At 59.9% G+C, this 56157-nt stretch carries 54 protein-coding genes and 1 tRNA gene (2 of these 55 running past the window's edge); 22 read left to right on the top strand and 33 right to left on the bottom strand.

Going from position 1 to position 56157, the window contains the following annotated elements:
• The 3 genes from V7660_RS10255 to V7660_RS10245 all read right to left on the bottom strand — a co-directional run.
• On the bottom strand, window positions 1–1712 hold the 5' portion of the coding sequence (locus V7660_RS10255) for a glycoside hydrolase family 9 protein (protein WP_335602946.1). 124 nt of this gene lie to the left of the window's left edge; 1712 of the gene's 1836 nt are visible here — the first part of the coding sequence; it begins with the start codon at window positions 1710–1712; its stop codon lies beyond the left edge, outside the window.
• 188 nt (window positions 1713–1900) lie between these two features.
• Complete coding sequence (locus tag V7660_RS10250) at window positions 1901–2677, bottom strand: hypothetical protein (protein WP_335602945.1); 777 nt, start codon at window positions 2675–2677, stop codon at window positions 1901–1903.
• A 15-nt stretch (window positions 2678–2692) separates the two neighbouring features.
• On the bottom strand, window positions 2693–4279 hold the full coding sequence (locus V7660_RS10245) for a hypothetical protein (RefSeq protein ID WP_335602944.1): 1587 nt from the start codon (window positions 4277–4279) through the stop codon (window positions 2693–2695).
• A gap of 160 nt (window positions 4280–4439) precedes the next feature.
• On the opposite strand from V7660_RS10245, the gene V7660_RS10240 reads away from it, so the two are divergent.
• Window positions 4440–4742 (top strand): hypothetical protein, encoded by a 303-nt coding sequence (locus V7660_RS10240; protein ID WP_335602943.1) that lies wholly within the window; start codon window positions 4440–4442, stop codon window positions 4740–4742.
• 57 nt (window positions 4743–4799) lie between these two features.
• Window positions 4800–6923 (top strand): TonB-dependent receptor, encoded by a 2124-nt coding sequence (locus tag V7660_RS10235; RefSeq protein WP_335602942.1) that lies wholly within the window; start codon window positions 4800–4802, stop codon window positions 6921–6923.
• A gap of 43 nt (window positions 6924–6966) precedes the next feature.
• Here the strand turns inward: V7660_RS10235 and V7660_RS10230 are convergent, their stop codons facing one another.
• From V7660_RS10230 to V7660_RS10220, 3 genes are all read right to left on the bottom strand, one after another.
• Complete coding sequence (locus V7660_RS10230; protein WP_335602941.1) at window positions 6967–7743, bottom strand: PhyR family response regulator anti-anti-sigma factor; 777 nt, start codon at window positions 7741–7743, stop codon at window positions 6967–6969.
• Window positions 7744–8123: 380 nt separating this feature from the next.
• Window positions 8124–9248, bottom strand: a complete 1125-nt coding sequence (locus tag V7660_RS10225) for a histidine kinase dimerization/phosphoacceptor domain -containing protein (RefSeq protein ID WP_335602940.1) — start codon at window positions 9246–9248, stop codon at window positions 8124–8126.
• Between the two features lie 156 nt (window positions 9249–9404).
• On the bottom strand, window positions 9405–9803 hold the full coding sequence (locus V7660_RS10220; protein ID WP_335602939.1) for a hypothetical protein: 399 nt from the start codon (window positions 9801–9803) through the stop codon (window positions 9405–9407).
• Window positions 9804–10362: 559 nt separating this feature from the next.
• On the opposite strand from V7660_RS10220, the gene V7660_RS10215 reads away from it, so the two are divergent.
• The gene (locus V7660_RS10215) at window positions 10363–10491 is read left to right on the top strand and encodes a hypothetical protein (RefSeq protein ID WP_335602938.1); all 129 of its coding nucleotides are present in this window, start codon (window positions 10363–10365) and stop codon (window positions 10489–10491) included.
• Window positions 10492–10563: 72 nt separating this feature from the next.
• On the opposite strand, the gene V7660_RS10210 is transcribed toward V7660_RS10215, so the two are convergent.
• From V7660_RS10210 to V7660_RS10200, 3 genes are all read right to left on the bottom strand, one after another.
• The gene (locus V7660_RS10210; RefSeq protein ID WP_335602937.1) at window positions 10564–10962 is read right to left on the bottom strand and encodes a VOC family protein; all 399 of its coding nucleotides are present in this window, start codon (window positions 10960–10962) and stop codon (window positions 10564–10566) included.
• A 127-nt stretch (window positions 10963–11089) separates the two neighbouring features.
• Window positions 11090–11911, bottom strand: coding sequence for a hypothetical protein (locus V7660_RS10205; RefSeq protein WP_335602936.1), 822 nt, complete (start codon window positions 11909–11911; stop codon window positions 11090–11092).
• Between the two features lie 92 nt (window positions 11912–12003).
• Window positions 12004–13536, bottom strand: a complete 1533-nt coding sequence (locus V7660_RS10200; protein WP_335602935.1) for an acyl-CoA carboxylase subunit beta — start codon at window positions 13534–13536, stop codon at window positions 12004–12006.
• A gap of 202 nt (window positions 13537–13738) precedes the next feature.
• Between V7660_RS10200 and V7660_RS10195 the strand changes: the two genes are divergently transcribed.
• Window positions 13739–14488: a polysaccharide deacetylase family protein gene (locus V7660_RS10195; RefSeq protein WP_335602934.1), complete on the top strand. Its 750-nt coding sequence runs from the start codon at window positions 13739–13741 to the stop codon at window positions 14486–14488.
• Window positions 14489–14519: 31 nt separating this feature from the next.
• Here the strand turns inward: V7660_RS10195 and V7660_RS10190 are convergent, their stop codons facing one another.
• The 4 genes from V7660_RS10190 to crcB are packed head-to-tail and all read right to left on the bottom strand — an operon-like array spanning window position 14520 to window position 17395.
• A complete protein-coding gene (locus tag V7660_RS10190; protein ID WP_335602933.1) occupies window positions 14520–15248 on the bottom strand; it encodes an ATP12 family chaperone protein in 729 nt (242 codons plus the stop codon).
• A 46-nt stretch (window positions 15249–15294) separates the two neighbouring features.
• Window positions 15295–15969 (bottom strand): HAD-IA family hydrolase, encoded by a 675-nt coding sequence (locus V7660_RS10185; protein ID WP_335602932.1) that lies wholly within the window; start codon window positions 15967–15969, stop codon window positions 15295–15297.
• Complete coding sequence (locus tag V7660_RS10180) at window positions 15969–17015, bottom strand: RluA family pseudouridine synthase (RefSeq protein ID WP_335602931.1); 1047 nt, start codon at window positions 17013–17015, stop codon at window positions 15969–15971. Before V7660_RS10180 ends, V7660_RS10185 begins: the two co-directional genes overlap by 1 nt.
• On the bottom strand, window positions 17012–17395 hold the full coding sequence (gene crcB, locus V7660_RS10175) for a fluoride efflux transporter CrcB (RefSeq protein ID WP_335602930.1): 384 nt from the start codon (window positions 17393–17395) through the stop codon (window positions 17012–17014). The genes V7660_RS10180 and crcB overlap by 4 nt, the downstream gene beginning before the upstream one ends.
• Window positions 17396–17531: 136 nt before the next feature.
• Between crcB and V7660_RS10170 the strand changes: the two genes are divergently transcribed.
• Together V7660_RS10170 and V7660_RS10165 are read left to right on the top strand one after the other, a co-directional pair.
• Window positions 17532–19067, top strand: coding sequence for an alpha-N-arabinofuranosidase (locus V7660_RS10170; protein WP_335602929.1), 1536 nt, complete (start codon window positions 17532–17534; stop codon window positions 19065–19067).
• Window positions 19068–19136: 69 nt separating this feature from the next.
• Window positions 19137–19210 (top strand) — tRNA-Gly (locus tag V7660_RS10165).
• Between the two features lie 59 nt (window positions 19211–19269).
• Here the strand turns inward: V7660_RS10165 and V7660_RS10160 are convergent.
• The 18 genes from V7660_RS10160 to V7660_RS10075 form a co-directional block, all read right to left on the bottom strand.
• Window positions 19270–20064 (bottom strand): CAP domain-containing protein, encoded by a 795-nt coding sequence (locus V7660_RS10160; protein ID WP_335602928.1) that lies wholly within the window; start codon window positions 20062–20064, stop codon window positions 19270–19272.
• A gap of 127 nt (window positions 20065–20191) precedes the next feature.
• Window positions 20192–20662, bottom strand: a complete 471-nt coding sequence (locus V7660_RS10155) for a hypothetical protein (protein WP_335602927.1) — start codon at window positions 20660–20662, stop codon at window positions 20192–20194.
• The gene (gene gspN, locus V7660_RS10150; RefSeq protein WP_335602926.1) at window positions 20659–21405 is read right to left on the bottom strand and encodes a type II secretion system protein N; all 747 of its coding nucleotides are present in this window, start codon (window positions 21403–21405) and stop codon (window positions 20659–20661) included. The genes V7660_RS10155 and gspN overlap by 4 nt, the downstream gene beginning before the upstream one ends.
• Window positions 21402–21878 carry a type II secretion system protein GspM gene (gene gspM, locus V7660_RS10145; RefSeq protein ID WP_335602925.1) on the bottom strand — a complete coding sequence of 159 codons (477 nt, stop codon included), beginning with the start codon at window positions 21876–21878 and terminating at the stop codon, window positions 21402–21404. The genes gspN and gspM overlap by 4 nt, the downstream gene beginning before the upstream one ends.
• Window positions 21875–22981, bottom strand: coding sequence for a type II secretion system protein GspL (gspL, locus tag V7660_RS10140; RefSeq protein WP_335602924.1), 1107 nt, complete (start codon window positions 22979–22981; stop codon window positions 21875–21877). The genes gspM and gspL overlap by 4 nt, the downstream gene beginning before the upstream one ends.
• A complete protein-coding gene (gspK, locus tag V7660_RS10135; RefSeq protein ID WP_335602923.1) occupies window positions 22981–23967 on the bottom strand; it encodes a type II secretion system minor pseudopilin GspK in 987 nt (328 codons plus the stop codon). Before gspK ends, gspL begins: the two co-directional genes overlap by 1 nt.
• On the bottom strand, window positions 23964–24560 hold the full coding sequence (gene gspJ / locus V7660_RS10130; RefSeq protein WP_335602922.1) for a type II secretion system minor pseudopilin GspJ: 597 nt from the start codon (window positions 24558–24560) through the stop codon (window positions 23964–23966). The genes gspK and gspJ overlap by 4 nt, the downstream gene beginning before the upstream one ends.
• Window positions 24557–24934 carry a type II secretion system minor pseudopilin GspI gene (gene gspI / locus V7660_RS10125; RefSeq protein ID WP_206990823.1) on the bottom strand — a complete coding sequence of 126 codons (378 nt, stop codon included), beginning with the start codon at window positions 24932–24934 and terminating at the stop codon, window positions 24557–24559. Before gspI ends, gspJ begins: the two co-directional genes overlap by 4 nt.
• Window position 24935: 1 nt before the next feature.
• Entirely contained in the window at window positions 24936–25409 is a 474-nt protein-coding gene (locus V7660_RS10120) for a PulJ/GspJ family protein (RefSeq protein ID WP_335602921.1), read from the bottom strand.
• Window positions 25409–25867, bottom strand: coding sequence for a type II secretion system major pseudopilin GspG (gene gspG / locus V7660_RS10115; protein ID WP_335602920.1), 459 nt, complete (start codon window positions 25865–25867; stop codon window positions 25409–25411). The genes V7660_RS10120 and gspG overlap by 1 nt, the downstream gene beginning before the upstream one ends.
• Window positions 25868–25876: 9 nt before the next feature.
• The gene (gene gspF / locus V7660_RS10110) at window positions 25877–27085 is read right to left on the bottom strand and encodes a type II secretion system inner membrane protein GspF (protein WP_335602919.1); all 1209 of its coding nucleotides are present in this window, start codon (window positions 27083–27085) and stop codon (window positions 25877–25879) included.
• Complete coding sequence (locus tag V7660_RS10105; RefSeq protein ID WP_335602918.1) at window positions 27085–28575, bottom strand: GspE/PulE family protein; 1491 nt, start codon at window positions 28573–28575, stop codon at window positions 27085–27087. Before V7660_RS10105 ends, gspF begins: the two co-directional genes overlap by 1 nt.
• Window positions 28572–30524 carry a type II secretion system secretin GspD gene (gspD, locus tag V7660_RS10100; protein ID WP_335602917.1) on the bottom strand — a complete coding sequence of 651 codons (1953 nt, stop codon included), beginning with the start codon at window positions 30522–30524 and terminating at the stop codon, window positions 28572–28574. The genes V7660_RS10105 and gspD overlap by 4 nt, the downstream gene beginning before the upstream one ends.
• Before the next feature lie 2 nt (window positions 30525–30526).
• Window positions 30527–31396: a type II secretion system protein N gene (locus V7660_RS10095; RefSeq protein ID WP_335602916.1), complete on the bottom strand. Its 870-nt coding sequence runs from the start codon at window positions 31394–31396 to the stop codon at window positions 30527–30529.
• 93 nt (window positions 31397–31489) lie between these two features.
• Window positions 31490–34096, bottom strand: a complete 2607-nt coding sequence (locus tag V7660_RS10090) for a TonB-dependent receptor domain-containing protein (protein WP_335602915.1) — start codon at window positions 34094–34096, stop codon at window positions 31490–31492.
• Between the two features lie 113 nt (window positions 34097–34209).
• On the bottom strand, window positions 34210–37089 hold the full coding sequence (locus V7660_RS10085) for a hypothetical protein (protein ID WP_335602914.1): 2880 nt from the start codon (window positions 37087–37089) through the stop codon (window positions 34210–34212).
• Between the two features lie 316 nt (window positions 37090–37405).
• The gene (locus tag V7660_RS10080) at window positions 37406–38266 is read right to left on the bottom strand and encodes a hypothetical protein (protein WP_335602913.1); all 861 of its coding nucleotides are present in this window, start codon (window positions 38264–38266) and stop codon (window positions 37406–37408) included.
• Between the two features lie 6 nt (window positions 38267–38272).
• On the bottom strand, window positions 38273–38623 hold the full coding sequence (locus tag V7660_RS10075; RefSeq protein WP_335602912.1) for a helix-turn-helix transcriptional regulator: 351 nt from the start codon (window positions 38621–38623) through the stop codon (window positions 38273–38275).
• A gap of 164 nt (window positions 38624–38787) precedes the next feature.
• Here V7660_RS10075 and V7660_RS10070 point away from each other — a divergent pair, with 164 nt between their 5' ends.
• The 3 genes from V7660_RS10070 to V7660_RS10060 all read left to right on the top strand — a co-directional run bounded on the left by V7660_RS10070 (window position 38788) and on the right by V7660_RS10060 (window position 42161).
• Window positions 38788–39087, top strand: coding sequence for a hypothetical protein (locus V7660_RS10070; protein ID WP_335602911.1), 300 nt, complete (start codon window positions 38788–38790; stop codon window positions 39085–39087).
• Between the two features lie 161 nt (window positions 39088–39248).
• The gene (locus tag V7660_RS10065) at window positions 39249–41636 is read left to right on the top strand and encodes a transketolase (protein ID WP_335602910.1); all 2388 of its coding nucleotides are present in this window, start codon (window positions 39249–39251) and stop codon (window positions 41634–41636) included.
• 90 nt (window positions 41637–41726) lie between these two features.
• Window positions 41727–42161, top strand: coding sequence for a hotdog fold thioesterase (locus V7660_RS10060; RefSeq protein ID WP_335602909.1), 435 nt, complete (start codon window positions 41727–41729; stop codon window positions 42159–42161).
• A gap of 184 nt (window positions 42162–42345) precedes the next feature.
• Here V7660_RS10060 and V7660_RS10055 read toward each other — a convergent pair whose 3' ends face one another.
• Together V7660_RS10055 and V7660_RS10050 are read right to left on the bottom strand one after the other, a co-directional pair.
• On the bottom strand, window positions 42346–43287 hold the full coding sequence (locus tag V7660_RS10055) for a nucleotidyl transferase AbiEii/AbiGii toxin family protein (RefSeq protein ID WP_290478749.1): 942 nt from the start codon (window positions 43285–43287) through the stop codon (window positions 42346–42348).
• Complete coding sequence (locus V7660_RS10050) at window positions 43284–43877, bottom strand: hypothetical protein (RefSeq protein ID WP_084394437.1); 594 nt, start codon at window positions 43875–43877, stop codon at window positions 43284–43286. Before V7660_RS10050 ends, V7660_RS10055 begins: the two co-directional genes overlap by 4 nt.
• 617 nt (window positions 43878–44494) lie before the next feature.
• On the opposite strand from V7660_RS10050, the gene V7660_RS10045 reads away from it, so the two are divergent.
• From V7660_RS10045 to V7660_RS09985, 13 genes are all read left to right on the top strand, one after another.
• On the top strand, window positions 44495–44881 hold the full coding sequence (locus V7660_RS10045; RefSeq protein ID WP_034813575.1) for a hypothetical protein: 387 nt from the start codon (window positions 44495–44497) through the stop codon (window positions 44879–44881).
• A gap of 58 nt (window positions 44882–44939) precedes the next feature.
• Complete coding sequence (locus tag V7660_RS10040; RefSeq protein WP_034827486.1) at window positions 44940–46781, top strand: copper resistance system multicopper oxidase; 1842 nt, start codon at window positions 44940–44942, stop codon at window positions 46779–46781.
• Complete coding sequence (locus V7660_RS10035; protein WP_034813580.1) at window positions 46778–47581, top strand: copper resistance protein B; 804 nt, start codon at window positions 46778–46780, stop codon at window positions 47579–47581. Before V7660_RS10040 ends, V7660_RS10035 begins: the two co-directional genes overlap by 4 nt.
• Before the next feature lie 9 nt (window positions 47582–47590).
• Complete coding sequence (locus tag V7660_RS10030) at window positions 47591–48685, top strand: DUF2231 domain-containing protein (protein WP_084391413.1); 1095 nt, start codon at window positions 47591–47593, stop codon at window positions 48683–48685.
• A gap of 135 nt (window positions 48686–48820) precedes the next feature.
• Window positions 48821–49075, top strand: a complete 255-nt coding sequence (locus V7660_RS10025) for a hypothetical protein (protein WP_034798659.1) — start codon at window positions 48821–48823, stop codon at window positions 49073–49075.
• 53 nt (window positions 49076–49128) lie between these two features.
• Window positions 49129–51354, top strand: coding sequence for a copper-transporting P-type ATPase (locus V7660_RS10020; protein ID WP_084419937.1), 2226 nt, complete (start codon window positions 49129–49131; stop codon window positions 51352–51354).
• Between the two features lie 17 nt (window positions 51355–51371).
• The gene (locus V7660_RS10015) at window positions 51372–51872 is read left to right on the top strand and encodes a DUF411 domain-containing protein (RefSeq protein ID WP_034827461.1); all 501 of its coding nucleotides are present in this window, start codon (window positions 51372–51374) and stop codon (window positions 51870–51872) included.
• Entirely contained in the window at window positions 51869–53212 is a 1344-nt protein-coding gene (locus V7660_RS10010; RefSeq protein WP_084419938.1) for an APC family permease, read from the top strand. The genes V7660_RS10015 and V7660_RS10010 overlap by 4 nt, the downstream gene beginning before the upstream one ends.
• Complete coding sequence (locus tag V7660_RS10005) at window positions 53209–53658, top strand: ion channel (protein ID WP_084419939.1); 450 nt, start codon at window positions 53209–53211, stop codon at window positions 53656–53658. Before V7660_RS10010 ends, V7660_RS10005 begins: the two co-directional genes overlap by 4 nt.
• Before the next feature lie 78 nt (window positions 53659–53736).
• A complete protein-coding gene (locus V7660_RS10000; protein ID WP_034827488.1) occupies window positions 53737–54291 on the top strand; it encodes a DUF305 domain-containing protein in 555 nt (184 codons plus the stop codon).
• A gap of 54 nt (window positions 54292–54345) precedes the next feature.
• Window positions 54346–55701 (top strand): MBL fold metallo-hydrolase, encoded by a 1356-nt coding sequence (locus V7660_RS09995; RefSeq protein ID WP_084419940.1) that lies wholly within the window; start codon window positions 54346–54348, stop codon window positions 55699–55701.
• Window positions 55702–55807: 106 nt separating this feature from the next.
• A complete protein-coding gene (locus tag V7660_RS09990) occupies window positions 55808–56083 on the top strand; it encodes a metal-sensitive transcriptional regulator (RefSeq protein WP_034798806.1) in 276 nt (91 codons plus the stop codon).
• 53 nt (window positions 56084–56136) lie between these two features.
• Window positions 56137–56157: the 5' end (the start) of a hypothetical protein gene (locus tag V7660_RS09985; protein ID WP_034827468.1), read on the top strand. It continues 399 nt past the right edge of the window; the window shows 21 of its 420 coding nt (coding positions 1–21); the start codon lies at window positions 56137–56139; its stop codon lies beyond the right edge, outside the window.

Genomic DNA, 56157 nt, shown 5'->3' with positions numbered 1-56157 from the left:
CCATCGCACAGATCGATGATGGCTCTTGAGGCCGGACCGGCCGGATCGGTGTTGTTCGGCCCGCCCGCCACGGCGCCCGGAGGCGGCAGAGGGAAGCCCCTGTACTGGGCGCCAGCCCAGTGACGGTGGTGCGGCGCCTTGAAGGCATTCTCGCCATGGCCGGAAACATAGGAGATGTCCCGCGGATTGCGGCCCAGAATGTAGTCGAGCAGATCCAGCGCACCATCGCGATATTTCACATCGCCGGACATGTCATACGCTGTGCCGAGGATCAGACCGCGATTGGCCAGTGTACCGATGGACCCCCAGGGCCAGACGCCGCGATTGATCGGGATCTGGTAGCCTTCGAACCGGGTCTGGGCGAGATAGGCGTCCGCTGTCTGCTGCACGCCTGCGGCGGCTTCCTGCCTCAGGGTCTCATCCGGTGCGAACCGGGCGAGCGTCAGGATTCCGAGGCCCTTCGTGGCGCCCCAATTTGGTTCCTTGAGCCCGTTGACCGGCCATTGATCCAGCTGGTCCTGATAGGTCTGCAGATCTTCGGCATAGGCCGCCTCGCCGGTGGATACGTACATTTCAGCGGCCGCCCAGTAGAACTCGTCGCGAATGTCTGTCGATCCGTAAGGCCCAGTGCCGGGGAAATTATTGTAGGCATAAGCGTCAGGTACGCGCTGGGCCGCCGCATACGCCCGCTTTGCCGCAGTCAGGCACTTGTCTGCATACGCATCATCCACCCCACGGAACACGCGAGCACACTGGGCGCCAACAGCCGCAACATGCAAGGTCGCCGCTGTGGACGGCGCGAACAGCGCACGCGGTCCGGTATTGTTGTGAGGCATGATCGGCATGGCAGGCCATTCAATGTTGCCGGATTTGTGATGAACCATGCCGGAGACATCTGCCATCTTCGGCGAGTCCGGTTGCCACTGGCCATCCATGTTGCCGCGGACAATCGCGGCCTGCGCGCCCTCTGGCGCCTGCATGCTCAGCATATAGTCGAGATTGTAGCGAGCCTCATCCAGGAGATCGTTCAGACCGTTGCCGGATTCCGGAATATTCGCTGCGCCGTCGTCAAATCCCGATGTGCCGCGCTCATAGGCGTTGAGCAGCGTCCAGACGCTGATGCCGCTGTTGACGACATATTTGCTCTGGTCGCCGGCATCATACCAGCCACCGCTAACATCCAGCTTGTAGTCACAGCGCGGCCACTCGGCCTTGTAGAGATCCTTGCCTTGGAAGCAGGTCAGCATTTCATTTTCGTGTGCCGCCGGACGAGCCCATTGTTCACCACCGGCATATTCAGCCTCGATCGGGACGCCCGCGCGGTTGTGATAGAAATAGTTCAGCGTGTCGTATTTCAGGTCCCGGAAGACGTCTTCTGCCACATTGAATGGGTGGCTCTTGCCGACCCCTTCGACCTCCAGAATCAAATTCGTGGCGGGCGTCTTCAGGGCGTCCGTCACCACGAGGTGGAGATTTGCGCCGGAGCCTTCATCAAAGCCATAGGGAATGGTCCGGCCCTGCACGACCACGACCCCGTTGGGGGCGGTGATTTGCCATTGCAGGGACTCCGTCAGGTCGCTTTCCGCGACACCGATGAAATTGTAGCCCGGCCGGATACCCGTCTGCGTTGCCCGGACCGGGCCTCGCGGTGCATTGAAGGCGTTCAGGTATTCCTGCTGCTTAGGTGTGACAACATGGGCCCCGTTAGCCATTCCATCATCTCCGGGAGTGGTCACCGAAGAACACCCGGACAACAAGACAGACGATACAATCGCTGCCAGACCTGTTTTGCGAAGCGTGAGCATGGATTTTTCCCCATATTGCGCTGTCTGTGCGGCAGCAACTTGCAATATTAGGGCCAAATCCATTCGGCCGCGAGGCCTGCTCCGGTGCCGGCAGACTAGTTGACGGACCCGTAGTCCGCACCGGCCTCGCTGAAATAGGCACGCCAGAATGCCTTCACATCGGCCATCGGCAGATCATAAATCTGCCGGGGCACGATACGCGCAACAACGTCGACCTCCTCCAGGCTCGGGCGCATGTCGGCCAGATCGGACTCCAGATACGCGTCATAATCGGCACCGAGGCGGTAGAAACTGAACCCGTCAGAATGCTGCATCAGGTCCGACACCAGCACGATCCGGCGATTGGATTCTCCCGGCTGGAAATCGGCGCGGTCTGCGATCGAATAGACCGCCTCTACCAGAGGCGAGCTTGGCTGGCGCGTGTCCGTCAAGGCGGCCTCGACGTTTTCCAGCAAGGGCGCATAGAATTGGGTCTGCCAGGTCTGTTCGATCATTTTCGGGTTCTGGAAGATCGGATTTGCCTCCGCGGCGCTTCCCGAAGAACAGGCATAGTAAACAAGCTTCGGGTCATAAGGGCTTGCCGCATTCGGCGTCATGACGGTCAGCCGGCCGTATTTCGGCAAGGCGCGGGCTTCGGCATCCACGAATTCATAGACCCAGTCGAGATCGTTCGGATTGAACGGATCCGACTGGTCGATCAGGATGATCGTGTGGGCCGGATCCTTGCGGTCTGTACGGCAGCTGGTGTCAGCCATCAGGCTGGGCGGCTGGTTGAACGCCACGACGGCGAACAAGGCAAAAACTACCCCCAGCATCAGCGCGATCATTCCGCGCCAGAACCATGGGCCTCGGTCACTTCTGCGACGTGGCATCCCTTATGTCTCCTTCTAGGCCCGCCGAGCCTGGTCCACGGGAACGTGGGTAGCGCCCTTGGCATCGCGGACTTTGCCAATTTCGTCGGCAACTTTCTTCTCGATCGAGGACAGGCCTTTCTGGACCTGCTGGATGTGCTGTTCCAGCCATTCACGGGTCTGGTTCAGAGCCTTGATGTTGTTGTCGATTGTGGCAATTGCCTTGTTCGCCTGATCCCGTTCCTTGGAATAGTCGAATGGCGGCAATTGTGGTGTGATGATTTCGCTGAAGTATTCAGGGCATGGCGCCTGATCGCCGAGGCGGTCACGATTGGCATTGCGCGCCCGGCGGTGGGCCTGGCGGTAAGCCACTTTCAGGCTGCGCTCCTGATCCGCTGCGCGGGCCGCGATGGCAGAGGCATAATCCCGGCGCGTCTCGAGCAGGTTCATCGCCTTTTCGATCTCCCGCTTGGCCGTGACATGGCGCGATTGCTGGGTCTCGAACCAGAGGCGGCAGCTGGAGAAATACTCTGACAGGTCATCGCGCACGCCGTTGCGGACTTCCTGCCGGCGCTCATAGGCCTTGCGCTCCTTCCGCCAGACGCGGCCATAGCCGGGATAGCGGTCGGAAATACGGTCATAACCCTCATAGATGGCAAGGCCAAAGACCGCGAGTCCCATGAAGAGCAGGCCCAGGGCGAGAAAGCTTTCCAAGCCGAAAATGTTCGGGAACATCGACAGGATGACGTCGCCGGGCGCAATCGAGAACATGGAGAATGTTCCGAGCGTGCCGGCGGCCGTGGCGGCTTGCAGGCCCGTCTCAACGGCGTCCCGGAAGTGCGCGACGAAGAAATTCAGGAAGATGCCGGCAAGGACAAAGACCATCGCGACCGCGCCGCCCATGATCTTGGCTGGCAGGGCGGGATGGTTCAGGTAGCGCAGGCCAAAGAAGCCCGCGATCACGCCGAACACGACATTTACCGACGACACGCCAAAGGCGATCATCAGGCCACCCATCAGGCCATTGGCCTGTGCATCCTTGAACAGGAGCGCGTTAAAGCCCCCTTCGAGGATCATGATGAAGATCAGGATGGCGACGGCCTGTTCGACATTCTTCTTGATGTCAGGGGTGCGGTCGCCGATCCTGTCGCCGTGACGCAGCTTGAACTGCTGAAGCTCGATGATCGCCGCGGAATGGGTTTCCTTGGCATCATGCACATCGTCCAGCTCGTAGTGCCGGTATTCGTTCTCTTCGGACTTGATCGCTTCGCGCAGCTGGTCCGGATAGATGTCGATTGGCGTGTAGTCGCTGATATAGTTGCGGACCGTTGCCGCCGTCGTGGTCAGCCAGGTGCCGAGACCGCGGCGCACGTCTTCTGCGCGTTCCGCGATCTGCTGCTCGCATTCGCTCCACTGGTCAGGGGTGGCCGCATCAGAGGCCGGCAGGCCGTCACGGCCATCCTTCTTTGCGGTGACCTTGGTGAACTGGCGGTTCAGCCCCAGATACCCTTGGGCGCGCTTGCCTTTCAGCCCGTGATCGGAAAGATCGTTGCGGATCTCCAGCGGCTTGATTTTGCTCTGGCATCCAACATCCGCGCCCCAGCGCACAGCATTCTTCGACATGCTACATCCTCTTAACAGCTCAAGGCTTTTCATTAACTTTCGCGAGGATGCGGTGGCTTGGTTACTGAAGCGTGAAAGCTGAAGCAGGAAGTGTGGATCGTAATGTTTTTACATGCGTTGGTGCTTGCCGCTCGGCTCACGAAAATGTAACAGAATAACTATGAGCGCCCGGCATCATCGCACGTACCGACTGGCCTTCCTCGCAGCCCTGTTCGTTTTCGTTCAGGCGCTGGCGCTGGGCCATGCCGCAGCGCATGCCGATCAGCCACATGACCATTACGGTGTCACCTGTGATCTGACGGCTGTGGCGCATGTGCAAATCGTGCTGCCGGATGTTGTGGCCAGCCCGTTTGTGTTTCCGGTTGAGACTGCGGTCACCGAACCGTACTTCTCGCAACCCCTCTGGATTCGTCCGCCCGGCCGCGCGCCGCCGCCGCGAAGTCCGCCCTCCCCTCAGCAATAGCGACTGATCCTGCCGTCTGCGGGCGGCGTTCCCTATTGTCTGAAGGACTCCCAGAACATGAAATCCCATATCTCTCGCCGCGCTGTCGCGGCCTCGCTCCTGCTGGGCGCAAGTCCGCTTGCCCTCGCCCAGGAAGCCCCTGCCACCCTTGAAACCGTTATCGTCACCGGCGTTGGTCCCCAGCGTGAAACCGATGAAATGATCGGCAACGCTTCCGCCATCAATCGTGATGAACTGGTGCAGAAACTCTCTGGAACGCTCGGCGATACGCTTGCCGGTGAACCGGGCGTCTCGACCACATTCTTTGGACAAGGCGCGAGCCGGCCGGTCCTGCGCGGGCTTGGCGCCGAACGCGTGCTGGTGCTGACCAATGGCATCGGCGCGATCGATGCCTCCGCCGCCTCGCCCGACCATCAGGTTGCCACCGACGGAATCGATGCGGAAAAGATCGAAATCCTGAGAGGCCCGGCCGCGCTGGCTTATGGCGGACAAGCCATTGGCGGCGTCGTGAATGTGATCGACGGCCTGATCGTGGAAGACCTGCCCGACCGCGCCATCTCGTTCGACGGCCTCGCCGCCAGCAATAGTGTGAATGAAGGCACCGAAGCGGCCGGCAAGGCGCGCGTTTCGACCGGCCCCTTCGTCCTGACCCTGTCAGCTTCGACGCGCGACTTTGACGATTACGACATTCCGGGCTTTGCCGAATCCTCTGCTGCACGCGCGGCTGAAAAGGCCGAACATGAAGGGGAAAGTGAAGAGGAACACGAAGCGCACGAAGAACATGAAGAAGTTCGCGACACGATGGAGAACTCCTTCCTTCAGACCGATACGTATGCGGCGGGCCTGTCCTGGGTCGGTGAGCATGGCTTCTTCGGCATTGGCATTCGGCAGCAGAATTCCAGCTATGGCCTTCCCGGCCACGAGCATCATGAGGAAGAGGAAGGAACAGGGGCCGAAGAAGAAGCCCATGAAGAGGAATTCCCGTTCATCGATCTGGAACAAACCCGCTATGATATTCGCGGCGGGATGAATTTGGATACCGGCCCCTTCACGAAGATCGCCGGGAATCTGTCGGTGGCTGATTATGAGCACACCGAATTCGAAGCGCCTGGCGAGCCGGGGACGATCTATTCGACCGAAGGCACCGAGGGCCGCTTCGAACTCGGCCATGCGTTCGGGAATTTCGCGGGCGCGACCGGCTTCCAATTCCTCGACAAGGACCTTGGCTCGGAAGGCGAGGAATCCTTCCTGACGCCGACTTCCACGAAAAATGTTGGCGTTTTCCACTACGAAACGCTGGAGCTGGAAGACGAGTCCGGTCTTGAAGGCGGCCTCCGGTTTGATCGAACGGAGCTGGACAATGCGTTTCAGGGCGAGCAAAGCTTTGACCTCTTCAGCGCATCGCTCGGGGCGCACAAGCATTGGAGTTCCGGCTGGTTCGCAGGCCTGCAACTGGGATATACCGAACGCGCGCCGAACGAGAGCGAACTGTTCGCCAACGGAGCGCACCTTGCCACGAGCCAGTACGAGGTCGGCAATATCGGGCTCGACAAGGAGAGCGGCGCCAATCTCGAAGCGACCCTGCGCTGGGAGAATGACCGGTTCAGCCTGGGCGGCAATGTCTACTACACGGACTTTGACGGCTTCATCTATCTAACGCCCGGCACTGCGCCCGATGGTGGCACGCCGGTGGAGGAGCTGGACGGCTTCCCGGTCTATCTGTTCCTGCAACAGGGCGCCCAGTTCACCGGCGCGGAAATCCAGGGGGAGGCCCGTTTCCCGGAAGGCCTGATGGGCGCAGACTGGACCACGACGGCCAGTCTCGATTTCGTGGACGGGGAATTGGAGGATGGCAGCAATGTGCCTTACCTGCCGCCCATGACCCTCCACGCCTCGCTGGATGCCGATTGGGGCCTCTGGTCGGCCGGGTGGACGCTGACCGCCGCAGCAGACCAGGACGACCCTGGCGCCGGTAATCTGCCGACGGATGGCTATGTCACCACAGGACTTCGCGCCGCCATTGACCTCGCCGAGGCTGGCTATGGCCAGGACGGCACGCAGCTCTTCGTGGAAGGACGCAATCTGACCGATGAGGAAGTGCGCTATGCCACGTCTGTCCTGAAGGATGCGGTGCCGGCGCCCGGCCGGAACATCCGCGTGGGGATCAGGGTGGCGTTCTAGTCAGGCCAGCTCCAACAGGCGGCCTGGTTTGCGGATCCGCAGATCAGGCCGCTTCCTGCCCCAAAAAGGCCGACAGGATGGCTTGGTCGACAACCGTGCGCACATGCAGCGGCTCGAAGGGTTTGGGGATCAAATAGGAGGGCTCGTCATCCTGACCCTGGAGCAGCATTTCCGGATAGGCGGTGATGTAAATGACCGGCACTTCCCGGCTCATCTTGCTGAAGATTTCCTTCACCGCATCAATTCCGACCGACCCGTCCGCCAGACGCAAATCTGAGAGGATCAGGCCGAATTCGCTTTCTGCAGCCAACTGGACCGCTTCGGTCTGGGTTGTCGCGACGCCGACCACCTTGTGTCCGGCTTCCGTCACGATCTGGGAGAGCTGGTAGGAAATCATCGATTCATCCTCGATGATCAGGACCGACGTGCTGACCTCATTGGCGATGGCTGATTCCGCGGTGCGCAGCATTTCTTCAACGTCCGGGACGCCCACCGACAATATCCGGGCAGACTCCTGAACAGAGAAGCCTTCGACGACCGTCAATAACAGCGACCGTCGCTGGAGTGTGGTCATGGCATTCAGGATTTTTGCGATCCCGGTCTCGTCCGTCAGCGTCGACACGCGCTTGCGGATCGATTTGTCGAGTTCGGCAAACAAATCCGCTTTCTGGAATTTCAGGTCCGGGGCAACAGAAATTCTGAAGATGAGCGACTCGATCATGTCTTCCACGGCTTCATCGCCGTTTTGCTGCTCACCCATCAATCCCCGCGCATAGCGACGCAGATAAGGTAGCTCAGAAGATATCAAGTCCGAGAGCATTTCGCTCTTGCCCCCTTATAAAAATTCATTTGTTTCGGCCACGCGATGGCCAACTCACCGGCCCCTTCGTGTTCGGCACAAATGCATAACCAAACCTTAAGGACAATATCCGGCAGCCACGCGAAAAACTTCCCCCCTCAGGGGAATTATCCGCAGTTTTTCTCCGCTTGTGTAGTAATCACAGCAGAATACAGGGCCGTACAATCGTCTGCATTGGTGCATGACATTTCCATGATAATCGCGTGTTGGTGCGCAAATGGCGCCACTATTTCCGCGCCAACCTGCTGCAGATACAACAGAAAGCGCCTCCTGATATCCGGCCCGGACTGCCGCTGGGGCAGGTTTTTGCAGCTGGAACTGCTATTCCTGCGCCCATCGGCTCAGGCCGGCCGGATCAATTCCATCCGGTAGCCATTCGGGCCGGGCCCATTTTCCAGGGTCGCCCCGATCTGGCTGGCTGACGCCTTCATGATGCGCTTGCCCAGACCGGCCACGGAGGTCTCGTCAGGGACGGACTGGACAGGCGCGCCGCCATTATCCTCGCAGACGACTTTCAGGGCGCCGTCTTCCTGCACGGCGCCGGTAATCAGGACCTGTCCGGCCTCACCATCTACAAAGGCGTGCTTGATCGAATTGGCCGCAAACTCGCTCACGATCACCGCAAGGGAGCTGGCGACCAGGGTCGAAATGGCCACCGGGACCGCCTCACAGGTGATGCTGACATGCTCCGGCGCGGAATCCTGCAGCAGGCTGGCAATACGGCTGAGGAACTCATCCATCATCACCGCATCGTCCAGGGGCGAGTCATGCAGCATTTCGTGGAGCGCAGCGGTTGCCTCGATCCGCCGACCAATCGCATCGAAGGCGTCGGTCATATCCGCTCCGCGCCGGACGCGGCCCTGATAAACGCGCACGAGGGAAGCAACGGACTGCAGCGAATTCTTCACCCTGTGATCCATCTCGTCGCGCAGGATATTCTGGGTCTTCAGGGCCAGTCGCAAATCGAGTTCCCGCATCACCTGGCGCGCCATGGTGCGCAGGGCTTTCTTCTGGAAATCGTTCAGCGCGTTCGGCTTGGTGTCCAGCACACACAGCGTCCCGATAGGCAGGCCGTTGGGCGCCGTGAGCAGCGCGCCGGCATAGAAGCGCAGGCCATCGGCCGGCATGCAGAGTTCATTGTCCGCCGTGCGGGGATCCTTGTGGGTATCGTTGATCTCGACAAAATCGGCGCTGAGAATGACATGCGAACAGATCGACGTGGCCAGCGGCGTTTCGCGCGCGCCGATGCCGACCTCGGCCTTGAACCATTGCCGGTCCTCATCGATCAGATTGACCACCGAAATCGGCACATTGCAGAGCGCGGAAGCGAGTTCGACAATCTCGTCGAAATCGGTTTCCCGGGGCGTATCGAGAATATCATATTTACGAAGGGTCTCGAGCCGGAGCGCTTGGTCTGGGTGCGGGGCGGCTTTCATACAGGCGATATTCCACTCTGGAGGGTTCATGGATGCCCCCCACTATAAACAAACCTTAACAAAAAAAAGAACCCGCAATGCCATTCCATGACCGGAACCGGGAACGAGGGGGGCCGTGACGCCAACAGAGGCGACGCCCGTGAAGGCGCTTGGTGGGGAGGTGAATTTCGGAAATAGCTGCTTCGCTCAGGGGTCCGGCAGCGGCAGGCCTTGGGCCGCGTCTGGCCTGCAGGGAGTGATGAAACCGGCGCGCCCCTTCGCATACAGGGCGAGACGCCCCGGCCCGGGCCGGTTGGACGGCATATGAAGGGCGTGTGGAAACTCCCCTGCCAGAGCAGTGCGCAAGGCGCGGGAGGGCGTGGGCGTGAACGGGCTCGTCTGCGTCGCGCGACCGGACAAGTCATCCGACAGGGACAGGATGTTTACCCGGCCCCGATGGTCGACACCCCACAGCATTTGTGAGCCCGGCCCGCCCGCGCGCCGGAACCATGCCTTCAGGCGCTGGATGCGCCAGAAGATCAGCGGCCAGACCGGGTAGAGATACCAGGGCAGGTTCTGAATCGGGGAGAAAAGCGAGCAGTCCATCGCCGGTCATTATACCTCCGTCCACAGAGGGGGAGGACAAGTTTATTTTTGCGGTAGTGGATACGCCAGGATGAGGCGGGTTTGAGGGGGGATAGGATTGCGCTCCGTCAGCCACCAACTTGTCATCCCGGAAAATCCGCAGGATTTATCCGGGACCCGGGTGAGGGTTTAGCCACAACCCGTCATCCTTCGACTTCGCTCAGGATGAGTCCGTCAGGCATCGCACCCCTGTAGCGCTCATGCTGAGCGAAGTCGAAGCATCCGCGCGGGCTTGAGCGCGCCACACTGGGTCCCGGATATTTGCTGCGCAAATTCCGGGATGACAAGAAGAGAGAGTCCGGCTCAGCCGGTGCCACCAAACATCAGGGTGCCTTACATTCGCTCCAATGCGCGCCTATCTGAGTCCTACGCCGCTGCGCCATTCCGGGCGCACCTGTCCGGCGAGCCCCTGCTGCCACTGACTGTTCAGCCCGCGTCGCACACGCGCGCTGCCCTGCCCGGATCGCCGGCGCCCGGTTTCCTGCGCCGCACCCAATTACGAATGCCAAAGGAGACCCTCATGGCCAAAGGTCAGAAGAAATCGAACAAGGAAATCCGCAAGCCGAAAGCGGAAAAGCCCAAGACCAATGCGTCGAACCCGACGCTGAAAGCCGACTCCATGCTCGGCGTCGAGAAGAAGAGGCGCTGAGGCCACCGCCACAGGCTTGAATGAGCGAGGGGCGGGCGCATACTCGCGCCTGCCCTCGTGCTCTTGCATGGCTCAGCCGGTGCGGCCATCCACCCGCCAGTCCGGGAAGCGGCGGGCGCTGCCCGCGAACATCAGACAGACTTCATTGCCCGCCGGGTCGCGCAGCCGCGCTTCGCGCCAGCCCCAGGATTCGTTGGTGGGCTCGCTGTCAAAGACAAGGCCCTTCGCTTTCAACGCTTCGACATGCGCATCCAGCGCGTCGGCAGACGGATGATCGAAATAGATCACCGTGCCTGAGCCCACAGACGCACTGACCGTATGGAGCGACAGAGTCGCGCCGCTGCCATCTGCGCTTTCGAACCGGGCATAGCGCGGCGGCGCATCTACGATCCGCACCATGCCCAGCGCTTCATAAAAAGTAACGCTGGCGGAGTAATCGAGGCAGGGAATGGTAATCTGATTGAGAATCATGGACGGGCCTTTCATGCACGGAATTCGTGAGAGGCCTGTCTTGTAATTGCTCAAGTTTAGTCGAGATCAAGGGCGGATATTAACTGGACTGTGACGCTGCCGATAGCGTTGGCGATTGATTGAGCTCTTATATATCCAGAATGTCGTGAAAAACGGTTACCACATAACGACGTATTTGGATGACTTTCTCTCGATTGCCTGCGACATGAGTTGCCTTCGAAGATAACTCGTAGACCGCCCTAGTCAGGCTCGCCACTGCTTCTTCAAATGCAGTCAACGCCTGCTCAGGGGCAGGACTAGAAGAACGCATCCCTTTGCGCTTCATAATGAAACGTACCTTCTGTTTCATGGTTGGACCATTTCTTCCCTTATCCACTTGGTAACCAACCTCCGCAGTTACCTCGTCGTCCGGAGCGAGATGATCAAGAATTTCTCTTAGGGCCTCCCGGAATTCGAGCGCCGGTCCACGAAATGAAATCCTTGATGTATCTTCCAAGTCCTGCAGAGCTTGTTTGTACGATAGAGATGCCGACGGAACGAGTTCAGCCAGTTTTGCGACAATGTTTCCGTCTTCCTCAGAGAAACCCAATTCCTTGGTACCGAGGCTATGCCGTGGCGGCAAAAGTTTCTCAACATCGCCACGTGCAAATTCGACCCCGAACGCCCTAACTCTGATCCTGCGATCAATCCAAGTTGAAAAATCGCCAGCAGCCCAGTCCTGCTCAAGCGCCTCGTAACCTTCTGCCCACCAGAATTTCTTCGGAACAGGAACATCACGAAACACCCTATCGGCCTCATGCAATTGCTGCGCGCGTGCACGGATTAGTCCGGCATGAGCGCGCTCACAAATTCTCATGCGCGCAGAATACTGCGACAAGATCGGCTCAAGTAGAGCGACTGCCTCGGCTGGCCTAATCCAGTCGTCTTGCTGCGTCATCTCAATGACCATTCAATCTCTGTGAATTAGGTCAAATAGCACAAATTATGCGAATCTGCGCACTACTAAGCTCTAGCTTTAACTGACCCTGCTATTGCCCCATTCTAAAGCGGAATATTGTCGTGCTTCTTCCAGGGGTTTTCCAGCTGCTTGTTGGCCAGAGCCCGGAGGGATTTGGCGACGCGGCGGCGGGTTGAGTGCGGCATGATGATGTCGTCGATATAGCCCTTGCGCGCGGCGACATAGGGGTTCGCGAAATTGTCCTCATACATCTTGGTGTGCGCGGCAATCTTCTCGTCATCACCAAGGTCTTTGCGGAAGATGATCTCGACCGCGCCCTTGGCGCCCATCACGGCGATCTCGGCCGTCGGCCAGGCATAGTTCACATCGCCGCGCAGATGCTTGGAGCTCATCACGTCATAGGCGCCGCCATAGGCCTTGCGGGTGATGACGGTGACCTTGGGCACGGTGGCCTCGGCATAGGCGAACAGGAGTTTCGCGCCATGCTTGATGAGGCCGCCATATTCCTGCTTGGTGCCCGGCATGAAGCCCGGCACGTCCACGAAGGTGACGACCGGAATGTTGAAACAGTCGCAGAAGCGGACAAAGCGCGACGCCTTGCGGGAGGCGTCAATGTCGAGCACGCCGGCCAGCGTCATCGGCTGGTTGGCGACAAAGCCCACGGTCGCGCCTTCGATACGGCCGAACCCGCAGAGGATGTTGGCGCCGAATTTCGGGCTGATCTCGAAGAAGTCGCCCTCATCGGCCACTTTCTCGATCAGCTCGCGCATGTCGTAGGGCGAGTTCGGGTTTGGCGGGATCAGCGTGTCGAGGCTGTCATCCACGCGCTCTGCGGAATCATAGACCGTGCGGACCGGCGGGTCCTCGCGGTTCGATCCGGGCAGGAAGTCAATCAGGCGGCGCATCTGGACCAGCGCCTCGATGTCGTTCTCGAACGCGCCATCGACCACGCCGGACTTCGCCGCATGGACGGAGGCCCCGCCGAGGGTCTCGTGGGTGACTTCCTCATTGGTGACGGTCTTCACCACGTCCGGGCCGGTCACATACATGTAGGACGTGTCCTTCACCATGAAGATGAAGTCGGTCAGGGCCGGCGAATAGACGTCGCCGCCCGCGCAGGGGCCCATGATGACGGAGATTTGCGGGATCACGCCGGAGGAGAGGACATTCTCCATGAAGATGTCGGCATAGCCGGCAAGGCTGTCGACGCCTTCCTGGATACGCGCGCCGCCCGCATCAAAGATGCCTACAACTGGCGCGCCATTCATCACGGCGGCCTTCTGGACCTTCACGATCTTGGCGGCATGGGTTTTCGACAGCGAACCGCCGAAGACGGTGAAATCCTTGGAGAAGACATAGACGAGACGGCCATTGATGGTGCCCTGGCCGGTGACGACGCCGTCGCCGGGGATCTTCTGTTCATCCATGCCGAAATCGGAGCATTGATGCTCGACGAACATGTCGTATTCCTCGAAGCTGCCTTCATCGAGCAGCACTTCGATGCGCTCACGGGCGCTGAGCTTGCCTTTGGCGTGCTGGCGTTCGATTCTTGCGGCGCCACCGCCCTGACGGGCCTCTTCACGTTTCTGCTCAAGCGCTTCGATTACATCCTGCATGCGCACGGACTCCTTGCCAAAAGACTGTCATAAATTTCACTGGCTTGTTTGATAGACACACCGAATTGGTTGGCAAGGGCTAATCCGGTGGTATCTTGCCGCGCATCGCGTCAGCTTCCCCTGCGTTACGGGGAGTCTGACGCGCATTTTGCTGGCCCCGTCAGCTGGGTCCCCGCCCGCCTTGGAAAGAGCTTGCCCCCGAATGAACCCGACAATCCACCCTGCCCTCGGCTCCCTGCAGGGCGCAGTTTCGCTGGCGGCCGTGCTGCTCATGTCCGGATGCGTCGCCTCGTCGCCGAACGAGTGCAGCCCGGACATGCTGGGCGTGTCCCGCACGATCGAGCTGACGCGCGAATCACCGCCGGTCCATGAACTGCTCGAAGCAGACGAAGTCATCCTGACCTATGATGACGGTCCGCACCCGTGGCGGACGAAAGAGGTGATGACGGCGCTTGGCAAGGAATGCACGCGCGCCACCTTTTTCCTGCTGGGCGAGAAAGCCAGCGCACATCCGGAGCGGGCGAGGGCTCTACACGACGCAGGTCATGCCGTGGGAAGCCACAGTATGGACCACGCCCTTCTGCCCGAGATGGAAGTTGAGGCGGCGATGGCGAATGTCCGCGCCGGCCATGCCGCCACAGAAGCCGCCATCAGGCAGTCCACGCCGCTGTTCCGGTTTCCCTATGTCGCCTCGACACCGGACCTCCTGGACGCGGTCCATGCGGAAGGGCTGATCGATGTGGATGTAACTGCCGATAGCAAGGACTGGAGCGGGACGACCCCGAACGCATCAGCGGAGCTGGTAATCGAGGCACTCGAAGCGCATGAGCGGCGCGGTATTATCCTGCTGCATGACCCGCAAGGGAATTCCGCAGCAAGGACCCACGCTGTCCTGGAAGCGCTGAAGGAAAATGGATACCGTGTCGTAGCGCTGGAAATACCAGAGGACTGAGCCGGGGGTAGTGCGGCAGGCGGCGCGGCTATCAGCCGAGACCGATCAGCCAGGTTTCGAGGGCTTTCGCCTCGATGCGGCGCAGGGCCGTGGCGGCTTTCGCCTCCTCATCCTCGCCCCAGTTCTCGGCCTGCCAGGCCTCATCAATGCGGGCGACCTCGAAGGCGTCGGTCGCTGTCAGTTCTCCCTCGACCACGGCCATGGCGAGGATCGCCGAACCAAACAGGCCGCAACCATAGAGCAAGCCCGTCAGGGCGAAATCTTCCAGTCCGAGGGCATAATTGCGCGCGGCTTCCAGCGAGGCATCCGGCTGGGGCGAGGCGATGATGCCTTCGACCGGGACGAGGATGACGTCCAGCGCCTGCCCGGCCCAGGCCCTGAGCGGCGCCCAATGGGCCTCTTCCAGCTCGGCCAGTTCCTCAGGCTCCTCGGCGATATGACAGACAAGATCGGTCTCGCAATAGCGGGCCAGTTCGTCAGCCATCTCGTAGCGGATTTCCGGGGTGCGATCGATCGCGACATTGGCGAGGCGCGTCAAATGCATCGACATCAGGTCGATCTCTGCGTCCTGCGCGTTCCACTCGGCCGCGATGGCCTTGGCCAGCTTTTCCGTCGGCAGCTTCAGGGCGACGCGCGCTGGCGTCTTGATGGAGCGGCCATCCAGTTCCACGGTCCAGCCGCCGGGGATCTGCTCCGGCTTGGCGGTTTCGTAGAAGCGTTTCGGCTTCGGGGTTTCTTCGGTCTCGGTCTCGTCAGTCATGGCGGGCATGTACGCCCATGAAGGCGGGTTTCCAAGAGGGGAAGTGCTACAGGGCCGGCTCAAACGCCAGCAGGCTTTTCCGGAGCGTCTCGAACTCGTGGTGGATTTCGTGGGCGCCGACTTCTTCAAGTTCGTGCGCTGCGCCGAAGCCCCAACTGACGCCGTGAGTGTAGACGCCCGCCGCGCGGCCCATGGAAATGTCGTGGATGGCATCGCCGATCATCAGGCTTTCATGCGGCGCGCAGCCGAGTGCGCCCATCGCCTGTTCCACCATGTGCGGATGCGGCTTGCCGGGGCCGTCATCGGCGCACCAGACCGTGTCGAAGAAAGACTCGAGAGCGTGCGCGTCGAACAGGCTGCGGATGCCCTTATGGGTCTTGCCGGTCGCCATGGCGATCAGCCAGCCTTCGGAGCGGAGCATTTCCAGCGTTTCCAGTGCCCCATCATAGAGCGGCTGAGTGAAGTCCGGACGGGCGCGGGCACGAACCCAGCAGTCCCGGTAATCGTTGACCAGCCGGTCGATCTCGGCGGCATTCGCCTCCGGCGCAAGCTGGCCGCAAGCCTCATGCAGGCTGAGCCCGACAATCCGGCGTGTCGCATCATATTCCGGCGGCGTCAGGGCAGACATCCGGAAGGTCTCCACCATGATTTCATGGATCGACTCACGACTGTCGACGAGTGTTCCGTCCACGTCCCATATGGCAAGCTTCAATCCCGACATCAGATAAACGGTGCCAGCGGGTCCTTGCCCGCCTCCTGCTCTAGAAAGCCGAGGGATTCAAATGTCTGTTTCATGTGGGGCGGCAGCGGCGCGACGATCTTGATCGGCTTGCCGTTCTGACGCGGAATGATAAGCGCGCGCGCATGAAGATGCATTCCGGGCGCGAGGCCCTGCGGCACTTCCCGGCGGCTCTGGTATTTGAAGTCGCCGAGGATGGATGTGTTCATTTCCAGCATGTGGAAGCGCAGCTGGTGCATGCGGCCGGTTTCCGGCTTCAGCGCCACCCAGGCGGCCTTCTGACCGGCCGTCGAGATCACCGCATAATCCGTGATCGAATGACGTGCGCCCTCGACGCCCTGCGCGGAGCGGAACATGCGTTCGCGGTCCGCGTCGCGGCGGCCACGGGCCTTCGGATGGATGACGCGGTAGCCGTCTTCCTCGTTCTCGTCTTCGATCCCCTTCACCATCCAGCAACGGATCTGGCCAAAGGGCGGGTTCGGCACGCCGACGGTGATGGCCCAATAGACCTTGCTCATGTCGCGGCTGCGGAACTTCTCCGACAGCTGCGCGGCGGCCTTCGGATATTTGGCCAGCAGCAGTACGCCGCTCGTATCCTTGTCGAGCCGGTGGACGAGGACCGGGCGATGCTCTCCGTCGCCGAGCGCGGCCAGCATGCCGTCAATATGGCGGCCCTGCCCTGATCCGCCCTGCACGGCGATGCCGGCCGGCTTGTTGATGGCGATCATCTCGTCATCTTCATACAGGATGAGGGCGCGGATGAATTGGCGATCTTCCTCGGAGACGCGCTCGGCCTTTTTCTGGGCCGGACGGGTTGCGTCGGCGTCCATGATCGGCAGGCGCACCTGCTGGCCGGTCTCAAGGCGCGTATTGGCCTTGGCCCGCGAGCCATCAACGCGGATCTGCCCCGTGCGGAGCATCTTCTCGATCTGGCCCTGCGTGACCGGCACGCGGCGCTTGACCCAGCGATCAAGCCGGGTGCCGGATTCCTTGTCGGAAACCGTTTCAGTGACAATCTGGCCGCTCATGCGAATACCTTCCGGGCAATCCAAAGTCCTATGAACAGCGCGATCACGCCCAGTACCAATGAGAGCCCCGCATAGGTGCCTGCTTTCAGGGTTTCGCCCTTGCGCAGGAATTCCGCCACTTCCAGCGAGAAGGCCGAGAAGGTGGTGAAGCCGCCGAGTACACCCGTTGCCAGGAACAACCGGGTCGTCTGGTGCAGCCCTTCGGCCTTGAGCGCCAGCCAACCGACCAGCAAGCCCATCAACAGGCTGCCCAGCAAATTGACCGCAAATGTGCCATGCGGCCAGCCAGACGGCAGGTGGCGCACGGCCATCAGGCCGACCCCATGCCGGAGCGACGCGCCAATGGCGCCGCCTGCTGCAACTGCGAGAAATCCGTTCATGGCGGCCTTCTATCTTCAACCGGCCCGCTTAGCCAGTGCCGCATGACTCTGGCGCGGAAACGATTGCAGCTTGACTAAGGGCCCCGGACCCGCCGAATGTTAGCGCTAAAATAAAGAATATCGTAGGAAGCCAATCATGAAAAACCGTATCGCCGCGAGCCTTGCCGGCCTTTTGTTCTGCATGGGATCAGCCGCCGCCCAGGCCACACTTGATGTGGATATCGACGCCCCGACCCACACAATCGCGCCGGAAATCTATGGCCAGTTCCTCGAACATGTCGGCACCCAGCCCTATGGCGGGATCTGGGTGGGCCCCGGCAGCGACATCCCCAACACCGATGGCATTCGCGATGATGTCTTCGACGCCCTGAAGGCGCTGAACGTGCCGGTCGTGCGCTGGCCGGGCGGGTGTTTCGCCGATCTCTATCATTGGCGCGATGGCATCGGCCCTCAGGCTGACCGGCCGGCACGGGTCAACATGGTCTGGGGCGGCACGCCGGAAAGCAATGAATTCGGAACGCATGAATTCTTCGATTTCGCCGAACGTCTGGGCGCGAAGACCTATCTCAATCTGAACCTCGGCACGGGAACAGCCAAGGAAGGCGCTGACTGGCTGGAATATATCACGGCCGAAATGGGCGACCGCGCCGAAGAGCGCCGCGCAAACGGCCGCAATACGCCCTGGACGGTCGACTACCTGTCCATCGGAAACGAGACCTGGGGCTGCGGCGGGGCCATCACGGCGGGCGCTTATGCCGATCTCTATGCGCAATTTGCGAGCTTTGCGAAGACGGCCGGCGACCAGCCGGTGCGCATCATTTCCGGCGCACATGACGCGAACCCGGAATATGCCGACACAATCCTGGAGCACCCCTATATCGCCGATCTGGCCGAAGGCATCTCTCTGCATGTCTACACCCTGCCCACAGGCGACTGGGGCAAGAAGGGCGCCGCGACCGGCTTCCCGGAGGCGGAATGGGCTTCGACGATGAAGCGCACCCTGCGCATGGCAGAGGTGATCGAGGAGCAGAAGGCCATCCTCAAGAAACACGATCTGCCCGTTGACGCGTTCGGCCTGTACGTGGATGAGTGGGGCATGTGGGTTGACCAGGATGAGGCGACCGATCCGCCCGCGCTTTACCAGCAGGGCAGCATTCGTGACGCCATCGTCGCCGGTCTGAACCTCAACCTGTTCCATACGCATGCCGATGTCGTGAAGATGACAAACATCGCCCAGATGGTGAACGTCCTGCAGGCGATGATCCTGACCGACGGGCCGGACATGGTGCTGACGCCCACTTATCATGTGTTCGACATGTACCAGCCCTTCATGGGCGCCGAAGCGCTTGAAATGAATCTTCAGTCACCGGACTATGTGTTTGAGAATGTTACGGTGCCGGCCATCAGCGCCAGCGCCGCGCGGACGGAGGACGGCCGCATCGTGCTGGCCCTGGTGAATGCATCTGCCCATGACGACCATCTGGTCGATGCGAGCGCTTTCGGCGCCAGCAAGGCCACCGGCCGTATCCTGCAGGGGGAGGAGATGGATTCCCACAACACGTTCGACGCGCCGGACCGGGTTCAGCCGGCTCCCTATATCGTGGACGGCACTGCGGATGATCTTGTCCTCTCCATTCCGGCGCGCTCCGTCGTGGTGGTGACGCTTGACTAGGGCCCGGTTGAAATCGCCGCTGGCCCCTCTTGCGCGGCGGCCGTTTCCGGCTCAGATACATGTGCGGTCGCGGGTGTAGCTCAATGGTAGAGCAGCAGCTTCCCAAGCTGACGACGAGGGTTCGATTCCCTTCACCCGCTCCAAAGGAAAAGCCGGCCCCCGAGGGGACCGGCTTTCTTCGTATCTGGAGAGAGTGCGCAGCCTAGAACAGTGAGACCGCGGGGCCCTTGAGGGTATAGCGGTCCTTGCCGAGTGCCATGTCGATGGTCAAATAACCGGACTGGCCCTTCAACTCGCTGGCCGGCACGCTATTGCCGATGCCCTGAGCGAGCACATTGCCGGACGTAGAGACAACCGACCAGCCAAGCGGCTCTGCGCGGGATTCCGCAAAGACGGCCTTGAGATCAGTCTTGCCATTCATCTGGGTCGGCACCGGGGCCTGCAGCTTCCCCTCAACACGGGAGAACAGCTGGACCAAATAGATCCGGCCATTGGCGCGCACAGCCGCCACACCAGTATGGTCGAATTCCTCTCGCGTCAGGTTAGCTCTGTTCGCCGAGTCAGCCATCAGCGCATCATACGCTTCTGCCGCCGTGGCAGAGTCATCGACGATCGCCATGTTGGCACCAAATGCCCCCATCAGGTGGCTACGATCCAACAGGCGAACGCGGTCCAGATGGCTGCGTCCCTCAAGGTCGTCATGCGCAACATACCCACGGACCGCCATGTCATAGGCATGGATCATGGCCGCTTTTTTGAGGGTAGGCAGGTTTTCCAGTCTGTCCTTGCCTGCGCTGGTACGCGCGGCTTCGGTGAAGCGCCTCAGCTCCGTTTGCATGAACGTATCCGGCGTGACGCCATTGAGGCCTTCAAAACAGGCTTCGGTTTCAGTCTGGAATGCAGCAGGCTGCAGGCCGAGACCATCCGACAGGTCACATGCCTGTTGGGCATTCGCAGTCAGTCCCAGCGCCGCAAGCGCCAGAGCGGAGATTGACATATATCTGTATTGCTTCTGTAACATAAGTGTCACAATACGATGTGTGACAGATTTACGTCAAGTAATGACACGTTTGCGTATCTTATATGTATCCCACTCAGGATCGTCCTGCCCGAAGGCCTTGCAATCACTCAGCATCCGGCTGGCACGCCCGCAAACCCGCCACGGGGATAACGGTCTCCCAACCTCCATCATTCAGTAGCTTGATACGGCCAGCTGAGATTTTTTGCCCACCCTCCACCATCTCACCCGGCGTGATTCGCAGGGACATCGTCTCGCCCTCGATGGTCGTGTAGTCCATTTCGGTCATGAATTGTCCGAACAAGGTGCCGCCCTGACGGACCAGTGCCATGGTCTGCTGGGTTTCAGACAGCATGGTTTCGGCCGTCTGACTACCTGCCTTGGAGAAGTAGATGAAGCGTCGCGGCGCGCCCTGGGTCCACAGGAACAGCGCGCACTCGCCATCCGCAAGATCCTGCGCCGGCAGATTGCCTGCCTCCGGAACTTCCGGCGCTGGCGGAACCGGCCGCTTCTTGTCGCCACTCGCACATGCCGCCAACAGCAGCGCCCCCGCGACAATCGCTAATACCTGCCTCATGGTCTTGTCTCCATTCTGTTCACGGACCGCGTGTAGATCAGGGCGCCATTCCGGTCTGTAAACCCCGCCGCCAGCAAGGCAGCGCGCAATTCATCATCAAAATTGGTCAGCTCCAGTTCAAACCCGTCTTGGGCCACGGCCTTGAGGACAAGGCGTGTGCCGTCCCCCGCATCCCCCGTGAGGTGTGCGGTCAGCTGGGTGTCCGTGCAGGTCAGCGGACCGCTCAGGACAGGCCAGTCCCGGCCAAACGACGCCGCGGCAAGACGGGCCACATCGCTCGTCACAATGCCCGCCGCCGCCTCGCACTGATCGCCAGACAGTTTCACAGAGCCATTCGAGAGTCGGAGGCTGCTGCCGAGCTGCGCAATAACAGGATCGGCGCCGACCTGCTCCGTCAGCGGAATATTCAGGGACACCTCTTTCGCCAGAACAGACGATCCGGATGCCTTGATCCTGCCCCGGCCCTGGCCGAACGGTCCGCTCCACGACACGTCATGCGACGGGCCGCCTGTCACGAGACGCAGAAGATCGGAATCGAGATTGACCGCGCCGAGCGGCGCGCCGCGCCATGACAGGCCGGTGACCTGACCATGCCAAACCGACCCACGCGCCTGCTGCCAGCTGACGCCGCGATCCGCGATACCGGACTGGCGCAAGGCAAAGGACAAGGGCGCGAAAGCGATCAGGCCGCCAATCAACGTGATGACGAAGAGAGCAACAAAGAAAAATCCTGTCCGCATCATGACCCGCCTCCCGCGAACTCAAAACTTGCCCGTACATAGCCGGCCTCCTCGGCGAACATGGTCACGCGCTCGGGCACGGCGCCATAGCGCAAATCCGCATCGGCCAGCCAGGCATAGACCAGCGTTGGCACCGTCCGCTCAAACTGCAGGATCAGTCGGCCGTCATCCGCGGTCTGCAACCGCGAGACGGACAGGCCTCTCGCATTGGCCAGCTGCAACAGGTCCGACCGCAAATTCTGACTGGAGGCGCGGGGGCCATTGGCACCGACCACGCGCGCCGATTGCGATGTGATCTCCGCCGAGACCACGTCGAGCTGCCGGCTGGCGGCTTCGAGAGCCAATTTCGAGTCCGCCTTTGCAGCCATCAGGGGCCGCACGATCGCAAATTGCAGCAGCGCGACAATCACGAGCAAGAGCGCCACGCCGATCAATGCCTGCTCTCGTCCGGTGCGGCTGTTCCAGTATCCCATCATGGGCGGCCTCCAATCGACAGATCGCCCACGACCCGTCCATCCTCAAGGCGCGTATCGCCCAAACTGACCTGCAGGCCGGTGGCCTCAACCGCCGTCTTCAGATCCAGATCTGCTCCAAAGGCCGGATATGTCAGCGTGGCGCGAAGCTCACCGATGGCGCGGTCATAGCGCAAGCTGACCAAATTCGCTCCGCTGACACTCTCCACCGCCCCGTATAGCGCCGCACTGGTCTGCTGGAAGCTGGGCGCGGCGACGCTGGTCGCTGCCCCGGTGCGCGAGCGCAAGGCGGCGGCAGGATTGGGCGGCACCGGCTGGCCCGGGAAAGCGGCGGTATACTGAGCGCGGGCTTCCGCATCCAGCGTCGCCGTCAGATTCTTCATCGTGTGCACCGAAAGTGCCGTCTGCGCGCCCCATGCCACAAACAGGGTGGCGGCAAGCGCCGCGGGCAAGCGAAACTGTTTCAGGGAAAGGCCGGTTTCCGACGCGCGGGCATATGTGCCTTGCCGGAGATCGGTCAGGCGCGGCGCCGCCTCAGCCCAGAGCGCGAGTTCGGTCAGGGACTCTGCGCGGCGGGGCGCGGCGTTCGCCTCCGTGCCCTTCAGGAGCGCCGACATGACATCACTCGGCCAGCCATTGTCGAACGCAACGGGACGTCCCTCGACGGTCAACAATTGGTAGCGACCGAAATCGACCTGTTCGGTTGGCGGCAACAGGGACAGATCCGGCACAATCCGGGCCGATCCGAGGCCGGCCGCCTCAAGCTGGTCCAGCCAATGCTGCATGATTGTGTGCGACACGGCATAGACCATCCGGAACCCCGCATCGTCCTGATCCGCAGATACGGCGACATGAACGGACTCGACCGGCACGGCGAGATCATCCTCGATCGCAAACGTCGCAAGGCGCGTCAGCTCTACCGGCCGCCGGGCCGCCGCACGCACCCGGTGCGCCGTCACATCGGTTCCGGGAACGAAGACGACAACATCCGCGCCAGACGGAATGCCAGCGCCCTCCGGTACAGGCTCAAGCCCGGACGGACCGCTTCGCACAAACCGCCAGTTGCCGCCGTCCTTCGGGATTTCCGTGTAAAGTCTCGGGCGCATCAGCCAGATCTCCTGTTTGAGCCCTGTAGGACATAAATGCCATCGGTGCCACGCCCGTAGGTCGCATCGATGCGAATAGTGCCCGTGTCGGAGGCAATCGAAATGGCAGCCCCAATCTGGGCGGAGCGTATCGACAGAGCACTATCCTGGCGCAGTGCCGGCGCGATACTGGCCACATCCCGCGACAGGAGGAATTCACCCACATTCAGCCAACCGCCTTCCGGGCGCGACAGGATCAGCTGTTCGGCTTCGCTTGTGGACAATTCATCGGAAAAGCGCGCTGCCAGCAGCGGCGCCTGATCCGCTGTCAGCGTGTTGATGTTCAGCGGGGCATCATCCGATCTTGAACGGACGCAAACCAGGCTCGAAATCTCGTTCATTACATCCGGGGTGAAGCCGTCGATTGCGCGCAGGTCGCTGATAGAGATGAGCCTCTGTCCCGGTGTCCGATGGGGGATTGCCCGGCCTCGATACGCGCCATCCTCGGCGCCGGAGGCGCGGGGACTGGTATCCGCGTCCATCCAGTCTGACAGCGCATCCACCAGATGCTGCGCCTCACTGTTGAACAGGCCCGCGCCCTCAAGCATGCGGTGGAGTTGGTCCGGGGACACGCTCCCGGCAGAGGCTTCATCGTCCCCCAGCGAAAGGGCATTCAGATTCAGGCAATTCGTGGCCTCGTAAAACCGGACTGAAATCGTCCCGCGCGAATACGTAAACACAATTGGCTCACGGAACAACAGGGAGTCGGTCGTCAAGGCCCCGTCCGTCTTCGCCAGGACTTCATTCACGATTGTCTCACCCACAGACAAGGCCCCGCGCGTCGCCCAGAAGCTGTCGGCCCGGCTGGCCGAGACCCGCGAGACGCTGACGGACCGCGCCAGCGCATCGGTGGCCGCGAGCGCCGCCGTCGACATCAGGACGATGATGAGCAACACGCTGAGCAGCGTTGCGCCGCGTTCGTGATCGGAAGGGTGCCGGCGTTTCATCCTGCACCCCCCACAAGAAAGAGCTGGCGCAGCTCGTCGCCTTCTCCGAACACGAAGGTCAGCTCGACCAGATCCGGCAGCGTGTCTGACTGGCCCGGCCAGTCCAGTTGCCAGCTGGTGCCGGTCAGGAAGCGCAGGCCGACACTGTCGAGTTCCTCGGCAATCACGCGATCTGCATAGGGAGTGTTGTAGACCGGATCGGGGCGCAGCCATGCCCGGCGAACAAGGTTTCCGTCAATCAAAAAGTATTCCACCCGTTGCAGGTCGCCCCGCGGCTCGACATGACCGGGATTGATCCAGCCGGCCCGGATGAACGCCAGCAAGGGCTCCAGCGTGGAGAATCCGCCGCTGAAGGCCTTGGGGGCGTCGAGCCCATTGGGCGGCTGGGTCAGGCGCAAGGTGGCATTGGCGAGGTCATCCCGCAGCAGGCTATGGGCCGCGTCCTGATCGCGAACCATCTCTGTGCGGGCCTCCACCATCTGGCCGGACCGCAAGGTCTGGATCAACAGGGTCGACCCTGCCACCATGAGCAGTGAGGTCACGGCGAGCGCGACCAGCATTTCGATCAAGGTGAACCCGGCCGATTTGCTCATGATGTAGGCACCCGCATCAGGGTCTGGCGGTTCACGAGTTGCTGGCCCGTTTCGGCATCGCCTATTGTGACGGACACGGAAAACAGGCCTTCCCTTCCGGTGGCACTGATCGTGCGCATCCAGGTCAGCCTGCGGCCGCGCTGCGTGCTTTCACCGGTGTTCACACCCGGCGGAATGGCACCGGGGCGGACGAGCGCCTCGGCCATCAGATTGTCAGCTTCGACGGTGGCAAGGAAACGCTGATCCACATGGCGCGCGCCAACAAGGGTTTCGTTCCCGAGATGCGCCAGCGACATGGCAGCGATGCTGAAGACGCCCAGCGCGACCAGCACTTCGACCAGCGTGAAGCCTTGCTGTGAACGCGGAGATGTCATGTCAGCGCTCCACCTCGACCATGCCGGACGAAGACACTGTCAGCACACGCCGGTCCGTACCCTCGGTAAGGGTCAGCGGCCGAGCTGACACGATGCCGGTCGCATCGGCCACGATGTCCGGCCAATCCTTCAGATTACTTTCCTGAAGCCCCCGGCGTGTCGTTGAGACAGAGATCGTCAGAGGGGGTGGCAATGTGTGCGCCGATCGGGGCAGCGCGACCCACCGACTGCCGCGCCAGGCCTCGGCTCCATATTCATCCTCCCCCAGGCGGATGGCGCGCACTTCGCCGGAGGCAATGGCCTCGTCTGCCAGACGGTCAATGGCCAGTTCCAGCCGTGCCACTTCCCGATCAAGCCGGGACGGCTGGCGGGGCAGTGTCATGACGATCGCGGCGCTGGCCAGCGCCAGGATGAAGAGCGCAACCAGAACCTCAACCAAAGACATGCCGGATTGAGAGGACAGGATTGGCGTCATCAGATGGCGGGATCCCAGTTCCCGATATCGTCGTCCGTCCCGGCCTGTCCATCCGGACCGGTTGAGAAGACGTCATAGGCGCTGCCCGACCGGGTGCCGGGATAAGCGTATTCGTATTCATTGCCCCAGGGATCAGTCCGCATGCGTTTGATATAGCCTCCGGGGCGGTATTGCGCGGCCTGTGCGCCGGTGGGCGCCGTACTCAGCGCGGCCAGGCCCTGTTCGCCGGACGGATAGCCGTACATGTCGAGATTATACATATCGAGCGCGCTTTCGAGTGCCGCAATGTCGGAATGGGCCTTGCCGATGCGGGACTGGTCGGTCGCCGGGGCGACATTGATGACGATCAGCGTGGCCAGCAAGCCCATGATGAAAACCACCACCATGAGTTCCACGAGCGAGAAACCCGCCGTCTTGCAGCGCTTTTCCTCAGCGGTGCGGGGCGTGACTAAGTGCATGACTGCCTCCTATCCGATAGCGAGAGTATTGAGTTGCAGGATCGGCAACATAACCGACAGGACGATCAGGCCAACCAGCCCGCCGAGCACAACAATGATCAGTGGCTCCAGCAGGGACAGGAGCGTTGACGATCCCGTTTCGAATTCATTGTCGAGGAAATCCGCCGCGCGGGTCATCATGCCCGGAATGTCCCGACCGGCCTCGCCGCTGGAGACCATGTGAACCATCATCGGCGGGAAGACACCTGTGGCCTTCAGGGCGCCGGCAAAGGAGCCCCCTTCGCGCACACGTTCGGCAATCTGCTCTGCGGCTTCGCTGAAGACGAGATTGCCCGAAGCGCCCTTGGCCCCGCTCAATGCCTCAAGAATGGTCGCGCCAGAACCAGAGAGCGTCGCGAAAACGCGCGCAAAACGACCCGCGCAGACGGTCCGGTTCAGCGGGCCGACAATAGGCAGGTTCAGGCTGTAGCGATCAATTGCGCGGCGCACCGCGGGAACCCTGAAGGCGCGGACCATGGCAAAGACCAGGGTCGCGAGCGCCAGAGCGATCAGGATGCCATGCGACTGCAGGGTCTCGGACAGGCTGATCACGATGCGGGTGATCAGCGGCAAGTCTGCATCAAACAGGTCGAATTGCTCGACCAGGCGCGGCACGACAAACAACATCATGGCGATGATCATGCCGACGGCCATGATGCCCAGAACCGCGGGATAGATCAGCGCCGCCTGAACCTTCTGGCGCAATTGGTGACTGCGCTCCAGATATGTCGCGAGGCGTTCCATCACATCGCCCAGCCGGCCGGACAATTCACCAGCGGAAACGACCGACCGCACCAGGGGCGGAAAGGCCTTCGGCGCCACCGCCATGGCATCCGCGAGGCGGGCGCCTTCGGTCACTTCGGTCTTGATCGCGTGAAGCACACGTTGGGTCTGGGGCGTCGCCGCATCCTCGGCGGCGGCGGCAAGGGCCTGCTCTACCGGAAGGCCCGATTGCAGGAGCACGGATAATTGCCGCACCAGAAGGACGCACTGCTTTTCGCCGATCCGGCCGCCGATCCGGCTTGCTCGGGCGGATTGCTCGCTGACGGGAATGACGTCGAGTGCCATGAGATCTCGCAGGCGCAATTCGCGGCGCGCAGAACGCGGGCTTTCGGCAGAAATGATCCCTTTCTGGCGCCTGCCATGATCATCGACGGCGACATACTCAAATGCCGGCATCACCCACCTCCCTTGCGGCTGACGCGGAGCACTTCAGCGGGACTGGTTTCTTGCGAGACGACATAGCGCCGCGCATTGTCGATCAGCCGGTCATGGCCGGCAAAGGCGGCTTCGTCGATCCGGTGCTCGCTGGCCTCGGACCCGAGCAGGTCGCGGATATTGCTGTCCACGACCAGAAGTTCATAGATACCGATCCGGCCATCAAAGCCGGTATTGCCACACGAGAAACAGCCATTCGGCTCGCCCACCATGACGGTCTCGCCTGCGCCAAAGCCGAGGGCGTCGAGTTCCACCGCGGTGGCCGGACGCTCCGTCTTGCAATTCGGGCAGAGGCGCCGGACGAGGCGCTGTGCCATCACCGCGCGCAGCGTGGACGCGAGCAGGTAGGCCTCGACGCCCATGTCGCGCAGACGTGTGATTGCCCCGGCAGCGCTGTTCGTGTGGAGTGTGGACAAAGCGAGACGGCCCGTGGAGGCGAATTCAAACGCGACTTCCGCCGTTTCGGAATCGCGGATCTCGCCGACCATGACAACATTCGGATCCTGGCGAAGAATGGAACGGAGCGTCGCCGCGAAGGTCAGGCCGACCTTGTGATCCATCTGGGTCTGGCTGATGCCCGGCAGGCCGTATTCGACCGGGTCTTCCAGGGTCATAATATTGTCGCGGCCATTGTTGAGGCGCGAGAGCGACGCATAGAGCGTCGTCGTCTTGCCCGAGCCGACCGGTCCGGTGACAAGGATCACGCCATTCGGCTGGGCCAGCGCGTCGGAGAAACGTTCCAGCGTGTCAGCATCCATGCCGAGTTCCGGCAGGCCGACCAGCGCGTTCTTTGTGTCGAGCAGACGCAACACAACCCGCTCCCCATACCGGGTGGGCAGCGTTGCCACACGCACATCAATGGACCGTCCGCCCACAGAGAGCGAAATGCGGCCATCCTGCGGGAGGCGTTTTTCGGCAATGTCGAGCCGCGCCATGACCTTGATCCGAGACAAGATGGGCGCGGCGAGCTTCCGTGGCGGGGTTAGCACTTCCACGAGGTCGCCATCGATCCGGTAGCGGATCGAGAGATGGTTTTCGAACGGGTCGATATGGATGTCGGACGCGCGCCGCTTGATGGCTTCGTGGATCAGGCCGTTGATCAAGCGGATCACCGGCGCGTCATCCTGCCCGTCGAGTAAGTCGGCAGCTTTCGGGATATCGTCGATCAGGCTCTCCAGACCGCCCCGGCTCTCCACGGCGGCATCGACGTCATCATCCGCCATCGGGCCAGACGCAAAGGCCTCGGCCAGCAACCGATCATAGGAGTCCTTGTCCAGCGACTCCAAGGCAAACACGCTGCCGAGCGCGCGACGTGCCTCCACAAGTGCCAGCGGATCGGCGCCCTGACGGACGGCCACGGTCAGCTGGTCCCGTCCGGGCAGGACGACCAGTCCCTTCTCCTTGGCGAAGGCATATGTGAATTGCGTCGGGGCGAAATCGGTCGGCGTCATTGCGGCGGCGGGCTTCCTAGCACTTCTGTGATGAAATTGTCGATGGAGGACGTGTCATTCCCCTCCCCGTCCCAGAGCTCTTCGGCGCGAATGTAATTATATGAGCGAGACGTCGCTGCAGCAGCCCCTGCCCGATCCCGAATGATGGTCGGGCGAATGAAGACCATCAGGTTCGTCCGGCCTAGCGATTTGCCCTCGGTGCGGAACAGGCGCCCTGCAACGGGAATATCCCCGAGCAGCGGCACTTTTTCATTGGAGAAGGCTTCGGTCTGTTCAATCAGACCACCTAACACGATGATCTCGCCATCATCTGCAATGACGCTGGTGTTGATCTTACGTGTGTTGAACACAACGTCCGTTACACCTGCGGTAATGGCCCCGGCGATATTGGATACTTCCTGTTCGATCTGCATTCGGATTGTACCATCATTGGATATCCGAGGGGTCACGGTCAGGCCCACGCCCACGTCTTGCCGGTCAACCGTCGTGAACGCGTTTGTATTGTCATCCCCGAGAACCTGTCCAGTTGTCACTGGCACGTTCTGGCCAACCAGAAGCGATGAAGTTCCATTGTCCAGCGTCATGTTGAACGGCTTGGACAAGATGCGGGAATTTGTATCCGCTTCGACCGCCGTCAGGACTGCACCGAACAGGGTATCTCCGTCCTGGCCGCCCACCCCGACGGTCAGCCCTGTCAAGCCCAGCAGGGAATTCAATGCGGCCGTTGTCAGCGCATCATTTACCGAACTGTCCTCCCCATCCGCAAACGGCGTATCCGTGCTGATCGCACCTGCCAGCGTCAGCAGGTTCGGGGCCGAGGCCGAGAAGTTTGTCGTGGCGAAGGGAACCGAATTGCTGCCCGTGCCCGAGAGCAGGAATTGCAGGCCAAGCTGGCGCGCCGTGTCGTCCGTCATTTCGACGATAATGGCCTCCACCAGTACCTGAGCGCGCCGGCGGTCAAGGTCACCAATGACCCGCTCCAGACTGAGCAGGGTTTCCGGCGCTGCGCTGATGACCAGCGAGTTGGTGGAATCATGATGGGCAATCGTGGTCGCCTCATTCGCATCCGCGAGTCCGCGGCGCTTGTCGATGGCAAAGGCCACCTGCTGCAGGATCGGCACCACATCGGCCGCATCCGCATTATTCAGCGGGACGACCCGGATCGTGTCCTGAAGACGGTCACGGCCATCCAGATCCGCCGTCACGAGTTTGGCGCGCTCAACGGCTGCCGGATCGCCGCGTAGGATCAGCGCGTTGCCCGCCTCGGACGCTATGGCCCTGAAATTGGATTTGTAGGCGTCTTCGCCGGCATTGGTGTTCAGCGAGGTCAGGATATTCGCGACTTCCGTGGCGGAGGTGTTGGCCAGCTGGATGGTTTCCGTCACCGAAGGGTCGGCATCAATCTTGTCGACCATGCTGCGCAAGCGCGGAATGTTGGAGGCATAATCCACAACGACCAACGTGTTCGACTGGGCATTGGCTATCACCTGACCCTGCTCGTCGATCACCGGCTTGAGCATCTTCGCAGCCTCGAGGGCGTTCAGGTGCTGGAGGCTGAAGATTTCGGTCGTGAAGGCGTTCGATCCGTATGCCCCCATGCCCGCCTCGCCCACAGCGCTTTGCTCCGGGACAATGCGATACGTCGCCTTGCCGGCCGGGACCGCTGTAAATCCGTGTACGCGCAAGGAGGACAGGAACACATCGAACACCTGCTGGCGTGTCAGGGGCGTGGTGGAGGAGACCGTGATCCGCTTGGTGCGCGCTTCCGGATGCACGACAAACGTGTAGCCCGTCACCGTCGACACGTCCGCGATCAGGGCGGACAGTTCGACATCCTCGAAATTCAGGATGTGCCGCGCCGTATCCGCCGGTGTCTCATTGGCCAGGGCAAAGGCCGACGGAGACGCTGCGAGGATCGCCGTAGCGGACAAGAGGGTTTTCAAATTCATGTCTATCGGGCCTCCTCGGGCGCGAGGGTATGGTCAATTGTCTTTCCGTCCCGGTCGATCTTCAGGCGAACGGGATTTGGATCGGAGAATTTCCGGGCAAGCTCTGCCGGAGGAACGTCATTGATGTCTGCGCCGTCCAGACCCACGATAATATCGCCGGTCTGCAGACCCGCGCGGGTCATCATGTCAGCATCCCCCCGGGAGCCGATACGGTACCCGACGAATTCCTGGCCCCGATGAACAGGATCAATCGTGATGCTCGACATCAGGTCGGCACGGGCGATCCGGGCGCTGGTAGAGCCCGAGGAAGAATTGTTGCTCTCGGGGTCAGGCTGGCCGGGCGTGGTCAGGACCGATAGCAGACCAGCGCCGCCTTCCATCATCAACGCCTCCGTCTGGCCGCCCTTCCGGAGCGTGACCCGGTCCCCATAAATACGCTGCAGCGTGACACCTTCGAGGATTGGCTCGCCGGGTGAATAGGCGGCGGTCCGGTTGTCAGGCGTAGTGATCAAAGCGATGCCGCCATCCTCTTCGGAGGAGGCCCGCACGCCCCGCAGCTTGAGATTCAGGCTGGTTTCAGGCGCATCCGGGATATCTGTTACGAGGGCGGAGGCCGCGCCGAACGGATTTTCATGGAGGAGCCGCGACGTATCCACGGAAATGCTGGCAGTAATACCTTGCGGTTTTTGCGCGACAGCGCGGACCGGGATGTCCGGAGAGACCGCCCCGCCCGGCTCAGCCGCCAGCCAAATGAGCTTTGCCACCGCCAAGCCTATGCCCACGACCAAGACGACCTCAATCACGCGCAAGGCAGGCCCGACGCTACGCCGAGCAAAAACCGCAAGAGATTCAAGCCGTTCAGTCAATAGCATGCCCCTCGAAAGAGGGTTTCCCCTAAGCCAACAGGTCCGCGACGACAATGGCCGCGGACCTGCAATTGATGTTATGCAATATCAGAGCCGAAGCTAGAACATGCGTTTCAGGCCAACGCTGATAATTGTTCCCTGGTCGTAGGTATCGACATCGACGCGGTCACCGCCCCGCTCCTGATAGGCTTCATAGTCTTCCTGAAGGATGTTTTCGATATTGAGGGAGAATTCGTACTGGCCGGTACCTGCCTGGAAACGCTTGTTCCAGACGAGATCCACCGTCATCGGCGGCTCTTCCATAATGGCTGGCAGGTTACGCGCCAGAACTTCGCCTGACCGGATACGCTCACTGACATAGTTGACCAACACGTTCAGTTCCGACTGGGCATCTTCATTGAGAAGCCCCACCTGGAGGTTGACGATGTGTTCCGATTGGCCCTGCATGCGTCGGCCATCCTCGATCCGCCCAGCCGCAGCCGTGGTCCCACGTACAGGGTTGAGGTTCGTACCGACATTGAAGGCCACTTCGCCGTCGGCGCTGATTTTAGAATCCGACCAAGTGTAATTGGCCTTGATTTGCAGGTCACGAGCATCGAAGAAACCAAGCCCCGTCCAGCGCTCCATCGGCAACATCTGCTCATATTCGACTTCAAAACCATACATCTCCGCGGCTGGCGCATTGATGAAAGTCGTCTGAAGCGTTTCCGCCGGAACAAGGATTTCCTCGATCGGGTTCGTCAGGTCCTTGTAGAAAAGGCCGAGCGTCATGAACTGATCACGGGCGAAATAGTATTCCGCACGGAGATCATAGTTCTTGATACTGGCATTCACGAGATACGGGTTACCGAAGAAGTTGGCATCGGTTTCCGTGTTGACGAAAACGGCCGGAGCGAGTTCGCGGAATTGGGGACGCGTCAAGGTTTCCGAATACCCGCCGCGCACCTGAAGGTCCTCTATCGGGTTCCAGGTAAGGGTGACCGCCGGGAACCAATCCGTCTCATCAATCACACCCTCGACCGTGTTATCGGCAAGATCTCCGCCGATCACCTGTGTATCGACAGCCTGAATGGCGTCTTCATAGCGTACGCCGATGGCAGCACGCATGTACGGCGTCAATTGCGTGTCGATCCCCACATAGGCTGCGTCAATCTCAAGAGTCGCGAGGTAGAATTCCGGGAATTGCTCACCCGCGATGGCCGTAACGCTGCCCTGACCGCTCCGGAACAGAGAGTCATAGATATAATCGAGACGGCTGAGACCGTCCGTCCCGCCAACGCCACCGATGTCATAGATGAAGGAGCGTGCGGCCCGGTCGTTCTCAACATAACCATAGCCGAATTTCAGATCCGTCTCACAGAAATAGGTGCAATCGCCATCAATGGCGAAAGGCAATTCCGCATCAATGCCGAAATCGGTCGTGTCGTCATCCACACGGCTAAACTGGAAGCGGTTGGCCGCCGAGCTTGAGGAAAGCCGGGTAACACCGTTGCGAACAATATAGATATTGGAGAGCTGGTATGGCGCATCACGCAGGGCTTCGGAGTAAGACCCCCGCCAGTTGACCTTCAGATCGTGCAGCTGCGGGAAGAAATGCTCACCCTGAACCTGTGTGGTCCAGAGCTGCTGTTCAAACCACTCCAGAGCGTCCACACGTTCCTCGACTGATTCCTCGTTCTCACCACTGATGATACGGGCCTCTTTTTCGGTGGAGCGTGTCACAAGTCCGGTGAACTTGATTTCATGGTCAGAAAACAGCTCAAATCCAACGGTCATAAGGCCGTTCAGGTCAATCGTGTTCTCCGTGCTCAGGCGCTCCTGATCATAGAACTGTCCCAGGCCTTCGCCGCTCGAAAAAGCATATCCGCGACGTCCCTGTTTTCTCTTCCAGGAATTGGAGTAGCCCGCCGCCGCGATCACCCCCATCGACACGTCATCGCTCAAATCGTAGCGGTCACCACCTGAGAGATCGACGGAAAAGTTTGGTGCGACCTCCCCTTCCTGCATTACCAGCAGCGAGGAGTTATCTGTCAACTGACGGCCAAAATCCGGCGTCAGGCCATCGGCAAGCGATGGACGGTCGCGCGTGCCATCATCAAACCCCGTCCAGTCTGTATCGGAGCCATCATACATGAGGCCATTTTTCAAAGTGATTTCCGAGTCAGCAGCGGCCTTTACGCCAACGGTGAAGAAGCCTTCATCCGGCACGGTCTTGGTCCGCAGATCTACGACACCGCCGCCAAATTCACCCGGCAGGTTTGGGGAATAGGTCTTCTGCACCAGTACGCTTTTCAGCGCGGAGGTCGGGAAAAGGTTCAGCGGCACGACGCGGCGAAGCGGCGCCGGGCTCGGCAAGGGAGAGCCGTTCAGAAGCGCTGTCGAATACCGCTCATTGAGGCCCCGGACATAGATGAACTCGTCCTCGGCGGTCGCAATGCCGGCAACGCGTGCGAGGGCTGCGGCTGCGTCGCCATCCCCCTGAAGGGAAAAGTCCCCTTCATCGATGAGGCTGGAAACCTCCGACGTAGAGCGTTTTTCGTCCGGAATAAACGCGCCGCGCACCACGATGGTTTCCTGGCGGGCTTCAGTCTCTACCGGAGTGGCAGGATCTGCGGGCTGGGTGTCGTCCTGTGCCAGTGCCGGGGACAGCCAGACGAGGCAGGCACCGGACAACAGCAAGGAACGGGCAGACAGGATGCGTTTCATTTTGTGTGTTCCTGTAAAAGGCGAGCTGAGTCCAACCCGCCGAAATCTGTGTCTCTGAACAGCGGAGTGGGGCAGCACATATGGCCGCCCCACCCATCAGGCTCGAGGCGGACTTAGTTGGCCGACGTCAAGTCACCTTCCTGATCGATGGTCCAACCGAGATACCAATCGTCATCAGCATCTTCGACCGCACCGATAAAGGTGGTGGCTTCAAGCTTGCCGACGCCAGTGACGTCGTACACATCCACACTGTTCTCGTTTGCGCCTGGAACCACACCCGGGCGCCCGGTACGGAATGTGAAGTCGGTCATGGAATTTGCCAGACCTGTTTCCACATCATTCACTGCCGTGAAGGTGATGTCGTCAGCATCTCCCGTTTCCACAGGCTCGCCATTGTCAGCAAGGAACAGGGACTGAATGATCAGGTCACCATTGTTGAAATTGGCCTGGGTGTCGGTACCGTCGACATCAATACCTGCATCCGGCCATCCCAGAATGATACCATTCGCAATCACACCCTGCATGTTGCGGCGGAGCAGAGCGCCCGTCAGTGCGTCGCCATCGCCACCGGAAATGACGGTGAAGTTCGACACGTTCGGGCTGGAGATCGGCGTTGCCAGAGCATTGGAAGAGCTGTCAGCTTCGATACCATTATGGCTACCGGTGATGCCGCCCGTCGCGCTGGCGACACCCGTATACGCGATTGCGTATTGCAGGGAGCCGGTCCAGCCATCGGTCCAGTCAAAGGTGTCATCACCGCAACCAAGACCAACCAGGTGCGTGGCGCTTACAGTGCCACCAAACCATTCGAAGCAGTCATCAAGGTTGTTGTAGACCTGAACATAATCGACTTCTGTCTGGGAGCCGACGCCTTGGAAGGCAATACCGTTCAGTTCGTCCGTATTCGTCAGAGCCACACCGGCATATTGAACGCGGGTGTAGAAGAGCTGACCGGAGTCGTCGTCAGCACTTGCCCCACCGAACAGGCCGGAAGAGCCTTCACCGGTCTTCTGGCAACCGACCGTACCACCGGTCGCTGAACCGTCGTCACAGGCATTGATCGGCGCGCGGCCATTGATCACGATGCCGCCCCAGAGACCTTTCGTGTCCTGATCGAGCGTCGCCGTGCCGTCCACAACCGTCTTGGCCGTGAAGACAACCGGGTTTTCAGCTGTACCATTGGAGAGGATCTTCGAACCGCGGGTGACAACCAGGTAGTCGTCATTGCCTGCGCCCACAACCGTCACACCGGGATCGATGGTCAGAGTTGCCGACACGCCGCTGCCGAGCGGTGCAGCCGGGTCCGGACCCAGGTCGGCCCCGACGAAGACAGAACCGTCGAGTTCATAGATCAGCTGGTCGCCATTGGTGAGGCGCAGGTCTGACGTGATGGCGCTGCTGCCGGAGATAACACAGAGTGTCTTGCCGTCCAGTTCACCGTCAGTCGTGGTGCCTGTTGGGCAGGTCGCATCGACTTCGTCGAACAGAGAGCCCGTCAAGGTGAAGTTGGCCCAGTTGCTGGCCAGGGTTTCGGTCGGAGCAAACGCACCGATAAAGGTCGTCGCCTCAAAGAAAGCATCGCCGGACAAGGCCGTAGAGGCAGGCACTGCCAGTTCAGCCGTACCTGGGAAGAAACCATCCGTCAGGCTGTTACCACCGGTGCGAACATTGGCGGACGCCGGGAAGGTCGGAACGCCGTCGGAATCGGTTGCGAAGTTCTCATCCGTATCGAGGAAGAGAGATTCAATCACCAGGTCGCCGTTTGTGTAGCCTGTGAAGGTCTGGGTGTCGTCGACATCAATGCCGGTTGCGTAGCCGGTCACGACACCATTGACGATGTTACCCTGCGTCCCGCGACGCAGAAGGATGCCCTGCTGGTTGCCGTCGGTGCCGACGAGCGTGAAGTTGGAAACGCTTGGGCTCGAGAATGGCGTCTTGTCGTTCGGGGAGGACAAATTGTCTGCCTCGATTCCGCGCGGGTCATCAGAGGTCGGGATGGTGGAGCGAACCGCAGCAAACTGCAGCTTGCCCGTCCAGCCATCGGTCCAGTCAAGGGAATCGTCGCCAGCGCCCGTGATCGCGACATATTTTGCGCTCACGGTGCCACCGAACCATTCGATGCCGTCGTCGAGGTTGTTGTGAACCTGGATGTGATCGACCGTCGTGGCCGAACCCACACCTTGGAAGGCGATGCCGTTCAACTCGTCATTATTGGTCAGACGGGAACCTGCATATTCAACGATGACATACTGAAGCGTACCGGAATTGTCGTCAGCGATTGCGCCGCCGAAGAGGCCCGAGGAGCCCTCCCCGGACTTTTCACATCCAGCTGTACCGCCGCTTGCTGTGCCATCTTCACATGCGTTGATCGGCGCAAAACCGTTGATAACCAGGCCGCCCCACTGAGCGTTGGTGCCGGCTTCGATCAGGCTGGAGCCCGTCTCTTCATCGTTGAGCGCCGCACGGGCCGTGAAGCGGATCGGGCTGGTCTCAGTCCCAACGGCGTTGATCTGGGATCCGCGGGTAACCACCAGATAGTCATCGGTTGCAGTCGCTGTACCGGAAGTCGAAGCGCCAAAGAAGCGAACACCTTCATTGATCGTCAGCGTGACCGGTGTGCCAGCGTCATCCTTGTTGTCTTCGCCAATGAAGACTGGCCCCTGAATGGCGATCGTGGTGTTGGCCGGAATTTCGATATCGGCAGTAATCGCCGTACCACCTGAGGCATCGGAACCGAGCACACATACGGAGACGTCAGAGAAGCCATCGGCAGCCACAGCAGCAAGTGTGGCCTCAGCCGTGCCCGTGGGACAGCCAGCCGTCGGGACCAGATCGATGGTAGAGGCGGCCGGCGGCGGTGGCGGCGGTGGCGGCGGGCTCACCGGCGTTTCGGAGGCTCCTGGTGAGGAAATGGTCGTGTCCGAACACGCAGCGAGTGTCAGCACGGCAACGCTCGCCATGGTCGCGAGCTTCAAGGTCTTCCCGAGTTTCATTCTTTACCCCTTTGTGGCCCCAATCAAGGACGCCGGTCTCAGCAATAATTCGTTGGATCGGGCCAATGGTGATTCCATGGCCACCTGCATCCGAAGCGGCTTATCGCAGTGGCCAGCGACGGTTTCCGCACAGTTCCGCAAAGTTTTTATGACGGCGGCAATTACCTTCATGAGCGCGTGGCCCACGGCCTGTGAGCACGTCTCCAGAAACTTCGGGCACGCGGAAAAGGCTCGATAATCAACTGTGATGGCGGAACTCCTGAGAAAGAGAGCCACCCGGCTGCATTAACGCTGCAAAGTCAGGAACATTAAGGGATCAGGCGTCTGGGTCGTCGGCGAGGACAACCGATACGGGAATTTGGAACAGATCGCCTTCCCGCGAGAAAAACAGCGTTTGCCCATCCGCAGAAAGGCCGGGCCCATAATCGATACCTGCAGAATTCAGGGGCTCTCCCGGATTCCTCGGCTCGCTCCAAGTGCCATCTTCCTGTCGGCTGGCAATCCAGATATCGACAATTCCGAGTTTGGGCGCACGATGCGAGTAGAAGAACAGCGTCTGCCCATCCGACGTCAGCGCCAGATGATCATTCGTGCGGAAATCATTGACCTCTTCCAGACCGCGCTGCTTGATCCAGTTCCCCTCATCATCCTGACGCGCTTCGGCCAGATTGAAGCTGCCGCTCTTGTTAGACGTATACACCATCAGGCCGTCTGCCGAGACAACCGCCATGGTTTCATTCGCACCCGTGTTCACGTCGCCTGACAGGGGGGCAGGCTCCCCCCATTCGCCATCCTCAAGCGCCACTTGCCAGATATTCAGATCCTTGCGACCCGGCCATTCAGGCGTGTCGGCATCGGACGCGAACAGCAGCGTGCCGTCTACGGGATTGAAACTGGGGCCGGCCATTAGCTTTTTCGAAGGAAATTCGAGGCGCTGGGGCGTGCCCCAGGCCTTCCCTTCACGGCGCACCTCATACAACCAGGTTTCGTCGCCATTCTCCTTGGCAAAGACGCGGACCTGCCCATCCGGGCTTTCGGTCATGGAGTAGGCGCGGGTGAATTGCGTGGCTGGCTCGGCATCAGGAAAGACGGGCCGGGGCGCGTCATCGGCGCCGTTGGAGCATCCAGTCAGAACGAAAGCAGCCGCCGAAGCTGCGAGGGAGGTCATCAGTTTCATGGGATCTCAGGTCAGCAAATCTACAGGAACGTCAAGCGCATCAGCCAATCGCTTGGCTGTTTTGAGGCCATAGGACATGCCGCGCTCTATGGCCGAAATATGGTTGGGGCGAATGCCGCACACATCACTCAGATCCTTTTGGGTCATCAGGCGGTACTGGCGGACAACCCGTACCGGGTTCTCACCTTCCCGAATTTTCTCGGTGATTTCGTCGGGAACATTGTGGGTGGCTTCATTTTCAACCGAATGCAGCTGTTGCGTGAGGCCTGCGATTGATTCTTCGAGTTCCAGAACCTTTTTCTCCAGATCCAATACCTTGATTTCCAAGGAGTAAACCAATTCAAAATCACTGGTCACAGCATTGCCCCTTTGCAGTTGCCGCAGCGATATGCGGATTTCTGTACGGTTTAATGTCGGCAGTGATAAAGTTCTGTGACAGCGGCAGCCGGGCCACCTGTCTGCCCACCTTCGCTTAACCGAATCACACGCCTTATGGGATCGGCCGAAGCAGGGAGCTTGAGATGTCGATCAAATGGATTCGCCGCCGGGCACATATGCGCCGTCTGCCTTCCGGACAGATGGTGGAGGTCGCCTCTTCCTGGATGCCAATCGAGCGAAGCGACAGCGGCGGGCCGGAGAAATCCTGTCATTCCGCCTGCCCGGTCTGCGATGCGCCGATCCTCAGTCAGCGCATGCCCAATGGCGGCTGGGTCCATTATGAGAGGCACAGGAATTTCAGCCGTATCAAGCATCCCTGTTTCTATCGCGGCGACGACATGGCCCCAGAGCGCGACACGCAAACAGGTGATCTCTTCGCCTGACCGCCATCGAAGCAGGTTTGTTTCAATATCCTGCCGACAGCCGCACTGACATGCCTCGTAATTGTCATCAGGAGGGATGATCTGCCGTCCGGCTGATGGTACGAACCTGTATTCGAATTGCAGTCCGCCCGGGGCAGACTGCCAGAACAGGGCTTTTCGCAATGACCGACTTTGAGGCACTGAAATCCATGGAGCAACGCCTGCTCTGGCTGTCCTCCTGGATCGTGCACAATGCCAACCATCTCCGCGAAAAAGAGGAAGGCTACGTAAAAGTGGGCGGCCATCAGGCCTCTTGCGCCTCGATGGTGTCGATCATGACGGCCCTGTATTTCCATACACTGCGTCCGGAAGACCGGGTCGCGGTGAAGCCGCATGCCTCCCCCGTCTTCCACGCGATGCAATACATGATGGGCAACCAGACGCGCGAAAAGCTCGAGAATTTTCGCGGGTATGGCGGCGCGCAATCCTATCCGAGCCGGACCAAGGATGTGGACGATGTCGACTTCTCCACAGGCTCTGTTGGCCTTGGCGTCGCGATCACGGCCTTTGCCTCCCTGATGCAGGACTATCTCGAAGCCAAACCCTGGGCTAGTGATCGCCAGCTTGGCCGCATGATCGCTCTCGTGGGGGATGCCGAACTGGACGAAGGCAATGTTTATGAATGCCTTCAGGAAGGCTGGAAGCACGATCTGCGCAACACATGGTGGGTGATCGACTATAACCGCCAGAGCCTCGACGGCGTCGTTCATGAGGGCCTGTGGGAGAAGATCGATGCGATCTTCAAGGCGTTTGGCTGGCGCACCATCGTGCTGCGCCACGGTGTGTTGCAGCGCGCCGCCTTTGAAGAGCCCGGCGGCGATGCCCTGAAACAATGGATCCAATCCTGTCCGAACACTGACTATTCCGCGCTCACCTATCAGGGCGGCGCCGCCTGGCGCAAACGCCTGATGGACGATATCGGCGATCAGGGCGACGTGACCACACTACTGGACGCGCGCAGCGATGACGAGCTTTCCGCCCTGATGAACAATCTCGGCGGTCAGTGCGTCCAGACGCTCACCGAAGCATTCGACAAGGTCACAGACGACCAGCCGACGGTTTTCCTCGCCTATACGATCAAGGGCTGGGGCACGCCGCTGGCGGGGCACAAGGACAATCATGCCGGCCTGATGAACCCGTCCCAGATGGCCGATTTCCAAAAGCGCATGGCCGTGTCCAAGGGCAAGGAATGGGAGACACTTGCCGGCATCGACAATCCGGACGCCTTCCAGAGACTGATGGATGCGGCGGCCTTCTTCTCCAGGGGCCGTCGTCGGTTTGAAGCGCCCAGTGTGAAAAGTTCCGGTCCGATCTTCCTCGATGATCGCAACCAGTCCACACAGGCGGGCTTCGGGAAGATCCTCGACGCAATCGCCAAGACCGACAGCGAACTTGCCGACCGCATCCTCACCACATCTCCAGATGTGACGGCCTCAACCAATCTCGGCCCGTGGGTCAACCGGCGCAGCCTGTTCGCGCGCGAAGCCAAGGGCGACACATTTCGGGAACAACGCATTCCCTCGACGCAAAAATGGCAATTCTCTCCGGAAGGCCAGCATATCGAACTCGGCATTGCCGAGATGAACCTCTTCCTCATGCTCGGCGCGGCTGGCTTGTCGCACAGCCTGTTTGGCGAGCGCATCATTCCCATTGGCACAGTCTATGATCCGTTCGTGGCGCGCGGCCTCGATGCCATGAACTATGCCTGCTATCAGGATTCCCGCTTCATTATTGTCGGTACGCCCTCAGGCGTGACACTGGCGCCGGAAGGCGGCGCGCACCAATCCATTGGCGCGCAATTGATCGGCATGAGCCAGGATGGGCTGGTCTCCTTCGAGCCGGCCTTCCTGGATGAGCTCTCTATCATCATGGACTGGTCGTTCGACTATCTCCAACGCAGCGGCGAGGGCGACCCGGATGAGCGGACCTGGCTGCGCGATGAGACCGGCGGCTCCGTTTACCTGCGCCTGACCACGCGCTCCATTGACCAGCTCGGCCTGAAGGCGCGCGATGATGCGGATTTCCGGCGCGGCGTGGTCGATGGCGGCTATTGGTTACGGGAACCGGGTCCGAATTGCGAAGTCGTGATTGCCTATCAGGGCTGTGTTGCGCCGGAAGTCATCGAAGCAGCCGGACGCATCGGCAATGACCGGCGCGATATCGGCGTCCTGGCGATCACATCTGCCGACAGGCTTAATTCGGGGTGGACGGCTGCGCGCCGCGCGAGAGCGCGGGGCCAGGAGAACGCCGTCAGCCAGATCGAACGCCTGATGGGCTCGGTCTCCCGCGATGCGACCCTGATCACGGTGACCGACGGCCATCCAGCCACGCTCGCATGGATCGGATCGGTCATGGGGCACCGGACCGCGCCGCTTGGCGTCGAACATTTCGGCCAGACGGGCACGATCAAGGATCTCTACCGTCACTTCATGATTGACGCCGACGCCATCGTCGCCGCCGCAAACCATTTGTCTGCCGGTCGAAAGATCCGACTGGCCAAACAGGTCTGACAATCTGGGAATCTTTGTCCTCGCGTGAGGACTTGTGAGCCGGGGCATCCCCATGCTGTGGTTGGCTTTACGCGAACTCACGGAGACGACATGGCGATCTGGAAAAACGGCACCCCTGAACTTGAATCTCTCAGCCTCCCTCAGACAGGCACAATGGTGGACCATCTGGGCATCACCGTCGTGGGTGTGACCGACAACTCCCTTACGGCCCGTATGCCGGTGGACCATCGGACTCTTCAGCCACATGGTCGCCTGCATGGCGGCGCGTCGGTCGCCCTCGCCGAGACGGTGGGCTCTATAGCGGCGAACCTCACCCTTGATTCCAAAGAACAAATTGGCGTTGGTCTTGAGATCAACGCCAACCATGTCCGCCCCGTCAAAGACGGATTCGTGTTCGGAACAGCCACCCCGGAAGCGCTTGGCCGGACCACCCAGATCTGGTCAATCCGCATCACCGACGAGACCGATCGCCTCGTCTGCATTTCGCGGTTCACAGTTGCAATTATTCCTACGAACAGGGCCTGACACGGCACGCGCGTTTCAGTCTGCGCCCCACACGCAATTTTCTTTCGCCCAATAGGAAAAGCCCCCGAAATCCGTGAGGATTTCAGGGGCTTGTTGGGTGCGGGAGGGCGCACCCAACAAAAGAGTAAGCTAGTAATTCCTTTTATTTCAGAGGGTTAGAGGTTTCCCTGCGAGCAACGATCATTCAAAGTTCCGGCAGGCGCCGGCTGATGCGTGCCAGAATATCGTCAAAGAGTGCAGGCTCCCTGTAGTAAAGCGCTCGTGACTTCGCATAAGCGTCCGCGTACGCCTTTCGCGTTTCTGCGTCGCTCAACAGAAAGGCTTCGTTCCTGGTGAGGTCCGGTTCATCTGCCTTGCGGAACCTTTTGGCCTTGTGGTCCTTGTACGCGTCTGTTCCGATGAACTCTTTCACTGAGGCGTCAGCGAGCAGGCAGTACACGTCATAATAGTGGCGCATGAAATTGACAGGCATGTCGCCGTCCGCCTGCTGCTTTCGGAATTTCGTTGAGATGGTCTGGAGCTTTTCGACAAAAGTATAGCCCGGCTCATAGCAAGGCACATCGACCGCGCGGGTGTCGGTCAGGTCTGCAATCCCACTCTCGACTGCAAGTTCGTAAGCCCAGGACGAAATCGTACATGGCCGGTTCGGCGCCACCTGGTCGAACCCGACTTCGAGCAGGATGCCTGCCTTCAGCCCTTCTGGCAGTGGATTCACCGACTCATACTTCAATCGAATGCCTGCGCCGCGATAGTGGCGTGTGTCGTCGAACTCTTCGTCGCGGACCACTTCGATAATGCCAGGAATTTTGATGGCTTCGGCCAGACCGTTGAAGAATTCGAGACGCGCATTTACCTGCGCAGGCTTGTTGTGGTTTGGGCCATACTGGAGGTCGGTCTCTGGGTGGATCAGGATGTCGATGTCTTCCGAAAAACGGTCGATGAGGCCGTATCCCTTTGACAGCGAAGTTCCGCCTTTCAGCTCAAACTTATAGTCAAGCTGCTGCAGTCCCCAGAGGCAGTGCATCAACCAGTAGTCTTTTTCGATGAGGCCCGGATCGATAGTGTTGTTTCGCGCAGCAACAGCGATGAGGTCGGCAAAATCAGGCAGTGCGTGCAGGAGGGTCACGCGGCGGTTGCCTGATCAGGGTTCAATACAGGCTTGAGGAGCCTTGCAGCCCGCGCCGATCCGAAATCCTTCACCGCACGTGACAGTCGCGCGCGGTCCATACGTCGCGCACGCCTAAGTGCCTTGGGAAGCACTGCTGCCTTTTCCTCGGGAAGCCGATCGAGGTTGTGCAACAGATCCACCAGGAGGAATTCTTCGCTGAGGTTTGAAGGAACAGAGGTCCGCATGCGGAAGTCATAGCGTCGGCCATCCAGCTCGAAATGGCCGTGCCGTTTGCGATTATAAACTACCGGCTCATTGTAGAGCTGCGTCGTTCCCAATTCGAGGCTGTTATAGGCGTTTGGCGAAACCATAAGAAACCGGTCATCCCCCAGGAATGACTCAACCAGCTTCTCCGGCTTGGCGGGTGCCTGCCCGAACCGAGTTTTCTTCGGAGCCATATAGAGCCCTGCCCCAACCTTTTCGAGGCGTCCTTCGTCAAGCAGCTGTCCAACATGTCGATCGACAGCGTTTGACCAGGTCGCAAGCTCCTTGCGCCGGTACACCTGTCCGGGGCGCAATTTCCTTTTTAGTTTTGCAAGCGCGGTCATGTTCTGTCTCCATCACCCACAATATAGGGGTCATGCTCCATATTATGCAACATTTCTTATTAAAAAGTCATGCACAACAAAGACAATAAATACTCTCGACACAGGTGCAAGATATTGATTTTACGATGTTTTATAGAATGAGGAAGCAGGTCTCTTAATCACCAGAATGGCACAATCCGTACTAAACAAAAGGGTCTGGGGTCCAATTTATTTATGAATTGAAGCTCGTACGCAGCGAAACCAGGTTGCCCTTTCGCCAAGAGCCGACAATGGATTCCGAACCGCGAGTGACGCGCCCAGTAATCGTGCTTGAAATTAAATTAATTCAACGCACTATGGCACTCAAAACTTCGCTTGTTGTGCAGATTGTTTGCAATTTGTAGTGCAAACTGTGGTGCAGCCCTTTCGTGTTGTCAAAGTTCGACGCTGCCTATCAACGACATTCACATCGCTAACATGATTTGCTGGCCGTTCAAATTCGCGCTGGAGCGTAGCCATGCAACTTTTCGCTCGGGACTGACCCGCGGGTCTGGGTTGATCCTGCTCCGTTACGACAAACCTTGAGTGCTCAGAGGTTCTTTCTTGATTTAAACCCCTATGGGGTATAAGTGGTAGTCATGAACTTTGTTGTCGCAACTCTCGTGACGGTATTTTTCAGCCTGTCGCAGGTGCTCTGCGCGTGTCCCGTCGATATGTCGGCGACGAATAGCATGGCAACCGAGTTCACCGCTCATTCTCACCAGGCGCCCGCCGATGGGCCTGAGGCGCCCTGCGATGATGAGACTGATCACTGCAAGCTTCAGACAGCAACGGTCGCCCAAGCCGACAAGACGGCGAACCCGGTCCAGCACGTATTAGGCGATACGACGCCCATCGGGCTTGCTACACCCTCATGGCAACACGCATGGAAGCGCGTCGTCAATGTCCGCACGCCCTGGCCTGAGGTCCGAAGTTACCTGCTGCAACAAACGCCAGTCACATTGAAGGTGCGTTCCCTGAGCTGATTTCGTGCGTCGCTGCATTAGCAGCCCGATTGCATAAATTCACCTCATGGAGACGATTATGTTGAACAGACGACGTATGTTGCAGACGGTGCTCGGCACCGGCGCAACCTTGGGGGCAAGCAGCCTCCTGCCCGCTTGGGCAAAATCTTCCAGCAACGGAAACCTTGGTGTGCCCTCACTTTCGGGCACGCGCTTCGACCTCGAAATCGGGCAGTTCCCGGTCAGGCTCAACGGCAAAGTCGGTATGGCAACCGGAATCAATGGCACACTTCCCGGTCCGCTCTTGCGGTTGCGCGAGGGCGATGACGTTACAATGAACGTCACCAACCGGCTTGCCGAAGACACTTCGATCCATTGGCACGGACTGCTTGTCCCCTTCCATATGGACGGCGTGCCGGGCGTCAGCTTCCCGGGCATCAAACCGGGCGAAACGTTCAAATATCAGTTCAAGGTGCCGCAAAATGGCACTTACTGGTATCACTCCCATTCTGGTCTGCAGGAACAACTCGGCCATTACGGTCCGATCGTCATAGATCCGGCAGGTACAGACCCAGTGGCTTATGACCGGGAATATGTGCTCGTCCTCAGCGACTGGAGTTTCACGCATCCGCACCGGATCTTCGACAAGCTCAAGAAGAATGCCGAGAGCCTGAATTTCAACCGCCCGACCCTGTCGAACCCAACCGGACTTGGCGGCATGTGGGGGCAGATGCGAATGAGCCCGCGCGATCTCGCAGACGTGACCGGCGAAACCTACACCTACCTGATCAATGGCCATTCGACGGCCGATAATTTCAATATGGTCTTCCAGCCGGGCGAGCGGGTTCGCCTGCGCATTATCAACGCCTCCGCCATGACCCTCTTCAATGTCCGCCTCCCGGGCTTGCCGATGACGGTGGTCCAGGCCGACGGTCTGAATGTCCAGCCGGTTGAGACCGACGAGTTCCAGATGGGCGTGGCCGAGACGTATGATGTCATCATCGCGCCGACCGAAGCGCGCGCCTACGCCTTTGTTGCCGAATCGATCGACCGCTCCGGCCAGGCCGTCGCCACGCTCGGCCCGCGTGCCGGTATGCGGGTCGATGCGCCTGCGCTTCGAGCTGTGCCGATGCTGACCATGCGGGACATGGGAATGGCCCATGGAGACATGGCGGGCATGTCAGGCATGGGGAGAATGGATCATGGTCCGGACACCGCGACGGCCGGGGACGACATGAAAGGCCACGACATGGGTGCCATGTCGATGATGCCCGATCCTCATGGTCCGGCGGTCCAGCCCGTCAAGATTGAAGCAGATATAGAGCGCGGCCCCGGTGTCGCAAAAGTATCAGGCATGACGATGAGCCGCTTGGGCGAACCCGGTCTCGGGCTTGATGATGTCCCCCACCGCACGCTCACCTACAACCAGCTTCGCGCGCTCGACATGAATGAGGACCATCGCCCGCCTGGCCGCGAAATTGTCATTCATCTGACGTCGAACATGGAACGCTACATGTGGTCGTTCGACGGTGTAAAATTCTCCGAGGTAACCGAGTCAATCAAGTTCTACGAGGGTGAACGTGTTCGCCTGACGCTCGTAAACGATACAATGATGCCACACCCGATCCATTTGCACGGCATGTTTTTCGATCTCGTGAATGGCGGTGGTCATCACATGCCGCGCAAGCACACAGTAACGGTCAAGCCTGCAGACAGGGTCAGCGTCGACATCACCGCAGAACATGTCGGTGACTGGGCGTTCCACTGCCATCTGCTTTACCACATGCACGCTGGCATGATGCAGGTCGTCAGCGTCATTCCGCCAGCAGACGATACGACACCAGCTGAAAAAATGCCGGCAGGTCAGATGAATATGCCCATGGACCATCACGGCATGAACCATGGGGAGGGAAAATCATGATGAAACCGAATTTGGCAGCCCCTCTCCTCCTCGGCTTCGCGCTCTACGCGACCGGCAGCGCGTTCGCGGAAGACACAAATCAAACCCCGCCCTGGGATCAGGCCGACGCCATCTACGGCGAGGATGCAATGGCGGACGCTCGCCGGGACGTTCTTGCGGAAGGCGGAGACCAGAAGAGCTTCTACATCCTCTTCAACCAGCTCGAGGCTCAGATGTCTGACGAGGGCGACAGTTTGTACTGGAACGGACAGGCTTGGTATGGGGGCGATATCAACAAGCTCTGGTTCAAGAGCGAGGGCCGCGCCTCTCTGAATGGAGAGGGCGTGGATGATGCCGAGATCCAGGCGCTCTATTCCCGCGCGGTTGCGCCTTTCTGGAATGTTCAGGCGGGCGTTCGCTACGACATCGAACCGGATAGTCTCGCGCATGGGGTCGTCGCACTGAATGGTCTGGCGCCCTACTGGTTCGAAGTCGACGCTTCCGCCTTTCTCAGTGAAAAAGGCGATGTAACGGCCCGCATCGAGGCTGAATATGAGTTGCTCCTGACCCAGCGGTTGATCTTGCAGCCTCGGATCGAAGCAAATCTTTCCGCGCAGGACATACCGGAAAGGGAAACGGGCGCGGGACTTAGCACACTCGATGCCGGCTTGCGGCTTCGTTATGAAATCAGGAGGGAGTTTGCGCCTTATGTCGGCGTCGAATGGCAAAGCGCCTTCGGTGAGACACGCGACATGATCAAAGCCGCAGGCGGTGAAGGCGACGATATCGTCTTTCTCGTGGGCCTGCGGACCTGGTATTAGGAGAACAAAATGGGCGGTTTCATAGAACCCAATATTCACCCCGTGCTGGTGCATTTTACCTATGCCCTCGGCACATCTGCAGCCTTGGCATATGTGGCTGGCCTCCTCGTACCTGCAGGCCGCTGGCGCGACAGCCTTCGACCGGCCGCCGACTGGATGCTGGCATTGGCTGCCTTGGCGGTTCTGGCCACCATCGCGGCCGGGTTTCAGGCCTATTACAGCGTTGCTCACGATGCGCCGTCCCATGAAGCGATGACAACCCATCGCAACTGGGCTGTTCCCACGGGCCTCGCATTACTGGCCCTCGCCGGTTGGCGCTGGCTGAGAAGGGCCTCGTCGCCCGGCCCGGTATTTGCGATCAGTGCCCTGGCGGTGGCAGGTCTTTTGACGGTTACAGCGTGGTGGGGAGGCACAATTGTCTACAAGTACGGACTTGGCGTGCAGACCCTTCCTGAAGCCAGCGGGCCAGGCCACGATCATGATCATGGCGGCGGAGCCGGTCATGGCGACCAAGGCACCGTAAATTCAACAGACGATCATCAAGACGCTCACGGAGCGCCTCCATCCGACACGATGGATGGATCATCGGCGAGCGGCGATGGACATGATCACGACCATACCGACGGTGCAGCTGATCGAGAAATGTCAGGCACGGTCCCCGCCGGACACGACAACTCCGACGGCCATCACGACACCAAACCGGTCTCGACTGATGAACAGGCGATCCTGGATATCATGGCCGCGATCGAAACCGGTTGGGAGACCGGCGATGGCGAACTGTTCCGACAGAACTTTCTCGACTGGTCAGGCGCCCGGTACTTTGAGTCAGGCGGCGAGAATACTGGCCTGCTCGACCTTGTCGAAAATCATGTCGAGCCCGAAAAAGATACCATTCCGGATCTCGAACTCGACTTCTCGAATATAGACGTGCAATTCGAGGGAAGTGACTTTGCATGGGCTGTCGCGGACACAGCGATCAGTGGAACGTTCAGCTCCGATGGCGAACGCCTGGAGCGTATCGGGAAACAAACGGTGCTGTTCCGCAAGGTCGCCGGCACCTGGCAGGTCATTCACACGCACTCGTCCTCCCGTGCGCCGCGATAAGGAGGAAATCCAAACTGCCACTTGCCGGCCAAGTTGAAAAGCAACCGGCAAGCGGCGATGATATTGAATATACCCCCTAGGGGTATTATACTATGACTGTCCTACTTGCTCTTGCCTGGACCGCTGGAGGTCAGAATGAAAATTATCCCCGTCGGACACTCGCTGTCTCTGTTCCTGCTCGTCAGTTATTTGCTGTGCGTCGGCTGGGGGAGTGTGACGCCGTCCAGCCTTCACATGCATCCAGCATGGCAGGATCTACTGCCCGGATTTGAGTTTGGAACGCTGACTGGTTTCCTGATCGGCCTTGTCGAGAGCTATCTCTATGGCTGGTACATCGCCCTTCTGTTCGTTCCCTTGTTCAACTTCTTCAACCGAAACAGCAGCGCATAAAAGTGATGCATACCCTCATCCTGTGAAGCACTCCTGCTGAAAGAGTCAGAGCCATGACCAACGACACTTCTCACGCCCATTCCGGACATGCGTGCCATCACAACGATCAGGCCGCTCCAGAGAAGCCCGATGATGCCTATGACAAGGTTCCGATCGGCTATGCCGGCACCGTCTGGACCTGTCCCATGCATCCGCAGGTACGCGAAACTGCCAATACAGGCTGCCCGATCTGCGGCATGGCGCTCGAACCGGAAACGGTGACGGCCGAGCAGGATACCAGCGAACTGGATGACATGACGCGGCGCTTCTGGGTCGCCCTTGTCTTCTCGGCGCCACTGCTCGCCTTTGTCATGGGCGAAATGATTCCCGGCAGCCCGCTCAGGCACTGGATTGATCCGACATGGAGTGTCTGGCTTCAGGCCCTGATCGCGACTCCCGTTGTCGTTTGGGCCGGCTGGCCTTTCTTCGTGCGCGGCTGGCAATCCGTGAAGCGACGCAACCTCAACATGTTCACCCTGATCGCGATGGGCGTCGGCGTGGCCTATATTTATTCCCTGGTCGCAACATTCGCGCCCGGCATATTTCCCGATTCATTCCGTGGGCATGGCGGCGCGGTAGCAGTCTACTACGAGGCGGCCGCCGTCATCGTTACGCTGGTTTTACTTGGCCAGGTGCTCGAACTGCGCGCGCGCAACGCCACCTCAGGAGCCATTCGTGCACTGCTGGAGCTTGCCCCTGCTACTGCGCGCAGGATTGCTGACGATGGCAGCGAACAGGATGTCGATCTCGCGGATGTAAAGTCTGGCGACAAGCTGCGGGTCCGGCCAGGTGAGAAGATCCCGGTCGATGGCGAGGTCGTCGACGGCCATGGGTCGGTTGACGAGTCCATGGTCACCGGCGAACCCCTGCCCGTCGAAAAAGCCGCTGGCGCCCGTGTGACCGGCGGCACGGTCAACGGAACCGGGTCGCTCGTTATGAAGGCGACACATGTGGGCGAAGACACGCTCTTGTCCCAGATTGTCCGAATGGTTGCCGCCGCTCAGCGGTCCCGAGCTCCAATCCAGCGGCTCGCTGATCTCGTCGCTGCCTGGTTCGTTCCGGCTGTTATTGGAATTGCAATCCTGACCTTTGTCGTGTGGGCCGTGTTCGGACCCGACCCGGCGATGGCTTTTGCGATCGTGAATGCCGTTGCCGTCCTGATCATCGCATGTCCCTGTGCGCTAGGTCTGGCAACCCCGATGTCGATCATGGTCGGCACGGGCAAGGGCGCGTCCAACGGCATCCTGATCAAGAATGCTGAAGCGTTGGAGACGCTTGAGAAGGTCGATACGATCGTGGTCGACAAGACCGGGACGTTGACGCTCGGACGCCCCGAACTGGTACGCGTCCAGCCAGGCGAAGGCTTCGACGAAGCCTCGTTGCTTAGTCTCGTAGCCGCGGTGGAACGTTTGAGCGAGCACCCACTTGCCGACGCGATCGTGCGTGGCGCAAAAGGCAAGGGCGCGCCTCACAAGGATGCGCACGGATTTGAATCCGTCACTGGCGAAGGTGCGCAGGCAAGCGTCGACGGCCAAACCGTCGCCATCGGCAACAGAAAGATGATGCAGCGGATCGGGGGCTGGTCTGACGACCTCGGGACACGCGCTGACCAGTACCGCACCGAAGGCCAGACGGTTATGTTCGCCGCCGTCGACGGAAAACCGGCAGGCCTTGTCTCTGTGGCGGACCCGATCAAGGAGACGACACCGGAAGCCATCAGACGTCTTCATGCCGAAGGGTTGAAGATTGTGATGTTGACAGGTGACAATGAGACGACAGCACGCGCGGTCGCCGACAAGGTCGGCATCGATGAGGTTCACGCCGACGTCTCGCCTGAAGACAAGCATCGGATCGTGTCCGAACTCCAGAAGAACGGTGCCCGCGTGGCCATGTGCGGTGACGGCATAAATGATGCGCCCGCGCTCGCTCAGGCGGATGTCGGAATCGCCATGGGAACCGGAACCGATGTGGCCATGGAGAGTGCCGGTGTAACGCTTGTGAAAGGCGATCTGATCGGGGTCGCAAAGGCCCGGGAGCTCAGCCACGCCACGATGCGCAACATCCGCCAGAACCTGTTCTTCGCGTTCTTCTACAATACGCTTGGCGTGCCGGTTGCCGCTGGCATTCTGTATCCCTTCTTCGGCTTGTTACTGAGCCCGATGATCGCGGCGGCCGCCATGAGTTTCAGCTCCGTATCTGTTATCGGCAACGCCTTGCGGCTGAGAACCCTTAAACTCTAATTTTCCGGAGCACAGACATGTCCAGACCACTTGCTATGAGCGCGCTCGGTGCGCTGATGATTGCAGCCCTGATAGCGGGCGTGATGCTCTTCTCCGCGTCACCCGCAGCCAACGCGCAAACAGTCACTGTACACAAGACGCCATGGTGCGGTTGCTGCGCCGCCTGGGTGGACCACCTGCATGACGAGGGTTTCTACGTCATCGTGAAAGAGGAAGAGGACCTGACACCCATTCGGTCACGGCTTGGTGTTCGGGATGAACTGATGAGTTGCCATACCGCAGAAGTCGACGGATATGTCGTTGAAGGTCACGTTCCCGCTCGGGAAATACGACGCTTGCTCGAAGAAAAGCCTGACGTCAACGGCGTCTCGGTGCCCGGCATGCCGCAAGGCTCTCCCGGCATGGAAACACCGAACGCGCCAGATCGGTATGATGTCATCATCTTCTCTGGAGAGGATGCCAGGACATATGCCTCCTATCGGGGAACGCAATTGGTCTCCGAACAGGCAAGACCATGAGTGAGGATGACTACAAGCAAGGGTCACTGACGCTGGCGGGCACCGTCGCCATGGGGACGGGCGTGATGATCGGTGCCGGCATCTTTGCCCTGACCGGTCAGGTCGCTGAATTTGCAGGCGACCTGTTTCCGCTCGCCTTCCTCACGGCAGCCATCATCAGCGGCTTCAGCGCCTATTCCTATATCAAGGTCTCCAACAAGTATCCTAGCGCCGGCGGCATCGCGATGATACTCCAACGCGCTTACGGCCCGTCTACCGTGACCGGAAGCGCCGCCCTGCTGATGGCGTTCTCGATGATCATCAATGAAAGCCTGGTCGCCCGCACGTTCGGTACGTACACGCTGCAGCTGTTTGGCGTCGAGGGCGGCATATTCGTCCCCTTGCTGGCAATCGGACTGATTATCCTGGCTTTCGTGATCAATATTGCCGGTAATCAGGTGATCGGCGGCGTATCGAAGGTCACGGCTATTCTCAAGATTGGTGGCATACTGATTTTCGCGCTTATTGCGATCTGGGCTGCCGGATTCAGCTTCCAGCCAGCAGCAGACGGTTTCGCTGACAGCACATCTGCCGGTGGGTTCCTGGCCGGCGTCGCGCTCGCCATCCTGGCCTATAAGGGATTCACCACCATCACGAACAGTGGCGACGAGGTGAAGCAACCGACCCGCAATGTCGGGCGGGCCATCATGATCTCACTTGCGATCTGCACTTTCATCTATCTCCTTGTCTGTTTCGCTGTCGGATCAACCCTCACTGTCTCGGAGATTGTTGCGGCGAAGGACTATGCTCTCGCCGAAGCGGCCCGGCCAGCACTTGGAAACTATGGATTGTGGTTCACAGTAACGATTGCGATCATCGCGACAGCTTCAGGCCTGCTTGCCAGCTTGTTTGCCGTCTCCCGCATGCTCGCCATGCTGACCGACATGAACCTGATTCCGCATAGACATTTCGGCATGCCCGGAACGGTACAGCGTCATACGCTCGTCTATACGGTTGTGGCTGCCGGATTGCTCGCGGCTTTCTTCGATCTCAGTCGCATCGCTTCGCTTGGCGCAATCTTCTATCTGGTCATGGATATCATCATCCATTGGGGCGTCTTCCGGCATTTGAGAAAGGATGTCGGCGCCGCACCTGCAATCCTTATCTGTGCGATAGCGCTCGATGCCGTCGTCCTGATCGCCTTCCTCCTCCTGAAGTGGCAAGCCGATCCAGTCATCATCCTGATCGCGGCTTTCGGCATGGTTGTAGTCTTTTCATTCGAGCATTTCTTTCTGAAACGTCTCCGCGACAATCCTCCCGGAGAGGAGTCCGGAAACGACCAGCACAAAGCCCATTCATGATCATTGCAACCTTGATCGGACTGCTCACTTTTGTGCTGGCAAGCACGGTGCATTATCTCGCACTGGCGCATCTGCACCGACGCCTGAACCATGAAGCGCGTTCAGGTCTCCCGATCGTTGTTTCGGGTATCGTAGGTGCAGGCCTGGCGCACCTCGCTGAGGCAGCGCTCTATGCAACCAGCTTTACGCTACTGGATGCCTTTGACTTGGGTGGTTTCAAGGGCGGGCAAGCGGACGGGTTCATGGACATATTCTATTTCTCCCTCGTCAACTACACATCGCTTGGGCTGGGCGATATCTATCCAACCGGACATTCGCGGTTCCTGGCGGGACTGGAATCACTCAATGGTTTCCTGCTGATTTCGTGCTCGGCATCCTTCATTTTCCTCCTGATGCGAAACCAAATGGATGGTCCAACTTCAGGCGGAATTCGAGCATCGGATTAACTCGGAACCTGTTCACACACTTCTCCGTTAGTCGTGGAAATACCCCACCACTGTATAAGGAGGATGTTGAAAGTGGATATGAAGAACAGTTATTGGCGGTTTGGCGCAATGATCATCACATCGATGATCGTGATGTTTGGGCTGATGTACCTCAACACCTATGCGTGGGAGCATGTTCGCTGGAGCGAAACGCGCTTCTACATGGCCTTCATCATGGGCGCCGCGATGGCCGTCGTGATGCTGAGCTTCATGCTCAACATGTACAAGGACAGCCGGATCAATTTCGGCATTTTCATTGGCGCTGCGGTCGTGTTCGTCCTGGCCCTCTGGCTGGTGCGCAGCCAGAGCACTGTCGACGACCGGTCCTACATGAAAGCGATGATCCCCCACCACTCCATTGCCATCATGACAAGTGAACGCGCCGGCATCGAGGATGTCCGTGTGCGCGAGCTTGCCGACGAGATCATCACGGCGCAGCGCCGCGAGATCAAGGAAATGGAATGGCTGATTTCCGACATCGCGGAGAATGGCCCGGCATCGACGGAAAGGGAGGCGGCGAGCCGCCCCGTTCCCCCCTTTGAAGGCACGCTCAATCCAGACGACGCTGCCGGGGCAGCCATCGCGGAGGACTAACGCGCCTTCCACGTCCAGTCAGACCCATTCGATCCCGAAAAGGAGCGAAACAGAATGAGACTTGAAAAGATCAAGACACAGGGCCTTGCCCACCTTTCCTACTTCCTGAGCGCCGATGGCGAAGCTGCGGTCATCGATCCGCGGCGTGACATCGACATCTATCTGGACCTCGCCCGTGAGGAAGGCTCTGTCATCAAGCACGTCTTCGAAACCCACCGGAACGAGGACCTGCTCTCAGGCGCCCCTGTCCTGAAGGAAGAGACTGGCGCAAAGGTCTGGCACGGGCCGAACCCTGAAAAGCCGATCCAGTATGCAGCCGAGACGCGGGAAGGCGACACGTTCGAGATTGGCGGCGCGCTCCTGAAGGTGCTTGAAACGCCCGGGCACACCGACGACAGCCTGTCCTACGTGCTTTATGACAAGAGCTTTGAGGAAGGCCCGGTTGGCGTGTTCACGGGCGATGCCCTGTTCATTGGCGATGTCGGGCGCACGGACTTCTATCCCGACCGCAAACGCGAAGTCGCCGGCCTGCTCTATGACAGCCTGGAGAAACTGATGAGGCTCGGCGACCAGTGCCTCGTCTATCCCGCGCATGGCGCCGGTTCGGTTTGTGGCTCGGGCATGGCCGACCGGGAGTTTTCCTCCATCGGCCATGAAAAGCTCAACAATCCGAGCCTGCAGATCGATGACCGGGAGGCTTTCATCGACGCCAAGGTAGCCGAGAACCACTACATCCCGCCATACTTCCGGCGCATGGAAGAGGGCAATATGGAAGGCACCGAAGATGCGCCGCCGGCGCCCCTGCCCGCCTCCCCGGCCAGGTTGCTCGATCCGGGCGATGCGGTCTGCCTCGATGTCCGTGGCATATTCGACTTTGCCGGCGGACACCGCACGGGCTCGCTCTGCATCCCGGATGACATGCTTGCCGCCTTCGCGGGCTGGTTGCTGCCAGGCGACAAACCGGTGCTGCTGGTAGCGCGCGATGACGACCAGGCGGTCGATGCGGCCACCACGCTTCAGCGGATCGGCTTCGACAATGTGAGCGGATTTGTCAGCGGCGCCATGCCCGTGGCGGTCCAGAACGGCCCGCTCGACACACTCGACTTCGTCGATACCGAAACCGTCGCCGCGCGCGTAGACAACCCGCCGGCTGGCTGGACCCTGCTCGATGTCCGGGCCATCGACGAATATGAGAGCGGCCATATCAAGGACAGCAAGCACGCTTATGTCGGCAAGCTGCCTGATGCGGCCAGTGACCTCGACCCGGACAAGCCCGTCACCGTCATGTGCGGAAGCGGCGCCCGGGCCACCATTGCCGCCTCGCAGCTCATGCGGAAGGGGTTCTCCGAGGTCGATGTCTATATCGGCTCGATGAAGGCGTGGACCGCAGCTGGAAATGCCATTGAGTGATGACTGTCAGTCCATCTTGGGCTGAACCTTTCGTTTCTGACGCATAAAGAGACTGGAAATTGCTTCACGAGGTCCCCATATGGATACCCTGTATGGGGTATTTGCCATGAAGACTGAAACCAAAGAGGCCGCGACCCGAAGGCTTGCCCGCATCGAGGGACAAGTGCGCGGCATCACGAAGATGGTGTCCGACGATCGGTATTGTATTGATGTCATTCGTCAGGTGCAGGCTGTGAAGGCCGCGCTTGTCGGCCTCGAGGCCGTTATCCTGGATGACCATATCGCAACGTGTGTGGATCATGCCCTGACCGGAAGCAATGTCGATGACCGGCGTGAAAAGGTCGAGGAACTTGTTGCTGTGCTTGGTGGCCGCAAGAAGTAGCGGCCTCACAGTTTGTTGAAATGAAAGTTTTAATCTTTTCACGTATTTGAACAATGATGCAGTTTGTGACCCGC

This window comes from Hyphomonas sp. (assembly GCF_036964145.1).
Taxonomy (GTDB): domain Bacteria; phylum Pseudomonadota; class Alphaproteobacteria; order Caulobacterales; family Hyphomonadaceae; genus Hyphomonas.
This window is presented reverse-complemented; position numbering and strand designations above follow the sequence as displayed.

Excerpts from the sequence above, each read along its gene's own strand:
- V7660_RS10045 (WP_034813575.1), top strand. The coding sequence starts at position 44,495 with ATGAACTTTGTTGTCGCAACTCTCGTGACGGTATTTTTCAGCCTGTCG.
- gspJ (WP_335602922.1), bottom strand. The coding sequence starts at position 24,560 with ATGAGCAAATCGGCCGGGTTCACCTTGATCGAAATGCTGGTCGCGCTC.
- gspN (WP_335602926.1), bottom strand. The coding sequence starts at position 21,405 with ATGATGCGGACAGGATTTTTCTTTGTTGCTCTCTTCGTCATCACGTTG.
- crcB (WP_335602930.1), bottom strand. The coding sequence starts at position 17,395 with ATGAACGGATTTCTCGCAGTTGCAGCAGGCGGCGCCATTGGCGCGTCG.
- V7660_RS10050 (WP_084394437.1), bottom strand. The coding sequence starts at position 43,877 with ATGACCGCGCTTGCAAAACTAAAAAGGAAATTGCGCCCCGGACAGGTG.
- V7660_RS10230 (WP_335602941.1), bottom strand. The coding sequence starts at position 7,743 with ATGCTCTCGGACTTGATATCTTCTGAGCTACCTTATCTGCGTCGCTAT.
- V7660_RS10085 (WP_335602914.1), bottom strand. The coding sequence starts at position 37,089 with ATGAAACTCGGGAAGACCTTGAAGCTCGCGACCATGGCGAGCGTTGCC.
- V7660_RS10190 (WP_335602933.1), bottom strand. The coding sequence starts at position 15,248 with ATGACTGACGAGACCGAGACCGAAGAAACCCCGAAGCCGAAACGCTTC.
- V7660_RS10185 (WP_335602932.1), bottom strand. The coding sequence starts at position 15,969 with ATGTCGGGATTGAAGCTTGCCATATGGGACGTGGACGGAACACTCGTC.
- V7660_RS10205 (WP_335602936.1), bottom strand. The coding sequence starts at position 11,911 with ATGGTCATTGAGATGACGCAGCAAGACGACTGGATTAGGCCAGCCGAG.
- V7660_RS10040 (WP_034827486.1), top strand. The coding sequence starts at position 44,940 with ATGTTGAACAGACGACGTATGTTGCAGACGGTGCTCGGCACCGGCGCA.
- V7660_RS10015 (WP_034827461.1), top strand. The coding sequence starts at position 51,372 with ATGTCCAGACCACTTGCTATGAGCGCGCTCGGTGCGCTGATGATTGCA.
- V7660_RS10030 (WP_084391413.1), top strand. The coding sequence starts at position 47,591 with ATGGGCGGTTTCATAGAACCCAATATTCACCCCGTGCTGGTGCATTTT.
- V7660_RS10155 (WP_335602927.1), bottom strand. The coding sequence starts at position 20,662 with ATGAGGCAGGTATTAGCGATTGTCGCGGGGGCGCTGCTGTTGGCGGCA.
- V7660_RS10210 (WP_335602937.1), bottom strand. The coding sequence starts at position 10,962 with ATGATTCTCAATCAGATTACCATTCCCTGCCTCGATTACTCCGCCAGC.
- gspM (WP_335602925.1), bottom strand. The coding sequence starts at position 21,878 with ATGATGGGATACTGGAACAGCCGCACCGGACGAGAGCAGGCATTGATC.
- gspK (WP_335602923.1), bottom strand. The coding sequence starts at position 23,967 with ATGAAACGCCGGCACCCTTCCGATCACGAACGCGGCGCAACGCTGCTC.
- V7660_RS10095 (WP_335602916.1), bottom strand. The coding sequence starts at position 31,396 with ATGCTATTGACTGAACGGCTTGAATCTCTTGCGGTTTTTGCTCGGCGT.
- V7660_RS10250 (WP_335602945.1), bottom strand. The coding sequence starts at position 2,677 with ATGCCACGTCGCAGAAGTGACCGAGGCCCATGGTTCTGGCGCGGAATG.
- V7660_RS10200 (WP_335602935.1), bottom strand. The coding sequence starts at position 13,536 with ATGCAGGATGTAATCGAAGCGCTTGAGCAGAAACGTGAAGAGGCCCGT.
- V7660_RS10035 (WP_034813580.1), top strand. The coding sequence starts at position 46,778 with ATGATGAAACCGAATTTGGCAGCCCCTCTCCTCCTCGGCTTCGCGCTC.
- V7660_RS10025 (WP_034798659.1), top strand. The coding sequence starts at position 48,821 with ATGAAAATTATCCCCGTCGGACACTCGCTGTCTCTGTTCCTGCTCGTC.
- V7660_RS10160 (WP_335602928.1), bottom strand. The coding sequence starts at position 20,064 with ATGTCAATCTCCGCTCTGGCGCTTGCGGCGCTGGGACTGACTGCGAAT.
- V7660_RS10215 (WP_335602938.1), top strand. The coding sequence starts at position 10,363 with ATGGCCAAAGGTCAGAAGAAATCGAACAAGGAAATCCGCAAGCCGAAA.
- V7660_RS10070 (WP_335602911.1), top strand. The coding sequence starts at position 38,788 with ATGTCGATCAAATGGATTCGCCGCCGGGCACATATGCGCCGTCTGCCT.
- V7660_RS10245 (WP_335602944.1), bottom strand. The coding sequence starts at position 4,279 with ATGTCGAAGAATGCTGTGCGCTGGGGCGCGGATGTTGGATGCCAGAGC.
- gspI (WP_206990823.1), bottom strand. The coding sequence starts at position 24,934 with ATGACATCTCCGCGTTCACAGCAAGGCTTCACGCTGGTCGAAGTGCTG.
- V7660_RS10105 (WP_335602918.1), bottom strand. The coding sequence starts at position 28,575 with ATGACGCCGACCGATTTCGCCCCGACGCAATTCACATATGCCTTCGCC.
- V7660_RS10090 (WP_335602915.1), bottom strand. The coding sequence starts at position 34,096 with ATGAAACGCATCCTGTCTGCCCGTTCCTTGCTGTTGTCCGGTGCCTGC.
- gspG (WP_335602920.1), bottom strand. The coding sequence starts at position 25,867 with ATGCACTTAGTCACGCCCCGCACCGCTGAGGAAAAGCGCTGCAAGACG.
- V7660_RS10225 (WP_335602940.1), bottom strand. The coding sequence starts at position 9,248 with ATGAACCCTCCAGAGTGGAATATCGCCTGTATGAAAGCCGCCCCGCAC.
- V7660_RS10065 (WP_335602910.1), top strand. The coding sequence starts at position 39,249 with ATGACCGACTTTGAGGCACTGAAATCCATGGAGCAACGCCTGCTCTGG.
- gspL (WP_335602924.1), bottom strand. The coding sequence starts at position 22,981 with ATGCGCCCGAGACTTTACACGGAAATCCCGAAGGACGGCGGCAACTGG.
- V7660_RS10000 (WP_034827488.1), top strand. The coding sequence starts at position 53,737 with ATGAAGAACAGTTATTGGCGGTTTGGCGCAATGATCATCACATCGATG.
- V7660_RS10240 (WP_335602943.1), top strand. The coding sequence starts at position 4,440 with ATGAGCGCCCGGCATCATCGCACGTACCGACTGGCCTTCCTCGCAGCC.
- gspD (WP_335602917.1), bottom strand. The coding sequence starts at position 30,524 with ATGAATTTGAAAACCCTCTTGTCCGCTACGGCGATCCTCGCAGCGTCT.
- V7660_RS10005 (WP_084419939.1), top strand. The coding sequence starts at position 53,209 with ATGATCATTGCAACCTTGATCGGACTGCTCACTTTTGTGCTGGCAAGC.
- gspF (WP_335602919.1), bottom strand. The coding sequence starts at position 27,085 with ATGCCGGCATTTGAGTATGTCGCCGTCGATGATCATGGCAGGCGCCAG.
- V7660_RS09990 (WP_034798806.1), top strand. The coding sequence starts at position 55,808 with ATGAAGACTGAAACCAAAGAGGCCGCGACCCGAAGGCTTGCCCGCATC.
- V7660_RS10195 (WP_335602934.1), top strand. The coding sequence starts at position 13,739 with ATGAACCCGACAATCCACCCTGCCCTCGGCTCCCTGCAGGGCGCAGTT.
- V7660_RS10220 (WP_335602939.1), bottom strand. The coding sequence starts at position 9,803 with ATGGACTGCTCGCTTTTCTCCCCGATTCAGAACCTGCCCTGGTATCTC.
- V7660_RS10120 (WP_335602921.1), bottom strand. The coding sequence starts at position 25,409 with ATGACGCCAATCCTGTCCTCTCAATCCGGCATGTCTTTGGTTGAGGTT.
- V7660_RS10010 (WP_084419938.1), top strand. The coding sequence starts at position 51,869 with ATGAGTGAGGATGACTACAAGCAAGGGTCACTGACGCTGGCGGGCACC.
- V7660_RS10020 (WP_084419937.1), top strand. The coding sequence starts at position 49,129 with ATGACCAACGACACTTCTCACGCCCATTCCGGACATGCGTGCCATCAC.
- V7660_RS09995 (WP_084419940.1), top strand. The coding sequence starts at position 54,346 with ATGAGACTTGAAAAGATCAAGACACAGGGCCTTGCCCACCTTTCCTAC.
- V7660_RS10060 (WP_335602909.1), top strand. The coding sequence starts at position 41,727 with ATGGCGATCTGGAAAAACGGCACCCCTGAACTTGAATCTCTCAGCCTC.
- V7660_RS10170 (WP_335602929.1), top strand. The coding sequence starts at position 17,532 with ATGAAAAACCGTATCGCCGCGAGCCTTGCCGGCCTTTTGTTCTGCATG.
- V7660_RS10180 (WP_335602931.1), bottom strand. The coding sequence starts at position 17,015 with ATGAGCGGCCAGATTGTCACTGAAACGGTTTCCGACAAGGAATCCGGC.
- V7660_RS10235 (WP_335602942.1), top strand. The coding sequence starts at position 4,800 with ATGAAATCCCATATCTCTCGCCGCGCTGTCGCGGCCTCGCTCCTGCTG.
- V7660_RS10080 (WP_335602913.1), bottom strand. The coding sequence starts at position 38,266 with ATGAAACTGATGACCTCCCTCGCAGCTTCGGCGGCTGCTTTCGTTCTG.